Below are 41,036 nucleotides of genomic sequence, written 5' to 3'. Positions count from 1 at the left end.
GCCCGAATGCTGTAATCGGGTATTCAGAGACTATATGCCCGCAGTAAAACCGTCGATAAAAGGCACTGGATTCCCGCCTCCGCGTGAATGACCTGCGCTCGTCCCCTCTGCGACCTTTGCGCCTCTGCGTGATCTACAGCATTTTTTTATTCTCTCGCAAAGGCGCTGGGTTCCCGCCAACGGCTGCGGGAACGACCGGCGTCATACCCGAATGCTGTAATCGGGCATCCAGTGACCTTTGCTTATGGAAAATTTACCGCAGAGCCGCAGAGGACACGAAGATGCAAAGAATTATTCCTTCCATTCTCTGCGCACTCCGCGATTTCGCGGTGAAAACCTATTACTCAGAATTCAAACTGATAACTGAAGACTGAGAATCGCCATCTTTTAGGATAAACATCCTACTAAAAGGCGATTTGGTCTGATCAGTGAACATTATGCGCGCAAATCACTTCACAATTTAGGCAATTCACCCTACAAAGCTTGACCTGCGCGTACTTTCAGGGTACTAATAGCGCCAATTGAGCATTAAGATGACTTCAGAATGAGAACTACCCAGCTTCTACTACTACTTAAAATGGCAACCAGATTGCACGGGTAGTTGTGGCTGACAGGCAGTATTTATACAAAACCCGTGCACAGCACGGGTTTTTCGTTTTAGGGGGTAAGGGTCTGCTTCTCAGCCCGAATATCGCCAGTCACAGGGGATAAACCTGTTTTAACCGAAAGAGAAACACCGAGTCGACCGAGGAATGCAGCCAATAGGCTGCCCAAGAACGCAGAGGAACAACCATGTCAGACAGAGTAAAAATATTTGATACCACATTACGTGATGGGGAGCAGGCGCTGCCTGCCAGCCTGAGTGTCAAAGAAAAACTACAGATAGCGCTGGCACTGGAACGACTTGGGGTGGATATCATCGAAGCAGGATTTCCGGTTTCTTCTCCGGGAGACTTTAAATCGGTCCAGACCATTGCCAGAGAAATCAAAAACTCGGTAGTTTGTGGTCTTTCCCGCGCTGTGGCGGCAGATATTGATGCCTGTGGCGAGTCCTTAAAGGTCGCCGAACGCTTTCGGATTCATACCTTCATTGCCACCTCTGAGATTCACGTGGGTGCAAAACTGCGCAAATCCCAGGAAGAAGTACTGGAAATGGCAGTAAAAGCCGTCCAGCACGCTCGGCGCTATACGGACGACGTGGAATTTTCCTGTGAAGATGCCGGACGCACCGATATTGATTATCTCTGCCGTATGGTGGAAGCGGCCATAAAAGCCGGTGCCAGCACAGTGAATATTCCTGACACCGTCGGTTATACCATTCCCACCGAGTTCGGTCAGATCATTCAGACCTTGTTTAACCGCGTTCCTAATATTGATAAGGCGGTGATTTCAGTGCACTGTCACAACGACCTGGGTCTGGCGGTAGCCAATTCTCTGGCCGCGGTGCAAAACGGCGCACGCCAGGTGGAATGCACCATCAACGGTATCGGTGAGCGGGCGGGTAACTGCTCACTGGAAGAAATTGCCATGGTGCTTAAAACCCGCGAAAACCTGCTGGGCCTCAACACCGGCATTAACAGTCAGGAAATATCGCGCACTTCCAAGCTGGTCAGCCAGATGTGTAATATGCCGGTGCAGGCCAACAAAGCCATTGTCGGTGCCAATGCTTTCAGTCACTCGTCGGGCATTCATCAGGATGGCGTACTCAAGTCCATGAACACCTATGAAATCATGACGCCGGAGAGTGTGGGTATCAGTAAAAACAATCTTAATCTCACCTCCCGCTCTGGCCGTCATGTGATCAAGCATCGCATGCATGAGCTGGGCTACAAAGATGAGGATTATGATCTGGATACCCTCTACAGTGCCTTTTTGCGCCTCGCTGATAAAAAAGGCCAGGTGTTTGATTATGATCTTGAGGCGCTGGTGTTCTTTGATCAGCAAAAACAACAACAGGCCGAATACGAATTGCTTTACCTGCATGCCAATGCCGGTAAAGGCATGATCCCCAGCGCCACCGTAAAAATGCGCATGGGCGAGCGTGAAGGCACCGCTTCGGCCATTGGTAATGGTCCGGTGGACGCCGCCTTTAATGCCATCATCGAGGTCACCGGTAACGAAGACATCGATATCGTCGATTTTAAACTCGACTCAAAAGGTGAAGGGGCCGACGCCTTAGCCCAGGTCAGTGTGGTTGCCGAATACAGAGGTCGGCGTTTTAACGGGATTGGACTGGCCACAGATATTGTCGAAGCCGGTGTCAAAGCCCTGATTTACGTGCTGAACAATACCTGTCTGGCGGATCAGATAGATGAGAAAAAACAACAGAAAATAGCAGGGGTATAAATGTCTGAATATTCCATCGCATTATTACCCGGGGACGGTATCGGCCCCGAGGTGATGGAGCAAGCAGTGAAAGTGTTACGGGCCGTTGAAGCGACCTTTGAACTGAAATTCTCACTTAAATCTTTCGATGTAGGCGGTGCAGCCATAGACAACCAGGGGAAGGCTCTGCCTGAAAATACGCTGGCCGGCTGCGAAGCCGCCGATGCGATTCTTTTTGGCTCTATCGGCGGGCCTAAGTGGGACAATCTGCCCTTAGAGGAGCGCCCGGAGCGCGCTGCGTTGCTTAAATTACGCAGCCATTTTGATCTGTTCAGCAACCTGCGCCCTGCGCGTATTTATCCGAATATGGAACACCTCTCTCCGCTACGCGCCGATATTGCTGCCAGTGGCTTTGATGTGATGGTAGTGCGTGAATTGACCAGCGGCATTTATTTCGGCCAACCCAAAGGCATGCAGGGTGAAGGTGAAGAAGAATTCGCCTTTGACACCATGCGCTATTCACGCCGGGAAATTCGTCGTATCGCCAAACTGGCGTTTGAGTCAGCACGGCTGCGTCGTAAAAAAGTGACCTCAGTGGATAAGGCTAATGTCCTGGTGTGCAGCCGCCTGTGGCGGGAAGTCACCGAAGAAGTCAGTCAGGATTACCCCGATGTGACGCTGGAACACATCTATATCGATAACGCCACCATGCAGTTGCTGCGCTATCCCAATGAGTTTGACGTGATGCTGTGCTCCAATTTATTTGGCGATATTATCAGCGATGAATGTGCCATGATCACCGGTTCAATGGGTCTGTTGCCCTCTGCCAGCATTAACGAGCAGGGCTTTGGCATGTACGAACCAGCCGGTGGCAGCGCGCCGGATATTGCCGGCAAAGGCATTGCCAATCCCGTGGCACAAATCTTATCTGCCGCCATGCTGCTGCGCTACAGCCTCAAACAAAGTGAGGCTGCCGATGCCATTGAGCAAGCGGTACAAACCACCCTTGAGCAGGGCATTCTCAGCGCCGAATTGTTACCGGAAAACCAGCGCCACCAGGCCAGGTCAACCGCAGACATCGGTGATGCTATTGTGAAAAATATCAGGGAGCTGAACTGATGGCTAAAACCTTATATGAAAAAATCTGGGACACTCATCTGGTCGCCCAGGTCGGTACCGATAATCTGATCTACATTGACCGCCATCTTATTCATGAAGTGACCTCGCCCCAGGCCTTCGCAGGCCTGGAGGAAAAAGGCCGCAAACTACGCCGTCCGGATCGCACCTTTGCCACCATGGATCACAGTATCTCTACCCGCTCCCTGGCACTGGATGCCTGTGGCCCCACCAACCAGCTGCAACTGATGACCTTAAAGCAAAACTGCGATAAGTATGGGGTAGAGCTATTCCCCGTGGGTCACCAGAAACAGGGCATCATCCATGTTATCGGCCCCGAACTGGGTCTGATTCTGCCAGGCATGACGGTGGTATGTGGCGATTCTCACACCGCCACCCATGGCGCTTTCGGCGCACTGGCTTTTGGTATTGGCACCTCTGAAGTGGAGCATGTTTTTGCCACCCAAACCCTCAAGCAGGGCAAGGCCAAAACCATGCTGGTTGAAGTTAACGGGAAACTGCCTCTTGGCGTTACAGCCAAGGATATTATTCTGGCCATCATTGGTGAAATTGGTCACGCCGGTGCCACCGGCCATGTGATTGAATATGCAGGCAGTGCCATCGAGGCACTGAGCATGGAAGAGCGCATGACCATTTGTAATATGAGTATTGAAGCTGGTGCTAAGGCCGGGCTGATTGCCCCCGATGAGACCACTTTTGCCTATTTAAAAGGCAAAGAACGGGCGCCGACAGGAGAACAGTGGGAACAGGCGCTGGCCGCATGGCAACAGTTAAAATCCGATAAAGATGCAACATTTGACTCGGTGGTGCGCCTGGATGCCGCCAACATTCAGCCGCAGGTGACCTGGGGAACAAACCCCGGACAGGTAATCGGTGTGCAGGAGGCTATTCCGCAACCTCAAAGCTTCAGCGACGCTGTCGCCCGCACCTCAGCCGAAAAGGCTCTGAATTATATGGGGCTGCAGGCGGGTCAGAAACTCTCGGATGTCCATATCAGTCATGTCTTTATTGGCTCATGCACCAACAGTCGTATCGAAGACTTACGCGCCGCTGCCAAAGTGGCGGCAAAAGGCAAGGTCGCCGACGGTGTTACGGCTATCGTAGTGCCCGGTTCCGCGCAGGTGAAAAAACAAGCCGAATCCGAACAGCTGGACAAAATCTTCACCGATGCCGGATTTGAATGGCGTTTACCCGGCTGCTCAATGTGCCTGGGTATGAATGACGACATCCTCAAGCCAGGGGATCGCTGTGCCTCTACCAGTAACCGAAATTTTGAAGGCCGACAGGGTCGCGGTGCCCGTACCCACCTGGTCAGCCCGGCTATGGCCGCTGCGGCTGCCATCAAAGGGCATTTTGTCGATGTAAGGGAGTTTGATGTATGAGTGGTATTACCTTGTTGCGGGGTACAGCCGCCCCGCTGGACAGAGCCAATGTAGACACAGACCAGATTATCCCCAAGCAATTTCTGACCTCAGTCAGTCGTAAGGGGTTTGGTAAGCACCTGTTTCATGACTGGCGCTATCTGGATCTGCATGAGCAGGAACTTAATCCTGAGTTTGAGTTAAATGATCCGGCCTATCAGGGCGCAACCATCCTGCTGGCACGCCAGAATTTCGGTTGTGGCAGTAGCCGCGAGCATGCCCCCTGGGCGCTCACTGACTACGGCTTCAAAGTGGTCATCGCCACCAGTTTTGCGGATATTTTTTACGGCAACTGCATGAACAATCAATTGCTGCCTATCGCGCTGAACACGGAGCAGATGGATACACTGTTTGCGGCCGTGGCAGATGATGCCAGGGTGGAAATTGAGGTGGATTTACCGGCGCAACAGGTGCGCTGCCAGGGTCAGCAATTTGACTTCAGTATTGCCGAACACCATAAACACAAACTGTTAAACGGTCTGGATGCCATTGGCGAAACACTGGAGCTGGCACAACAGATAGACCAGTACGAACAAACCCTTCCCGGCTGGCGTTAATCTGTTCTGAACAATAGATTTTCTGCCAATCCACCTTGATCAAACGCCTGTTTTGCCCAATAGTGCAAAACAGGTTTGTTGTGCGAAGGGCGCCCAATGCTGAAGAAGTTTTCTATCGATTCTCTGAAACCCGGGATGTTTGTCAATCAGGTCTCCAGGCAGACCGCTACACTGAAAATCAGAACCCGGGGCTTAATCAAATCTCAGCCACAGATTCAGATGCTTAAAGATAAAGGCATTCTTGAAGTCGAGGTAGACCTGTCCCGCAGCGTTCTTGAAGAGCCGCTGGAAATGGAAGGCGATGGGCCTTCATCTGAACCCGACACCGAAGAGACCGTTACCGGCAAAGATAAGAAACCACAACGCTCAGATGGGGAGAGACTCGGCGAAGCCAGTGCCCTGTATGATAAGGCGAAAAGTGTGCAGTCACGCTTCGTAAAAAAGGTTCGCTCGGGCCGACCCAGTTCCGTTAAAGAGCTTAATGAACTGAGCACAGGCATTATCGATTCGGTATTTGACGATCCTAATGCCATGTGTTGCCTGACTCTGATCAAAGAGAAAAACAAGTACCTGCTCGAACACTCACTCAACTGCGCCATATTGATGGCGGTATTTGCCCGTCACCTGGGTTTTGACAAAGAACTCATTGATAACCTAGCGCTTGCGGGTCTGATGATGGACCTGGGCATGAATACCATTCCCAATGATATCCTCAATAAAAAGGGTAAGCTGGAGGCTCAGGAAAAACAGCTAATTCATACTCATGTTGATGTTGCCACTGAGATTCTGGATGCCGCAGAGATAGACAATCCGGTGATCCGTGAAGTGGTGACTTACCACCATGAAAGGCTGGATGGCAGCGGTTATCCCAGCGGCCTCTCCGGGGATGAGTTGTCAGTCTATGCCCGCATTGCCGGCATTGTGGACAGCTATGATGCCATGACCTCAGATCGCCCATGGCGCAAGGCCTACTCCCCCACCCAGGCACTCAAGCAACTGTTAGGGTTTAGTCAGGGTAAGCTGGATCAATCCCTGGTGCATCAGTTTATCCGCTGCATTGGCGTGCATCCGGTTGGCTCTCTGGTCAAACTCAAAAGTGGTAAACTGGCCATCGTAACCCGCGCCAACAAAGAAGATCCCCTGAGCCCTGTGGTCATGACCTTCTATTCGGTACGGGCCGGACATTATAATGAAATCAAGCAACTAGACCTGAGTAAGGTGCAGGATGAAATTGAATCCAGTGTGCGACCAGAGGAATTTAAAATTAACCTGACCAAGTTTTTCAAAGAGGTCTTTCTCAAACAGGTGGTCTGAGCCATTGTCTTTTCTTACAAGCAGACTTCAGGGAGCGGCTCAGTGCCCTTCCCCACTGTCCCTCTTGTGTTCAATCAGGCTATCTAGTTTTTTGTGGATTGCCTGAATAGAGGTATCCATTTCGTTGAGGTGTTCCTGCATTTTATTAATACGACGGTTCTGCACGGCCAGCTGATCTTTTTCCTGCGGGGTAATAAAGTAAGAGGCAATATAACCTGAGATGACACCAAACAGACTAACACCACTGAGAATCAGCAAAATGCTGACCACCCGTCCGGCCGTAGAAACCGGATAATAATCGCCGTAGCCTACGGTGGAGATCGTGACCAGGCTCCACCAGATGGCATCCTCCGCGGTGCGAATGTTGGAACCCGGCAAGTCATATTCAATCAGATAAATCGACAAGCCCGAGGCGCCAATTAAAACCACCAGCACCACCATCATGGTGGCCAGGGTAGTTTGTATCCTGTCCTTCAGTGAGGTCAGCACCAGATGACGGGTATGCTTGAGTAAACGCAACACCCGAAGCACCTGTAAGAAGCGCGCCAGACGGAACACTTCTATAGCGGGAATACTGGCCACAAAGTCAATCCAGTGCTCTTTGATATACACCAGACGATTATCGCTGTTAGCCAGGTTATAGAAAAAGTGCAGTAAAAAGACCACACAGATCAACGTATCCATAATCAGCAAGTAGTGGCGCACATCTGCGCTTAATTGCATTAACATCAATACAGAGATATTCACCACCGCCACAATAGACAGCACCATCATGCCGATGTCAAAAGGACCTAATTTGAAACGATGTGTGCTCATCAGGACACTAACCCCAGCAATACCAGTGCAACACCTATAGTCAGCGCCATTTCAATACTGGCCACGCCAATGTTGTGCTGTAAGTCCACTTCGCGAACCAGATCGATCCCCTTCAACACCACTCGTTTTGCCACCCAGGCAAGCACAATGGTCAGCAAGGTAAATAGCATGGCCAGAAACAGCCAGTTAATCAGGTTGCTGACATAAGACTCCGGATAATAAATCAGTAGTTTACTCGCCGCGCTGACAGCGAAGGCCACCCCCAACAAGTGCCCCCCATGCTGAATGGCCAGCGCGATCTGCCCTCTTACCAGCACGTCCTGCATCGAGTCATCCTGATTATCCTGAGCAAAGCGTCGCTCCATCAGCCGGGTCGTCACCAGCATCACGGTCTGAGCCACTAAAAAGCCACTGAGAATGGCAATGCCGCTGTACCAGGTAAAACCATCTGTCCACAGCATCACGCTGCGTATAATCATTGCGGTGGCGATAGTGTTAGCACCATCCACCAGGCCGATACTGACATTGCCTTGCAGAATTTGCTCTCGCTTGTTAAAGCGGTTGAGAATCACTTTGTCATGGGCCCAGCGCCCCAGTTTAATCAGAATAATGCCGCCGATACCGTACACCAGCATCTGTAGTGATTGGGTCAGATAGTCATCGGATGACGCCTGCTCTGCGGCACTCCACACCACCACGCTCAGTGCCAGTAAACTGGATGCGACACTGACGCCAAAGGCAAAATTATCCTTTTCTGACAATTCCTTGGTACCGTCCACCTTGGTCCATAAGGTGTACACCCAGCGCATGATAATAAGCAGCAACAGGGCAATGACGATATCTGCGCTGAAATAGGCCAGCATTTCGTGGCTGTAGGAAAGAGTCAGTATATCCGCGTGCATAGATCGCCTGCATCAGTCATGTCTTACGCTAATTATTCGTTAGGTAACAAAGTAAATGCAAGGTAAGTTATTGGATTCACCCGGTTGCGCTGGCATATTGGGCATCTGATGACAGCAACCAAGCAGGACATCCTCATCATGCTCGGCAAGATAGCACAGGACTACTGGCAGCAACTGATTGACGCCCATCCCGGGAATGACAGCCTCCACCGTCATCAGCGGGCGCTGATGCCGGTTTTCGCTCTGAGTGACTTTATTGCGCGCAGCTGCATCCAGGACCCGTCGCTGCTCACTTTGTTGCTGGAAGAGGGATTGCTCGGTGCAGCCCATCCCGATTATGCCGATGAGCTACGCACACAACTTCGCGACGTGAGCGAAGAAGGTGCGCTACACGACCAGCTGCGACAATACCGACGCCTGCAAATGGTGCGTCTGGCCTGGCTTGATTTGACCAACCAGCAGGATATTGAAACCTCATTAGAGCAAGTATCACTCTTAGCGGATGCTCTGATCAGCGCAGCTTACGAGTGGTGCTATGAGCATCTTGCCAAGCGCTATGGCTACCCCAGGGCGGAGGGCCAGCAGCAAGCTATGCTGATCATTGGTATGGGCAAGCTAGGGGGCGGCGAACTGAATTTTTCCTCCGATATCGACTTAATATTCTGCTATCCCCAGCAGGGCGAAACTGAAGGCGGCAAAAAGACCCTCGAGAACCAGCAGTTTTTTACCAAAGTAGGACAAAAACTGATTTCGGCGCTCAATCAGATTACCGCTCAGGGGCAGGTATTTCGTGTCGATATGCGCCTGCGCCCCTTTGGTGACAGCGGACCGCTGGTAATGCATTTCGCGGCACTGGAGGATTATTATCAGGAACAAGGCAGGGAGTGGGAACGCTATGCCATGGTGAAGGGGCGGGTCATCAACCTGCAGGACTCCGCCACTGAAGAACTGAGCGCCATCCTGCGTCCTTTCGTATTTCGCCGCTACATCGATTTTTCTGCCATTGACGCACTGCGCAATATGAAAGCGCTGATCAGTAAAGAAGTGCGCCGCCGTCAGCTCACTGACAACATTAAACTCGGCGCTGGCGGTATTCGCGAAGTAGAGTTTATTGTGCAGACGTTTCAGCTTATTCGCGGCGGACGCGAACAGGATCTGCAACACCCCAGTCTGCTCACAATCCTCGATGTACTCAAACAGCGTGAATACCTGCAAGTGCAGGACGCAGAGCAGTTACGTGAAGCCTATCTGTTTTTACGCAAGACCGAACACAGCCTGCAACAGTTTTCAGACCAGCAGACCCAGCAACTACCTGAGGAGCAATCAGACCAGCTTCGCCTCAGTCAGGTGATGGGGTTCGACGACTACGCCGCCTTTGTCTCTGAGCTGAATCGCCATATGGCTTTCATCCATGAGCAGTTTATGCAGCTGATTGGTGATGAGCCCGAGACACAGGATGCAGAAGAAATCAGCGATCTGGTCGACCTCTGGACGCTCCCCCTCAATGACGAGGAGGCGCTACCGCTGCTGCAACAGTTTGTCTGTCAGCAAAAAAGTGAAGAATTATGGCAAAAGCTCAAAGTCTTTGCAGAAGAAATGCGCCAACGCAGCATGGGTAAACGAGGCCGGGAAACACTGGATAAACTGATGCCCTGCCTGTTACATCTGGTATTGGAAAACGAACAGGCACAGCAGTTATTGGAGCGCATGATGGTCGTCATAAAATCCATCTGCCGTCGTACCACCTACCTTGAACTACTGCTGGAAAACCGCGGGGCCATGGAACAACTGGTCAGACTGTGCAGCGCCAGTCCGTGGATTGCGCAACAAATATCCCATTTCCCCATTTTGCTCGATGAGTTGCTCAATGCCGCCCATTTGTATGAACTGACACCTTTGGATGGCTACGGCGACGAGTTAAGAATGAGTATGCTGCGCATTCCGGAGCAGGATCTGGAAGCCCAGATGGAAGCCTTGCGTCAGTTTAAACTCAGCCAGCAACTGAAAATCGCCGCGGCAGATGTAACCGGGGTGCTACCAGTAATGGAAGTCAGTGATCATCTAACCTTTCTGGCCGAGGCGGTTATCAAAGAAGTGGTGCTGGATGCCTGGCAGCAAATGGTCGCGCGTTACGGGCGTCCCGCCGGCGTGCAAGGGGATGAACTAGGGTTTGCAGTGGTCGCATACGGCAAACTGGGTGGCATTGAGCTGGGCTATGGCTCAGATTTGGATCTGGTTTTTTTGCATAACTGCAACTCTCAGCAACAGACCGATGGCGAGAAAGCCATCGAATCCGGTAATTTCTATATCAAACTGGCGCAACGCATTATGCACCTGTTTAACACCAAAACCGCTTCAGGAGATCTTTACGAGACCGATTTACGCTTGCGGCCCTCCGGTAATGCGGGCCTGCTGGTTTGCCATGTGAATGGCTTTGCCGAATACCAGCATCAGGAAGCCTGGACCTGGGAGCACCAGGCCTTAGTCAGAGGGCGGGTCGTGTTCGCAGACACCTCCCTGGCAGAAGAATTCAATCACATCCGCAAACAGGTCTTGTGCCAGCCCAGAGAGATACAGAAACTACGCGACGATGTGCGCCAAATGCGTGAAAAAATGCGCGAGCATCTGAGTAAAACTCGCCACGACGATACCGCCTTTGATTTAAAGCAGGGCCGGGGCGGCATTGCCGATATCGAATTTCTGGTGCAGTTCTGGGTGTTGGCCCATAGTGCCCGATATCCCCAACTGTGCGAATTTTCAGACAATGTGCGCATACTCAGAACACTGGAAATACACGAGATCATTGATCCGGATTGGGTCAACGTGCTCACTCAGGCCTATCTGATATACCGCAACGCCGGTCATCGCCATACCCTCGCCGGCGAGCCGGCCATTGACACCACGGGTGACTTAAACGCGTTGCAGCAACAGGTCAGTCATATCTGGCAGCAGGTCTTTGAATAAGCGTTAAAACAGCGCTGGGAATATCCGCCCCTTAGCAGCAGATTGTGTGTCTGATACGCGGCTTATCACTTAGAGCGGGCGGCATTCCCATACCCGCAAAATCAGAGTGTATGTCAGCCGCGCTGACCTGCACGCACCGGACTGCAATATTGACGCAGATAATCATTCACACGGGCGGTGATCACAAAGGTGCGCTGTCTGGGGCAGAAAAAGGCCTCCACCGTGCCGTTAAAATTGCTGTCCACCGCCGTGGCAATCTGCCCCAATGCTCCGGCAATGGTATCTTCAATCTGAAAGCTGCTTTTCACCACAAAGTCCTGATTCAGCTCCCACAGTAACTGCATGCCCTCCGCCTGTGCGTACGCGGTAATCACCTCCCGAAGGGTGCCGCCTGCCTTGAAAGTGCGGTAACGATGTTCGCCCACCCAGCGTCCAGTCACAGATCGCTGCAGACTCTCCATATTTTGCAGGCGCTGCTCAAGAGGTTCTTCATCAGTTTTCACTGGCATCACAAAATCACTGGTATTATCCAGCGACAATTGACTGGGACCGGAGCGATACTGCGCATAAAAGTCTGACAATCCGGTGGCAGGGTTCCGTTTGGGTTTCTGTCCCTCAGGCACCGGACTGGAACTGCGGATGGTCTCCAGATTAATCACCACCGTAGCGATGATAATCAGCACCAGGGCTAACCCAAGGTGTCGGAACCATACCGAATTTGTAGAGGACGTTTTCTTTTTCATTGTCTTTATACAGCTCTTTTCAGACAGTTAATACAGCGATTCGGGTGCATGCTCGGGCCGGGTTTTAAACCGTTTATGCATCCATAAATATTGTTCCGGCGCCTTCATCACCATCTCCTCAATGCGTTTATTAATGCGACTTACATCCAGTTTATCGTCTCCTGAGGGGAAATCTTCAAGTCCGGGCAAAATATGCACTTCATACCCCCTGGCGGTACGAAGGGGCAACAGAAAGACGGTTTCGCAGTTCGCTTCTTTGGCAAACAACAAGGTTCCGGTGGTGGTGGCCGTTTCCTTTACCGCAAAAAAAGGTACAAACTCGCAGCGCCTCGGACCATAGTCCTGATCCGGAAAATACAATCCCAATTCCTGCTTGTTCAGGGCCTTGAGCATATCGCCCACGGCTCGCTTATTAATCAGGTACTTGTTCGAGCGGGCCCGCCCATGATACTGCATATATTCCATCAGTGGATTATTGTGTGGCCGGTAAAAAGCGACACTGGGATGCTTCAATCCTATGACCCTGCAGTTAAACTCCAGGTTCATATTGTGAATCACCAACCCGAAAACACCTTTGCCTTTCTCAAGAATGCGTTCAACATGCTCATAGCCAAAGACGCGCCCTTTCCTTCTCACTCGCCAATCAGGCCACCACCAGCCCATACCGGTCTCAAACAACGCGATACCCGCAGATTCAAGGTTTGCCTTAACGAGTTTTTGCTGTTCCTGCGCCGACAGCTCTGGGAAGCTCAGCTCGATATTGCGCTGTGCCACTTTGCGCCTGGATTTGAGCACATGGTAGAGCAAACGCCCTACGGCTTTTCCAAGCCAAATTTGCAGCTGGTAAGGTAACCAGGAAATCACATACAGCAATGCAACACTGAGCCAGGTCAGCCAGTATCTGGGGTGAAAAAAGGACAGTTGAAATGTGGGAGCTTTTACGTGCACGAACGACCCTGTTGCTTTTTCTTGCCATTTTACCCTAATTTTTCGGATGCGGATATGCGACCAGTGAGATGTTGGCTGTCGGCGCACTGGCGGGCGGATAAGAGGTGGAAAAGGTGTGCCGATTTTATATTATTTGCTTGTTTTGCCCTGTACACTTAGCATGGATAAGGGCCAACAACTAATACGCTGACGCTATCCCGTTGAATTCATGTTGCACTGGTGATAGCGGGAATGTTTCCGCCGAGCATAGCGACCAGGCACAGCGTTAACGTAATGCATGATCACCCCACAACAGAGCACGGACCACAAGACCGGCTCCCGGCGGGTACTATCTAGGAAGCGAGTTTTATTCATGTACGAAAGCTTTTATGGACTTAATGCCAAACCTTTCCAGCTGACGCCGGACCCTAGTTTTTTCTTTGCCAGTAAATGGCATAAACGGGCGTTATCCTACCTGGAATATGGCCTGGCTCAGGCTGAAGGGTTTATTGTCATTACCGGCGGCATCGGGACCGGCAAGACCACCATTGCAAACAGTTTGCTGGAAGAAATCCAGGACGATATTTTCGCTGCACAGATCGTCACGCCAAAACTCTCTCCCGATGAGCTGGTCAAGATGGTCGCCAGTAAATTTGATATCGAGGTGGCAGGTAAAACCAAGGCAGATATTCTAAAAGATCTGGAAAACTTTCTCTTTCAGCTCAATCAACAGGGCAAACGGGCCTTGTTATTGGTGGATGAAGCGCAGAACTTGCCGCTGGAGACCATCGAAGAGCTGCGCATGTTGTCCAACTTTCAGTCCAAAGGTAAACCTTTGCTGCAAAGCTTTTTGCTGGGTCAGGAAGAGCTGCAGCCCATCCTGCGGGCGCCCAACATGGAACAGTTCAGGCAGCGTATCGTCGCGTCCTGTCACCTTTCGCCACTGACCGATGTGGATGTCAAAAACTATATCGAATTTCGCCTGTATCACGCCGGTTGGCGGGGTGCCGCGCTGTTTACCGATGGCGCTTATCAGAAGATCTTTGAATTTACCCAGGGTGTCCCGCGTAAAATCAATACCCTGACTGACAGAATACTGTTGTACGGATTTTTGGAAGAGCTCAAAGAATTAAATGAGGCCGCGGTGGAAGCAGTGGTGGATGAAGTGGCCGATGAAATGTTTATTCAGGACACACCCGCCATCAAAGAAACTACCCCCATCCGGGAGCCGGATCAGTCTGCCTCGACCTCAGCACAGGTCTCCAAGGATATTGAGTACTACAAAGGCATGCTCAAGGAGCTGACTGATGCACTGGATGACGCCATTAGTCAAAAAGTGAAGCTGACGCGCTATATCGATAAGCTGTTAAAGAAGAAGTACAAGACCTACGTGCGACTCAAGTCCGACGAATAACGTCTCTTGTGAACCTCACCAGCCGGGGCGTTAACCTGACGCTTACCTGGCCCCTTTCTTATGCCCGAATGCTGTTGTCGGGCATCCAGTGACCTTAAGCTCGCCGTCAGGCCTTAACAAAAGACCCTGGATTCCCGCCTGCGCGGGAATGACTGGGTGTCTGGATTCGAGAAAGCGCCCGCCTTGGTCATGCCCGAATGTGGTTGTCGGGCATCCAGTGACCTTAAGCTCGCAGTCATACCCAACAAAAGGCACTGGATTCCCGCCTTCGCGGGAATGATTGGGTGTCTGGATTCGAGAAAGCGCCGCCTTGGTCATGCCCGAATGGTGTTGTCGGGCATCGAGTAACCTTAAGCTCGCAGTCATACCCCACAAAATGCACTGGATTCCCGCCTTCGCGGGAATGGCTGGGTGTCTGGATTCGAGAAAGCACCCGCCTTGGTCATGCCCGAACGTGATTGTCGGGCATCCAGTGACCTTAAGCTGACAGTCAGACCAACGCTGGCGCCGTTACTCCCCTTGCGGACGCATATGGGGGAACAGGATCACGTCTTTAATGGTGGGGCTGTCAGTGAATAACATCACCAATCGATCGATACCGATGCCCTCGCCCGCGGTAGGCGGCAAACCATATTCCAGCGCACGGATATAGTCTTCATCAAAGTGCATGGCTTCTTCATCACCGGCGTCTTTTTCTTCCACTTGCTTACGGAAACGAGCCGCCTGATCTTCGGCATCATTAAGCTCAGAAAAACCATTGGCCAGTTCCCGGCCACCGACAAAAAACTCAAACCTGTCGGTAATAAACGGGTTATCGTCATTGCGCCTGGCCAGCGGCGACACTTCCCAGGGGTACTCGGTTATAAAGGTGGGCTGATCAAGCTGCTCTTCGGCCGTGGCTTCGAAGATCTCACAAAGGTATTTACCCGCGCCCCAGATGCCGTCCACTTCCGGCTCCTTAATATGCAGCTTTTTGGCCATGGCTTTGAGGCTGTCCAGGTGATTTTCCGGATCACGAATCGCGGCCTCATCGGCCTCTGGCCAGTATTTCAGGATCGCATCGCCCATGCTCAGACGGGCAAAAGGCCTGGCAAAATCATAATGCTTTTCTTCAAGTACATTGCCTTCGGTATCGCGTACCGTATTGACAATATCCGTTGTCCCCAGCACATCATTGGCCAAAGTGCGCAGCATATCTTCGGTAAGATCCATCAGGTCATGATAGTCCGCATAGGCCTGATAGAATTCAATCATGGTAAATTCCGGGTTGTGGCGGGTTGAGAGCCCTTCGTTGCGGAAATTACGGTTGATTTCAAACACACGCTCAAAACCGCCCACGACCAGACGCTTCAGATAGAGTTCAGGGGCAATACGCAGATACATGTCGATATCCAGCGCATTGTGGTGGGTGACAAAGGGTTTCGCCGAAGCACCGCCCGGAATCACCTGCAACATGGGCGTTTCCACTTCCATAAAGTCCCGTTCACTGAGGTAGCGACGTATGCCGTTTACAATCTGACTGCGCACCTTAAAGGTATCGCGGGTCTGCTGACTCATGATCAGATCCACATACCGCTGACGGTATTTGGTCTCCTGATCGGCCAGACCGTGGAACTTCTCCGGCAGGGGTCTCAGTGATTTGGTCAGTAAGCTGTACTCGGCCATATCCACATATAAATCCCCTTTACCGGATTTGTGCAATACGCCCTTAACACCAATGATGTCTCCGATATCCAGACTCCCGAAGCGGGCTTTAATGTCTTTCTGTGCGTCTTTGCTTGCGTAAGCCTGAATGCGCCCTTTCATATCCTGCAACAACAGGAAAGGACCACGTTTAGCCAGAATACGGCCGGCTACGCTGACCACTTTACCCAGCTCTTCGAGCTGAGGTTTGTCCATCTCACCAAACTCATCCTGCAAATCCTGGCTGTAATGCTCACGATGAAAATCGTTCGGATGGCCCTTGGCCTTGCAGTTTTCGCGGATCTCCGCCAGCTTTGCGCGGCGCTCTGCGATGAGTCGGTTTTCTTCTTGCTGGATATCTGTGGTCATGCTCACACTTCCTGATTTAGCCTGGGTCTGACTAGAGTCCGGATTTCAGACTCGCCTGAATAAATTTGTCCAGTCCGCCATCGAGTACGGCCTGGGTATTATGGGATTCAACGCCGGTACGCAGATCTTTGATACGCGAATCGTCCAGTACATAAGAACGAATCTGGCTGCCCCAGCCAATGTCCGACTTGGTGTCTTCCATGGCCTGCTTCTGCTCATTCTGTTTCTGCATTTCCATTTCATACAGTTTGGCCTTGAGCTGCTTCATGGCCTGATCTTTGTTTTTATGCTGGGAGCGATCATTCTGACACTGCACCACGATACCGCTGGGTTCGTGCGTAATGCGTACCGCCGAGTCAGTACGGTTAACGTGTTGTCCGCCAGCGCCACTGGCGCGGTATGTGTCGATTCGCAAATCTGCCGGGTTGATGTCAATTTCGATATTGTCATCAATCTCCGGGTACGCAAATGCTGACGCAAAAGACGTATGGCGACGGTTACCCGAATCAAAGGGTGACTTTCGTACCAGACGATGCACACCGGTCTCGGTGCGCAACCAGCCATAGGCATACTCTCCGCCAAAGCGAATGGTGGCACTTTTAATACCCGCCACATCACCGTCGGAGACTTCAATCAGCTCCGTCTTAAAGCCATGGTCTTCGCCCCAGCGCAAATACATGCGCAGCAGTATATTGGCCCAGTCCTGCGCCTCTGTCCCGCCGGAGCCAGCCTGAATATCCAGATAACAGTCGTTGGTATCCTGAGGACCACTGAACATCCGTTTGAACTCAAGATCTTCAAGTTTTTCTATCAGACCATTGAGTTCTTGCTGGGCTTCATCGAGTGTGTCCTGATCTTCGGCTTCTACAGCCAGTTCCATCAGGCCTTCCACATCTTCGCTACCCTGCTCCAGCTCCAGAATGGTGTCGACCACCCCTTCCAGTGCCACTTTCTCTTTACCCAGCGCCTGCGCCCGTTCCGGCTCGTTCCAGACATCGGGGTTTTCCAGTTCGCGGTTTACTTCTTCGAGTCTTTCCTGCTTCAGATCGAAGTCAAAGATACCCCCTGAGCGCCGCTGTGCGCTCCCGGACATCCGCAAGACCCGTTTTCAGTGGATTGATTTCTAACATAAATCGATTATTTTTTAATAAAACAAGGGAGGCGGATTCTAGCGGATTTGCACCGCTTTGGACAGAGGCAGTCCGCCGCAAAAGCTGATTTCAGTACAGAAAAACAAAGTCATCCGTCCTCAGTCATCAGTGCTCAGAAAAAAGCCCTGCGTCTTTACATCAGAGCCTCGGGCGACGGCTGATGGCGGCTAGCTGAGAACGGACGACGACGGGCACCCGGACAGTACCCGTATTGTGTTTTCTTTTCGTGCTTTAGTGTTTGTGGTGGTTGATGGCTCTTATTACCAGTCAGTCAAAGCACCCATGCTGAACTCCTGCCCTTTGTAGGCCAGAATGACATGCTGAGATTCAATGCCGACAATACGAAGATGCTCATTCAGCCATTGCCCTTCCTTAAGCTCCTGACCATTGACTCTCACCCAACGATCTTCAGGATTGGATGCATACATATGCGCCGAAAAAGACAGCGACGGCAGCTCCGCCAGCACCCAGGCAGGCAGCTGATCAACCCGGATCACTTCCTGTGGCGGCGGGGTCTGTGGCTGAGACGCCTTAACATCGGTGTTCTCCAGTGAGGACACCGCATCACGAAACTTATCCAGCAGCTCCGCAGAAATATCCGCTGCCGCCGGGCTCAGATCTTCTGCCCTCACCACCTCACCCTCGCCTGAGAGGTCAGCGCCATTTTCCGGCGTTGAATCGGACTCAGACTGGTGATCAGACCCGCGCACTGTGTCTTGCTCGACAGGAGTCTGCTGCCCCTGATTGACCGTCGCTGGGCTGAGCTGTTGGTCAGTGGTTCCCGGCGTTACAGCTTGCGGTTGCATCGCGGTCATGTGGCTGGGCGCGGATGCCTGACTAGGGGTAAATAATTCCAGCCAGACAGCATAGTGGGCCATATTCCAGCCCAGCCCCAGGCCACCCACAAAGACCAGCAAAGCCAGCGCCACCTTGCGCGAATAGTAACGCCAGCTATCAGGAAGAGACTGTACCGAGGGCAAAAACAGGCTACGGTGAAACTGATCAGAGAGCTGACTGTCCACCTGATTGCGGCTGCTGTCCTGCATCAACAGTGCTTTTGTGGGCGAGGCGCTGGATCCTGGCGGCGGATCGGTCTCCAGTTCAACGGTCTGAGCCGGGTCAATTTCCACTTCCAGCACGCCCATTTCTTTGAGCCCCTGAACCATGGCGGCGCTACTTACCAGACCGGATTTACGGATCCTCACGGGGCCATTTTGTGCAGTAACCTGCACAATCACCATGCCCGCTTTGAGTGCATCGATGGGCAGACGCTTATCCATACCAGGCTCCTGCCAGATACCCGAACAACGCCCCGATCATCAGCAATGCGGCGAGTATCAGTGTCCACTGTTTACCCTGACGTTGTCTGACCACATCCTCGCCAAGAATCTGACCTGCCGCCACCATAAAAAGGTAGCGATGCACACTCAATTGCTGCTTGGTAAAGGCCAGTGTCAGGGCCCTGTCACAGAGCAAGTTAATAACCCTTGGAATGCCACCAGTGATTTGATAAATAGCCCCTAGTGCGGAGCCCTTAAACAGGGATTTGTCACCGCCGGCCACCTGCAGACGATGCGCCACATACTCTTTGACTTCATCAGCATTTAACGGCAGCAAATGGTAGCGAGCCGTGATGCGCTGAGCCAGTTGGCGCAACTCATTGCGTTTAAGCAGCTGTTGCAGTTCGGGCTGGCCGATTAATACCACCTTAAGCAGTTTTTCTCTGTTTGTTTCAAGGTTAGTGAGTAATCGCAACTGTTCCAGCACTTCGGGCATAAGATGTTGTGCTTCATCAATAATTAAAATGGTATTGATACCTCGCCGATGGTTGTCAGCAAGGTGCTTTAAGATAAGGTCCGTATAGTGTTTCAGACTGGCCTGGTTACTCTGATAGTCGATACCCAGCTCATCACACAGGGTTTCCAGCAACTCCAGTGCCGACAGGGTGGGATTAAGAATCATCGCCACCTGCGTGTTGTCGGGTAATTGCTGCATGAGCTTGCGTGATACGGTGGTCTTGCCGGTGCCCACTTCGCCGGTGAGCATCACAAAGCCTCCGCTCTCTCTGAGTCCGAAGGTCAGATGGGCGAGTGCCTCTTTGTGGCGGGGACTGAGATATAAATAATCCGGGTTTGGCGCGATGGAAAACGGATTATCAGCCAGACCAAAGTAATTCAGATACATAAAACCTGTGACACCGGGTAAAAGTCGTCAGCTAAATTAACGATTTGCCCCGATCAAGTCAAAGCAAGGTTTCCGATAATTTGGCATACTGTGCGCCACGTTTACCTTAACAGAGCGACTATGCAAGTTTACCTGGTCGGCGGCGCAGTCAGAGATACCCTGCTTCATCATCCGGTGGTGGAGCGGGACTATGTGGTCGTGGGAGCAACCGTCAAAGATATGCTCGATCGTGGCTTTCGCCAGGTGGGTAAAGACTTTCCGGTATTCTTACATCCCAAAACCGGCGAGGAATACGCGTTGGCGCGAACGGAACGCAAAGCGGGACAAGGCTACACCGGTTTTGTCTGTGAGGCCGGAGCCGATGTGACCCTGGAAGAGGATTTGCAGCGCCGGGATCTCACCATCAACGCCATGGCTCAGGATGCAGACGGCACCATTATCGACCCCTACAAGGGACAGCAGGATCTCGAAGCCAGGCTGCTGCGCCATGTATCAGATGCCTTCGTAGAAGATCCCCTGCGGGTGCTCAGGGTAGCCCGCTTCGCTGCACGTTATCACCAATACGGTTTTGATATTGCCCCGCAAACGCTGTCTTTGATGCGCAGTATCAGTGAATCCGGTGAGCTGGCAGCACTGTCACCGGAACGGGTCTGGAAGGAAACCAGCCGAGCCCTGATGGAGCCACATCCACAGGTATTTTTTACGGTATTGCGCCGTGCCCATGCCATGCAAGACTGGTTTGCGGAACTCGAGGCGTTATGGGGCGTCCCCAATCCGGCCAGATGGCACCCTGAGATTGATACCGGCGTCCACACCATGATGGTGCTGGAACAATCGGCCCGGCTTAACGCCACTCTGCCGGTTCGCTATGCGGCCCTGGTCCATGATTTGGGTAAGGGATTAACTCCCCCACAACACTGGCCTTCCCATCGTGGTCATGAAAAGTCCGGCCTTAAGGCCATCAAGGCCTTCAGCGACAGACTCAAAGTCCCCAACGAATGCCGTGATTTGGCGCTGCTGGTGGGAGAGTTTCATACCCATGTGCACAAGGCACTGCAACTCAAGCCCGCCACGGTGCTCAAGGTACTGAATCGCTGTGATGCCTGGCGCAAACCGCAGCGCTTTGAGGAACTGCTGCTTGCCTGCACTGCCGATGCCAGGGGCCGAACCGGGTTTGAACAGACCCCCTACCCACAGGCCGCGTTTTTCCGCCGGGCGCTGTCCGCTGCTGCGGCCGTGGATGTGCAACAAATCATCGCCGACGGCCATCAGGGTAAAGCGATCCGCGATAAACTGGAGCAAGCCAGGATCGCCGCCATTGCTGCCCTTAACGACGCGGATTAAGGTGTTTTACTGATGGAATATCTGTGGTTAGGTTTTGCTGTGTGGCTGGGTTTCACGGCTCAGGCTGTCACCGGTTTTGGGAGTATGGTCATCGCCGTGTCACTGGGCAGTCTGATGTTCAGTATTCCGGCACTGCTACCCATACTGGTGCCGCTGAACATTTTTATGACTGGCGGCATGGCCTGGCAACTCAGAAGGCAGGTTGACTGGCCGTTACTGACCATCCTTATTCTGCCGCTGATGGTGGTGGGTATGGGCGCCGGAATCTGGCTGCTCGACAGTCTGCCACCCACGTACCTGAAAACCGGCTTTGCGCTATTGGTTTTGTGGTTCGCCAGTCGCGAATTGCACAAACTCTATCGTCGTCAACACATCAAGGCCCGCTCTAACTGGTGGCAGGGTATCTGGATGTTTTGTGCGGGTATCGCTCAGGGCCTGCATGGCTCAGGAGGTCCCTTGCTGGTCTACGGCATCAGCAGTCGGCAGTTGGACAAAACCACCTTCAGGGCGACATTGGTGAGTGTCTGGTTTGTACTCAACAGTGTGTATTCGGTGGTGATGCTGATTCAGGGAAGAGTACAACCCGTTGCGCTGACCATCCTTGGTTGCTTACCCATTCTGTATCTGGCAGTCAAAATGGGTGACTGGCTGCACCACCGCGTTGATGAACGTCAGTTTAAAGTCGGAATTTGTCTGTTGTTAATCTTCTCTGCGCTGGCGATGTTAGTGGGGGCATAGCCTCAGGTCGCCCGGATATCGCCAAGCGAAATCCGAGTGCAATGAACCGCCGGCTTACAACCCATGATTCGCTCTGCTTCTGGCTGGACTGCCCCTGAAAGTTGATGGCAGAAAACGGATGACTTTAAGGTTAGGGATTCGCTTGTTCATCCTTTATAATCGCGGCCAGAATTTGGAGAAAGGCGGGATAACGATGTTTGATGAATTGGATTTGGATGATGCGCTGGTCAGTGCCTGTAAGGAAATGGGGTTTACCCGCCCCACCAGTATTCAGCAACTGGTGATTCCGGCGGCAATGGATGCCAAAGACATTCTCGCCTGTGCCCCCACCGGAACCGGAAAGACCGCTGCCTTTTTACTGCCGGCCGCTCAGTTTTTGCTCGATTATCCGCGCCGTCATCCCGGTGGTGTCAGAGTACTGATCCTCGCGCCCACCCGTGAACTTGCTCTGCAAGTACATCAACAGGCGATCGCGCTGTGTCAGTTTACCTCCCTCAAATGCGGTGTGATCACCGGTGGCATTAACTATGGCACCGACAGAGAGACCCTTGAGGAAACACCGGATATTCTGGTGGCGACGCCGGGAAGGCTGTTTGAGCATATTGAAAAAGAATCTTTCGATTGCCGCGAAATCGAGATCCTTATTCTCGACGAAGCCGATCGCATGCTTGATATGGGCTTCAGTGCCATCGTCAATCAGATTGCCGCCGAAGCCAGATGGCGCAAACAAAGCTTTTTGTTTTCCGCCACGCTCGAGGGAACCGGCATCGCCCGTTTTGCCCATGACATTCTTAAGGATCCGGTAGAAGTCTCCGCCACCCCATCCCGGCGTGAGCATGCCAAAATTCTGCAATGGATGCACTTTGCCGACGACGCCGGACACAAATTCGCCTTATTAATCCACTTGCTGCGTCACGACATTCAACGTGCCATTGTATTTGTAAAAACCCGCGACCGTCTGATGGAGCTCAAAGCCAAACTCGATTCCGAACAGCTCGATTGCTGCTACCTCCAGGGTGATATGCCACAGGACAAGCGTAATCTGGCCATGGGACGTTTTCGCAGTGGCGATGTGAATATCCTGCTGGCCACCGATGTGGCGGCCCGTGGTATTGATGTAGCCGACATCAGCCACGTAATTAACTATGACATGCCACGTACCGCCGATGTGTATGTGCACCGTATCGGGCGTACCGGGCGCGCCGGTAAAAAAGGTACTGCCATCTCACTGGTGGAAGCCCATGACTATGCCATGGTGCCGAAGATTGAGCGCTACACCGATCAGGTCCTCAAGGCCAGAGTGATTGAGGGGCTGAGACCGAAAAATAAAAAGCCCGCTGTACCGGCAAAGAAAAAGAAAGTGAAATCCGGCAGCAAGGCCAAAAAAGCCGCCGCCAAAGGCAAAAAAGTACGTAAAAACAAAGGCAAATAAAGACGGGGCATCGCGGTATTACAGCAGGGAATGACCGTGCGTGTATCGCCTTATAACATCAACGCACAAAGCGCCCTCCTTGGTCATGCCCGAATGTGGTTGTCGGGCATCCAGTGACCTTAAGCTAACAGTCAGCTCCCCACAAATGACACTGGATTCCCGCCTTCGCGGGAATGACTGCGGGTATCGCGTTATAACATCGGCGCACAAAGAGCCCACCTTGGTCATGCCCGAATGTGGTTGTCGGGCATCCAGTGACCTGAAGCCGACAGTCAGGCCCCCACAAATGGCACTGGATCACCGCCTTCGCGGGAATGACTCTGTGTCTGAATTTTAAAAAGAGCCTACCCTGGTCATGCCCGAATGTGGTTGTCGGGCATCCAGTGACCTTAAGCTCACAGTCAGGCCCCCACAAATGGCACTGGATCCCCGCCTGCGCGGGAATGACTGTGTGTCTGAATTTTAAAAAGAGCCCGCCTTGGTCATGCCCGAACGTGGTTGTCGGGCATCCAGTGACCTGAAGCTGACAGTCGGTACCCACAAAAGGCACTGGATTCCCGCCTTCGCGGGAATGACTTTGTGTCTGAATTTGAAAAAGAGCCGACCCTGGTCATGCCCGAATGTGGTTGTCGGGCATCCAGTGACCTTACGCCGACAGTCATGTCTTCACAAAAGGCACTGGATCCCCGCCTTCGCCGGAATGACTGCGTGTCTGAACTTTAAAAAGAGCCTACCCTGGTCATGCCCGAACGTGGTTGTCGGGCATCCAGTGACCTGAAGCTGACAGTCAGGTACCCACAAAAGGCACTGGATCCCCGCCTTCGCGGGAATGACTCTGTGTCTGAATTTGAAAAAGAGCCGACCCTGGTCATGCCCGAATGTGGTTGTCGGGCATCCAGTGACCTTACGCCGACAGTCATGTCTTCACAAAAGGCACTGGATTCCCGCCTGCGCGGGAATGACTGTGTGGTTGGATTCAAACCTGAGTGGGAATGACTTGTCCCGTTTTTCTATGGGATCTGCACGGTTCTGCGTGTCTCTCGGTGATGTTACCCATCAGCCGCACGCGGCGTTTACAGTACCGCAGCCTGTTCAGCGCCTGCGACTGGCGGCACTTCAAGCAGCTGAAAAACACTGCCGGGCTCGCCTTTGACCATCACTCTGCACTCCCCCCAACTGGCCGGAATATGCCACGCCACGCCACTGACCGCCTTATAGGTTTTCAGCTGCCGTTCACAGCGCAAATCAAGGGTCTCCAGCTGCCCACTGATCTGTACCAGCTCAAACCCAGAGCGACTGAGGTGATGCTGCCAGTAGCGGCGCTCATTGACTCGCGCCTCGACCAGCAACGGTTGCTCACTTTTTACCGCCGTATGGATCTGGTCAACATAAGGGGCAAGCATTGCCACTACCTCATCACTGCCCGGAACCTGTTGTAGCTTTTCATAGCTATCCAGCGCTTCGGCAAACTGGCTTTGTGAGGTCTGCAATACAAACAGCTTTTGCAATACATAGCGCAATTGCTCATCCGGCAAGCGCCGGGTAGTAATACCGGTGACACGCTTAAGACTGCGGACCTGCTCCTGCACATTTCCCACGGCCTCCTGATACAGTGCTTCAATCATCCAATACCAGCCATCTTCCGTCAGGTTCCACTGCGGTCGCGCTCTGAGTGCATCAAGCTGCGCTTTTGCTTCATCCAGCTGCTGATCTTCAAGCCGCTGCTGGATGGCACGCACAGTGGCTGCGAAACGGCGGGTAACACCCTGAGCTTGACGATCCAGGGCAAAATCCAGTTGCACCTTATAACACTGTTGCACCGCTTCACCATCAACCAGAGCCGGCTCATATTGCCAGCGTCTGACGGCGCGTAAGGCCTCACGTTCAAATCCATCGACGCCCGACGAATCCAGTACCACCGCATCGGTAACCTGTCCCTGCTCATCCACTACAAAATCCACTCTGACCCAGCCTTCCTTGCCGGCCTTGGCTTCAGATATAGGGTATTTGGGCAGCACCCGTTCAATGGGCTGCCCATTTTGTGCCTCTGATAACAATAAATCGGTCTCTGATGCGAGACCCAAACCCGGTAGTAATAGCAGTAAAAATAATCGGCAGGCTTTCATGTTAGTTCCTTTAAGTCACTGAAAGGGATAGCGTTACGAAGAGTTTACCCGGCTAAAAAGTTTACGCAACGGCAGTTTGAAGGATTGGCGCTGTTATCGTCATCCGGTTTCAGTGACGTGGCTCGCGCCAAAACCGGAGGATGCACAATGACGCCGGGACGCAAACAACGTAAAATGCCGGCCAACATCAACCAGCAAGGCAAACAGATGCAGAAATGGGTCATGGCAACGGGAAACGCGGGTAAAGTCAAAGAACTGAGCAGCCTGCTGGCACCCCTTGAGGTAGATCTTCGCGTACAAAGTGAATTTTCGGTGCCCGAGGCGGCTGAAACCGGCACCACCTTTGTAGAGAATGCCATTATCAAAGCCCGCCATGCGGCAAAAATTACCGGTTTACCCGCCATTGCCGATGATTCCGGGCTGGCCGTTGAAGCGTTGGGCGGTGCACCGGGGATTTATTCCTCCCGTTATGCCGGGGAGCAGGCCAGCGATGCCGACAATGTAAATAAGTTAGTGCACGCCATGCAAGGGCAGCCTGACCGCAAAGCACGTTTTATCTGTGTGCTGGTGTGGATGCGTCATGCCAACGACCCTACCCCTATCATTGCCCAGGGACAGTGGCAGGGAGAGATAACAGAGCAGCCTGACGGTGATGGTGGCTTTGGTTATGACCCGGTCTTCTGGGTGGCTGAACAACAATGCACCGCGGCGGCCCTTGCGCCGCAGATTAAAAACCGCTTGAGTCATCGTGCACAGGCGCTGGCTCAGCTGATGCCACTGCTGGAAGCCGAACTTGGCTGACGCGATGCTGCACACTCCGCCACTAACCCTGTACATCCATATCCCCTGGTGCGTTCAGAAGTGCCCCTATTGTGATTTCAACTCCCACGGCCAGCAACAGGCTCTGCCGGAGTCCGAATACATCAGTCATCTGCTGGATGATTTAGCCGAGGATGCGAAGCGGGTCGGCACCCGGCCCGTTCACTCTATCTTTTTCGGTGGGGGCACTCCGAGTCTGTTTAGTGCCGCAGGCATCGAGCGGATTCTCAACGGTGTGCGCGAGCGCGTCAACCTGACACCGGATGCAGAAATCACTCTGGAAGCCAATCCGGGCACGGTGGAAAGTGAGAAATTCAGGGCCTTTCGCCAGGCGGGCATTAATCGTATTTCCATTGGTGTGCAAAGTTTTCAACAGGACAAGCTCACCGCACTGGGGCGCATACACGATACGGATCAAGCCCGTCATGCCGCGGGTTATGCCCATTCTGCAGGGCTCAACAGCTTTAACCTGGATCTGATGCATGGTCTGCCCGGGCAGTCTGTAGAAGATGCGCTGTCAGACTTACGCCAAGCGATTGCACAGCTGCCACCGCACCTGTCCTGGTATCAGTTGACCATTGAGCCCAATACCCTGTTTGCCTCAAAACCGCCGGTACTGCCCGATGATGATATCTTGTGGGATATTCAGCAGCAGGGTCACGGCTTACTGGAGGCCGCTGGTTATCAGCAGTATGAAATATCCGCCTACAGTCAGGCTGATCACCAATGCCAGCATAACCTCAATTACTGGCGCTTCGGTGACTACCTGGGAATCGGTTGCGGTGCCCATGGCAAAATCACCGACAGCCATACGGGTGATATTGTGCGCACGGTCAAAGTCAAACACCCCAAAGGCTATATGGATCTCAGCCGAGCCTATTTGTATGAGCAGCAAAAGGTTGCCCCACAAGACCGCCCGTTTGAGTTTTTTATGAACCGGCTGCGATTACTCGAACCCTGCCCGAAAAAGGATTACGAAGCGTTTACAGGGTTAGCGCTGCATCAGTTTGACGCTCAGGATAAACTCACCACCGCCATCGATGCCGGACTCCTTCACGAAACCGCACAGAGCTGGCAGCTTACTGCGCTGGGCAAACGCTACCTCAATAGTCTGCTGGAAAAACTGGTATAACTCCGATACTGCCCTCTCAGGGCATTATCGCGGCCATTCCCCGCTTATCACACCGATAACGCATTTCATCCCCTGGATTTGGATCCTGTCTATTAACAGGCGCACTATTGTCACACTAAGACCTGTTACCAAAAGGTAGAGAGATGAAACCTTCTTATTATCTGCTGATACTCTGCCTGGGGCTGCTCATTAGTTGCGGTGGTTCTGGGTCAGACAACACGCCAGCCCCGGTCCAGACACCGCCCCCTCTGGTCATCTCTGATGTGGATGATTATGAGCTGGCCGACACCCAGGCGCTGCTGAGTGATATCGAGGGGCTACTGCAGGGACTGCCAGTGGCGGAATTCTTTGAGCAATCTTATGCCATCCTGCAGGCGCGCAATCCTGAGCTGGCTCTCAGCGAGGGCGAGATGGCCGATGACGCCACCTTAACCAATATCTCCGACGCTTACCTGCTTCAGACCGCCGCGATACAAAACCTCATTCTGGAGAAGCTGGCACAATACGAAAGCACGACAGACCCCCAACAAAGCCTTTCTGTAGATATCTACCGCTATTATCTGCAACAACAACTGAGCTGGGCAGAGTTTCACCTGTATTCGTATCCGGCAACCTACGGCAATTTTGGCTGGCCGGGCAGTACGGCCTTTTTCTTCACTGAACTTCTGCCGGTTACCAGTGAGGAACAGGCACAACAGTATCTGACACTTGCCAGGCAGGTGGGCAGGCGTATGCGCCAGATAGGCGATCTACTTGAAACCCGGCAACAGGCTGGGATCATCGAGCCCAAAGTCACCCTGCAATTTTCGCTGAATCAGGTCAATGCCCTGGCCCAACAGACAGCGGTTAGCACCCCTTATTATCAAACGTTTTTAGACAAACTCAGTCAGATCTCTGGCCTCAGTAACGACCAGCGACAACAACTCTTAACGGAGGCCAGCGCCATCGTTGAGCAGATAATTCAGCCTGCGTATCAGCAACTGGCCACTCAGATGACCCAGCTGTTGACTCAGGCACCGGATGCCATTGGTTTTTCTCAATACCCCGAGGGTCAGGCCTTCTATGATTTTGTGCTGTCACACTACACTGACAGTCAGCGCAGTGCTGAGGACATTCATCAGCTTGGGTTGCAAGAACTGGCGCGTATTCATGCACAAATGAACGCGCTGTTTGACCAGCTGGGGTACCCCTCGGCTGAATCCATCGGGCAAAAACTCAATCGTGTTGCTACAGACGGCGGTACCGTCTCTGCAGCTCAGGTGGTACCTACCTTTGAAGCACTCATAGCGCAGGCTTACAACGAACTGCCCGGCTACTTTGAACACATCCCTCAACAGCAGCTGGTCGTGATTGGCGGCGCCACCGGCGGCTACTATGTCAGTGGCTCCGATGACGGAACCCGCCCCGGTGCATTTTACGCCAAAGCAGATCAGGCCCGCCCTTACTACACGATGCCAACGCTCGCCTATCATGAAGGGGTGCCGGGCCACCATTTACAAATTGCTCTGGCCAAAGAACTGAGCCTGCCGACATTTCGCCAGCAAACCCACTTCATCTCTTTCGTAGAGGGTTGGGGGCTGTATGCCGAACGCCTGGCCAAAGACGTCGGCTGGTATGAGCAGGATATTTACGCAGACATCGGTCGACTGGAGTTTGAGGCCATGCGCGCCGCCAGGCTGGTGCTGGATACAGGCATTCACGCCAAGGGCTGGACTTATGCGCAGGCCGAAGCGTTTTCCTTAGAAGCAGTTGGTAACCGTGGCAGCATCGCCCGATATTCGGTATATCCGGGCCAGGCAACGGCCTATATGACCGGCATGCTGGATTTACTCAATCTGCGGGAAGAAATTGCCGAAAGACAGGGCGAAGATTTTTCACTGGCCGAGTTTCATCGCCATTTGCTGGGTCAGGGGGCCGTGCCACTGTCACTGCTCAGGCCCTATATTCTGAATAACCTGGCACAACAAAATTGAAGCCGCGACTATAAGAAACGCTGTAATTGTTTCTGCGTGGTTTGCGTTTCGACCGTCAGTTCCTGGATCTCTGCTTCAACCTGTTGCATGTCGGTGCGGATCTCACCGCCGAGATCAGAAATTCGGGCCACCGATGCATGTGCCTGATCATAAGTATGTTTCAGAGCATGTACGGACTCACCGATTGACAGCAAACGCTGATTGTCAGCCTTAAGCTGCTGCACCATGGCATCGAAACGCTCACTGGTGGCAGAGATATCCTGCTGAGCCTTACCGGCCATTTCTGTCAGTCTTGCTGATTCTTGTTGTGTGTCCTGAACCAGGGTTTCCATTTGATTGATAAAACTGGAAATCTGGCCGGTAGCCTCATTGACCTTAACCGACAGGGTGCGCACCTCATCGGCCACCACGGCAAAGCCTCTTCCGGCTTCCCCTGCCCGGGCCGCCTCAATGGCAGCGTTCAATGCCAGCAGGTTGGTCTGGTCAGAAAAGTCCTGCACCATTTTCAGAATATCGCGAATACTGGAGGCGTTTTCCTTAAGCCCGCCGACGGTGTTATCGAATGCCCTGAGCAATTCGTCAATATTACCTATATCTTTGGACAAGGAGGACAACTGCTGAGTTGATGCGGTTGCGGCATGTAAGTTTTCATCGGTGGAATGGGCCACCTCATCGCTCTTGCTGACAATGGCCTGGATCTCTGCATTTACCTGCTGACTGGAGGCGAAAATTTCATCACTAATACTGTCCTGGTTCGCCGCATTAGCAGAGGTATTGTTCACTCTGGCCAGTACCGCCTGATTCTTTTCACTGGCTTCACGCGCATGCGCACTGATGTCTTTGAGTAACGCCGACAAATTGCTCACAAAGGTATTGTAACCTTCGGACAACTGGCGAAATTCATCATAGGTAAAGGCCGGCAAACGCCCCGTCAGATCCCCCTGACGATGATTCACCTCTTCAAGGTTGGCAACCATTGCCTTTACCGGGCGCACAATCAGATAGGTGAGATAAAACAACGTAAACAAAAACGCCAGCACACTGACAACAGTAAGCGTCGTCAGCGCCGCGGTGGAAGCGCCACCTGAAAACGCCAGCCAAAGGGTGACGACCTGAAACAGGAACAAAAAGGTCACATTACCGATTATTTTGCGCGTAAGGGTCGAAAAAAAGGTTTTTTCAACAAACAGATAAAGTTCCCTGAACATAGTCTCTCCAGCCGGTCTGACAGGGTGCATAGGCTGACCAGTTTACCTCAACACCACATAATTAAAACATGATGTAAATCATGCAACTATGAATAACGGCAGCGTTTCGGTTTCCTTAAGACTTACCGGTCACAATCAGATCATAGGCCTTAAGTTCGGGAACACGCTCACGCAGGCTTTCTTCTATGGCATCCAGGCGTTTGATTTCATTGCAGAACCACTCGGCTTTTTTGCGCAGGGTATCGGCCTGGGGCGCAATCCGCCGCTCAATTTCTGCGCCCATGGTTTCAAGGCGTGTAGACAAGTCCTCCATCTTACGTTCAAGACTGGTGTCGCCCTCAGAAGCAAGCCCACCGATGGCCGTAAGAATCCCGCCCACTGAGGTGCCCAGCGCCAGTTCAATTTCCTCTTCAAGCTCCGGATCCATCAGTTCATCCACATTTTCCAGGCTGCGCGGACCAATGTAATAACTGTTGCCCGCCCGGATAAACTTGGTTTTCACCTTAGTGCGGACTTTCCACAGCGCATCCTGCAAACGCTGGTAACTGTCATGCTCACTGCCCACCAGCCCCACATACACATGATCAATGGTACCGATGGCTAAATCCACACCTTCGCTGGCCAGCAGAATCACTTTAGGTACGGCATAACGCAAGCCCTGAGCGAGCTCCTGCAAATGCGAGGTGGCAACTGCATCGAGCTTGATCCAGTCACCCCGCACAATCAGTTGCTCGGTATCGTTAATCTGGTACAGGGTGCGCGTATCTTCGATCACGCGGATATGACGGTCATTGACGATCAACCCGTATTGCAGGTCAGCCTCGCACATAAAGGCAGCCTGGGCCGGTAGCGCCAGTGATAACATCAGTAACCAAAACAACTTTTTCAACATCATACCTTCTGCAAATACGTCTTTATCTGAAATACGCCAACGAGAACTTAACTTCTGTCATTGTGCATGGAATCGCTGTGTGAGTATTGTGCTACTGCGAGGGGACAAGGCAAAGGCCTGCCAGACCAGTACGGGAAAAAACAGGTTGCATTGCATCCCTCTCATTGGGCTCGCAGCCGCCCCGGTACCGCTGGCTAGGCCAGACGTTTTCGTTCAGCCACCTTTTCGTTAAGTTCACTTAAGGTAACCTGAGCCGATTCCAGGACTTTTTTACCCACAGCCACGTCCGTGACGTCGTAAATCATCATACAGATGTTGTCCACCTTGCCAGTGGTGCTGATCAATGGCGACAGGGTGATATTCTGGTACATAAAGTCTTCCGTACCGGTGATGGGCCGGTAATTCGGGAATTTTAGCAAGTAAGGGCGTTGTTCCCAGATAATAAAGGCCCGGTTCTTCAGCTCAAAAACCGGCCTGGCCTTATTGCGAAACCAGCTTTCATTGACCTCAGGAAACAGCGTGAACAAAGACTTTCCCCGCACCTGACTGGGCAATAACCCAGAGTGACTCTCCATAAAGCCGTTCCAGAGATTAATCTGGAATTCACGATTCAACACCACCAGCCCCACATCGACGGTTTGCAGCATGTCCATCATCCAGTGAAACTCTGTTAAATCATTCAGTGCTTCATCGGTCATGCTCAATCCTCCAGCAAATGAGAGAGTTTATTGTTCATGGTCTCCATGGACTCTTCGGTAACCAGCAGCACCAGGTCACAATGTACCTGATAGCCTTCAAGGCCATAACTGAGTTCAATGGCCAGCGTGCGACGCCAACGGGTTTTGTTGATATTTATCAGCTCGGTAATATTGCGGTGCTGGCCCAGCACTTCGGGATGGCCCTGGCTAAAGTGCATATCCAGCTGACTGGCCAGGCCGTTTAGGCAGGTGCCAATCAGTATATTGGCGGCATCCATCAAAAGCTCCAGCTGCATCTGATCATCCACTTCCTCTGAGATATTGAGGATCTTGGCCACATCGTTAAAACTTGAATCACTGAGAATAAACAAGGCCTCACCACAAATTCCCGGCCCCACAAACCCCTGGCAGATGCCGGACACGGTGTCTTTGTCTTCAATATCCTGCAACATCATATGCAACTCAGATGCTTCAATCAGGTTCACATTGGGAATAGGTAACTTAACGAATACATTGAGGATTCTGGCCAGGTGATCTCCGGCCTGCCCCATGGCGATATTGGTGATTTCCTGGTAGATATCCCGTATCTCAGGGTCCAGGTTGGCCAGCTCCGGCTTATCTTCTTCCCCATCGGACTCAAGAATACGATGCTGTTGCAACAGCGTTTCAAGGGCCGCTGGTTTCACGGGCTTTTCAATAAATTCCAGTGCGCCAAGACGTTTCACCCGCTGATGGGCCTCGGGCTGTATGTCACCGGATATAACGATCACTTTGGTGGGCAGCTTTTGCTCCTGAATGGCCTCCAGCACCTGATAACCATCCATCACCGGCATGTTCAGGTCCAGCAACAGCAACTGCCCTTTGCCTTCTCGTAACGCGGTGATGGCTTCCTGGCCGTGTTTGGCGAAATGAACCGCCACTTCCCACTCTTCGGGAAGGCATTTTGCGACCTGTTTGCGCGCAACCAGGGAATCATCACAGATCAAAACTGAATACATATTTTTTGCACGGCCCGTTATTAAAGTGATGTTACCTCTGCCTTATCGGCAGAATCAGGTTGTTGTTGAGTCCGCTTGGTATCACCTTTGCTTTGCGGCCACACCCTCTATTGTTAGCAAGAATTACCGCTTTTACCAATCTCAGGCAGACAAATCCCGTCATTTTCCGGCCCTTTACAGAGGGTTAAAGGCTGGAATCTCAGAATAAACCTCGCCATACTGTGAGCACCTTCTATTCACAAGTAACATTATGATAAGAAAACTCTTTTTGCTGATATGTCTGAGCGGCCTGAGCCCGCTGGCCGGCGCAACGGGCAGTTCACTAGTGGCGACCGGAGGCATTACCAGCTTCGAAGGCACCGCCGGAGGCGGTATCACGCCATGGGCCATGATTGCAGGTTATGGCTCTGAGGAAGAAATTCACGGTACCGCAGCACTGCAGCAACTGGATCTTGGCGAATATCAGTTACGTACCTTCGGTGCGGCCATCGGCATCTATGATCGGGTGGAGCTGTCAGTACAACGTCAGAACCTTAAAGTGGGTTCCGGCATCACCAGCAATGTCTTTAACTTGCTTACCCAAGGGGCGGTGTCAACGGCACCGGGAACCGACATTGAACAGGACATCATCGGGCTAAAAGTCAAACTCTTCGGCGATGCCATATTTGCACAGAACAGTCCCTGGCCGCAGGTATCGATGGGTGCCCAGTACAAGAAGAACCGCGACTTTGATACCTCACTGCCTTTGTCTGATGGCAGCGTTCCCTTACCTCAGACCGGCGTTCCTATGCTGCTCGGCGCCACACAGGACTCAGGCACGGATTTTTACCTGGCGGCCAGCAAACTCTGGTTAGGGGCGGCCTGGGGAAACAACCTGCTGGCGAACGTGACCGCGCGCATGACAAAAGCCAATACCTTTGGCCTGCTCGGATTTGAGTCGGCAACCGATGACAGCTATGCGCTGGAATGGGAAGGGTCACTGGCAATCCTGCCCTCGCCTTCCACTGCCGTGGGTATAGAATGGCGCACCCAGACCAATCGTCTGGGAGGCCTGGCGGAAGAAAAAACCGTAACCGATTTTTTCATCGCCTACTTCCCCAATAAACACTGGTCACTGACCGCTGCCTATGTGGATTTAGGCAATCTTCCCTTTGATGATAAGGCCAGCGGCCTTTATCTCTCTGCCACGGTGAATTTATGAAATCCTTTTTAATCGTTATCCTGACTTTTTTCGCCCTGTTGAGCGGCTGTGCCACCCAACCCAAACAGGACCTGTACAGCGAAATAGGCGGCTCAGCGACGCTGTCCAAAGTGTTTGGACTGGCCATAAACCGGATTTATAACGATCCTGTGCTCGGCCCACACTTTGAGGGTGTACCTAAGTCGCACCTGCGTGAAATGCTTACCGAACAAACCTGTGCACTGATTGGCGGCCCCTGTGAGTACACCGGAAAATCAATGCAGGAGGCTCATCAGGAGCGCGATGTGACGGCCGCAGAGTTCTATCGACTGGTGGAGCATGTGCAACAGGCCATGCGCCTGATTGGCCTGACTTACGAGCAGGAAAACCGCATTCTCGCCGCGCTGGCACCGCTGAAAAAAGACATCATCTATCAGGGAATCTAGTCTTTTAGTCTGAAGAAGGTCAGCAGTCGCACGCATGGCCGTTGGCATACTCGCCGCCCCTGTGCCAGGCGGAAAACGGATAAGAAAAAGGGGCCTCAACGGCCCCGTATTCAGGGAAACAATACACATATTTAAAATTGTCTATGTATTGTATGTTGGTTCACTACGCCAACGAGAACCATTATAGGCAAAGCGGATGACCAGAATATGTCACTGTGATGAGTGTCGGGAAGAATGTGATAAACGGTAAGCGAGGTGGGTTAAAAACTTTTTGGTGAACAGCACTGGGCGAGGGGCAAGCTGAAGGCTGGCACAGTGGAGACACGGTACCAGCTCATCGCAGGGGGCGTTAAAATCAGATGATGCTGCCCTGGTGCAAGGTAATGAAGTACTTGCTATCGGCTTTGCTGTAGTCAATCTTATATTCTTTGCCGTTCAGGGTCTGAATAAACAGCAGGATTTTCTCTTCACCGAAAAAATCGCCCAAGGTGACATCAATCAGCTCCATATCCATCATCTTGGCTTCACGCTTATTCTCAGGCAGTTTACCTTCGTATTCCTTGATACCTTTATAGGTTACCAGTACGGCCGGCATATCATCGCCATTGAGCACCAGCAGGTCAAACTTACGCAATTTGTGAATAATGGTATTTCTACCACTTAGCAGGAAAGGCTTCTCGGTCATAATCATCCCCGTAGCAACAGGCGCCTGTGCGGCTAATTGTTATTGTAAACAGAAAGATACCAGAGTTTTGTGGTTATACCAACAGATTCGCCCTGAATCTGGGGCCTGCGGGCGCAAGTCTGTGCTTTATATCCACTCAATGACCGAGCGTTGCAGGTTCTTCAGCACCATGGCGCAACTTTGTGATTCACCCGGCTTAAAGGTACAGCTGTTGTCCTGATTCAGTTCGATACCTTCAAGCAGACGGTCGATATGAAACACCAGCGTGGACGCCGAACCACCTGGTCGCTTCAGCTCAAACTCAAGTAAATCCGCTTTGTAGCAAGGCATTGCATCACTCTGGCTGTCGGCACAATCCACACCGCCAAGGTGAAAGGCCCAGGTATCTGAAACCGAACTCAGTTCAATGCGCGCAAACTTATGCCCTGAATGCACGGTCCAGAACATGCTCGACAGGTTCAACGGCGAAGGCTGTGTTAGTGGATTCTGGCTGGCATTATTAAGGGGCACTCCCAGCACAAAACTCAGCTGTTCAACGCCCTTAAGATCCACCTCTTTGCTGAAGCGAATCTGATGATTGCCGGGCATTTCCCCGCCTCGCCAACAGTCTTTTTGCTCAATGGAAATGAGCACTATGTCATCAGTCTGCCACTTGCTGTTTTCCAGCTTGAGGGACTGGCCATGCTGATCCTGAAAATCACTGAGGTAAAATTTGGAGTGCTCCAGATACCAGCCGCCGCCTCCCATTCCCAGAGCAGTACCACAGGGAACGGGATTGCCATCATACCTCAGTTCAACTTTCAGACGCGGTGGTGATGAGGCAAAGAAACTGCACCCGGACAACATCAGCAGCGCTGCCAGGGTCATCACCAGAGCTCTGGGAAGGCCACCAGTAGAGCCTGAGATAAACGCTTCAGAGGATGTACAAGGAGTGTTCATGATTAATTTAATTGAGCGCCAGAGCATATCGTAAAAGGGCTATGATGCGTGTTTGAACTACTCGCCGTCAAGTTGCAATAACTAATTGGAACAATTCAGAAAAGCGAATCAAAGGGAGCCCCGCAGATAAGGCTGGCAAGGGCGCCAGTAGATGACAGATACGGGTCAACTGTAGTAAGGTCGCCGGCTGATCATTAACGCCTGACGGCACTCTCGGTTTACAAGGAGCGTTTAGCATGAAAAAAGGTTTTATCATAGGTGGTACGGTAGTGGTGGCAGCGTTGCTGATTGCACCCAAATATATCGCCACTCAGGTCGAAAAAAGCCTGCATCAACAAATTGAACAAATAAACCAGCTGCCTGGGTATCAGGCCGAAATAACCGAATTGCAACAGCACTGGTTCTCCAGTCAGGCCATGCTGACCCTGGAAATGGATCTTCATGATATGGGTGCGGCAGAGGCCGACAGCACATTAACGATTCCTCCCATCACTATTGATGTGACGGTTGACCACGGCCCTCTTATACTCAGCCCAATGGGCACAGTGGGAATCGCTGGCTGGCACGCCAGCATTACCGGAGAAGCCTTAAAAACCCATCTCAGCTGGCCTCAGCAAACCCCGTTTTATCAGATAGAGGGGGTCACCAGCCTGACCGGTAACACCACCTTTGAGGACAAACTCAGCGCATTTAAAGGTTTGCCAGACAGCGCCCTGGCCAGTCTCGACTTCAGCGGCTATATCGGCAGTGGCGAACTCAGCTCGGATGCCTTCACCTACCACGGTGAAGCCGGCTCGCTCACCCTTGAGGATGAACACCTCAAACTGGACAGTCAACGCCTGAGCGTCACTATGGAAGCCGAAACGGACCTGGCCGGAATGCTGCGCGGTGACTTCTACGACAGTGATATTTTGCTGACACTGGGGCGGCTGCACGTTCAGCCGCCACAGTCTGACCAATCTATTGAGCTTAACGAACTGAAGGTTCGTGCACAGACCCACAACAATCCGCAGCAACAAACCGGTGCCATGACCCTGGACTATCGCCTTGATGAACTCAAGACCCCGGAGTTCGACGCCAGCGAATTGCAACTGGTACTGGAAGCCAGAGAAATCAGTCTTGATTTTTTGCGTGCCTATCAGGAGTTTGCCCGCAACCTGCCAGGGCAAAACGCCGATGAGATCAACCAACTTACACAGGCATTCCTGTTTGATAATTTACTGGCACTGCTTAAAACCGAGCCGGAAGTGAATATAACAACGCTAAAAGGCACCATTCCCGGTGGCAAAATGAGCGGGCAGCTGAACAGCAAACTGGTGGGTATTGAGCGCCTGCCCGATAACATCGCCGACAGAACCTTCTGGTTACAACATGCACTGGCCGATGCCGAGCTCAGTATCGACAAAGACGCGGCCGAATGGCTGGCAGCCCGGCAAATGCTGAGCCAGCTTAAGGCCAGAGTCCCGGCTGAGCAGTGGGATCAGGTGAAAATGCAAGAACTGGCGACACAGCAGGCCCCGGTAATGTTAGACAACTTCACCCAGCAAGGCATTTTGAAAGCAACTAATGAAGGTTATGAGACCCGCTTTAGCATTAAAGAAGGTGAAGCCCAGCTCAATGGTACGGTCATACCACTACCGCAATAACCGCTAGAGGGTAGCGGCCAGGCCGGTACCCTCGGCTCTCTTTTCGCCCGCAAAGACCACAGGTAAAACGCCTAAATATTCGCCTTTTGAGCGTGATGGCTGGGCCAAAGTGATGACATCATAAAAAAAACTGCTTATACTGCGCACCGCTTTGTCGCCATCAGGCAGCAAACCACACCTCGAAGAAATGGCCCTTTAGCTCAGTTGGTTAGAGCACCCGACTCATAATCGGTAGGTCCCCAGTTCAAGTCTGGGAGGGGCCACCATCTTATCAATAAAGATACGTATTAACTCGCTTTGCTATTATACTCCGTGCCTCGGATACTGTAGCCTGTTCTCACAGGAATGCTTTGGTGTAACAGCAAGTCCGGTTACGCCACCCGCTACCATAACTCCATTAATAGTCCGTTGGTTTATTGCCTTCTAAGGTCGCACCGTTGTAATGCTCAGATATTCACTTGTTCAGTGTCGAATTGTGTTTTCACTCATTCTGGTAGCATGTTTGTCTCATGTTGGTAACGCTATCGCTGCATCTTCTGAGTCTAAGACGATAGTTCTGGCTGCGCCGGAGCTTTTTAATCTTGTGGTTGAGGATGGCTCGGGGAGATATCAGCAGCTGATGAGGAAGGCGTTTAGTCAAGCCGAGCTGGCGTTTACAGAGATTCATATGCCCTTAGAGCGGGCCCTGCGGCATTTTGAGTCCGGGAAATCAGACTGTATCTATACCATGGCCGATGCAATAGCTAACAGAGCACATTTGAAGTCAGACCAACTGTTAAGCAGCTACCCCTTCAATAGCGCCAATCTGCATTTATTTACCCTGCAAACCAAACCAAAAATTTCAAACCTTCAGCAGGTGGCAGCGAATAACCATTTGATTGTGGGGTTAAACGGCTATCTGGGCTATTACAGCGATGAAATTATTCGCGAAGAGGTGTACGGACGCCTGGTGCTGGTAACGGATGAAGAACGGGCTTTGAATATGCTCCGCCAGAACCGTGTCGATGTGCTGATAGGCTTTATGCCTGACTACACCAGACATCTGAATGAACTGCATTATGATAAAAGCTTCTCGCTTGGCGAAACCCTGGATGGGCTTACTTGCCGTACGTCTGATCTCGGTATTGCCACCATTAACGCCCTCTCACTTGTCTTTAAAGACATGCATAAAGACGGTTTATTAGAGAAAATTCTGGGTGATGAGTTTATTGATTTTACTTATACCCCCAAGCACCCTTACGACTGGCTCAGCCAGGACCTGAGCAGTCAGTAAGCATTGCTTTAACGCGATAGTGCTTTTCAGATACAGCTCAGGAAGACTTCCAGGTCAGCAGGTAAACACCTATCAGGGTGATAAAGAGTCCCAGGTAGTTCTGCACGGCGAGTTTCTCTTTGAATAGCAGTAAGCCTATGGGCACCAATAGCATCGTTAACAGGGCATAGGTGAAAATAGGACCGATGGAGACTGGCCACCCGGAACGGTACATCAGCAAGTAACCCACCTCCATGCCTACAATGCTCACTCCCAGAGCAACGCTGGTCCAGTTCAGCTTGCTGAATTCAGTACTAAGTGGAGCCGTTAAGGGAAAAAGTAGTAACAGCAGCAAGCACACGATAAAACCCGTGGTGTACGTGACCATGACGGATAACAAGGGGTGAACCTGCATCGGAATCGACTTTTGAACAATATGAAACGCGGCATTTGCCATCACCACCAGCACCAACGCCCCCCAGTAGGTTTTCATCTTGCACGCTCCATTTTTACTCTGACACCCAAGCCTGTTATGGCAGTGTATGTGCTTTGAGCGTGCCGGGCAATTGAGCCTCTGACTAACGAGTCGCTCCGGCATACCCGCATTTACGTGTTATGCGCGTCATTCTGAGCGACGATCTCTGTTTTACAACCCTGTCTGTGCGTTGATTCAGACTGCATTTCACACGCATTTCACAAACGCAAAATTAGTATTCTGAATACCATGCCAGCAAGGGCTGGCAGATACCCTACAGTCACTTATCAGTCACTGCGTTTCAACAAGGCGCGGCAACAGGATGCAAAAATGAGAAGATTCGCCGTTATCAGTTTCATACTTTGTCTATGGGTTTTCCCGGCACACGCAAAGGACATCATCAAAACGCCCGCTCAGTTTGAGATGGGAAACATATTGCACTTTGACTCAAGCATATTAAACGAGCCGCGCACCTTGCAGGTGTCTCTGCCTGACAGCTACTCACAATCCGACCAACATTACCCGGTGCTGTATCTGCTCGATGGCGAGCGACATTTTCAGCATGGTGTATTGGCAGCTAGTCTGTTGGCAAACCAGGGGCTGATACCCGAACTCATTGTCGTCGGTATCCCCAGCAGTGAAGCCGTGCGGGCCCGCGACCTGGCCACAGATAAGCAGCATTTCATTCGTTTTTTGCAAGAAGAAGTGTTTGCCATCGTAGACGCCCGATATCGTGCAAATGGCCAACGCACGGTATATGGTCACTCATTAGCCGCCCGTTTTTCCATGCAGCTGATGGCCGAGCATCCCACACTATTTAGTCGTGTTATCGCCGCCAGCCCGCCTCTGCAACGTATTGACCAATCATTATTAGAAGCCCTTCAACAGCGCTACCGGGAGGGGGCAGATTACTACAACCGCGTCTATTTCACGCTGGCACACCCGGATAGCGAAGGTGCGGAGGTAGCCAGCGCCTTTACCCATTTTACTCGTGGCCTGACAGCCCATCCCCCTGAGCAGCTTACCTGGGAGTACCAACGACATGACGATCAGACCCATATCTCTAATTACTACCCTTCGCTTTTTTATGGCCTGATGAAGGTATACCAGCAACAGCCCTGAATACAGGAGATTGTTTTTATATCG

At 52.1% G+C, this 41,036-nt stretch carries 36 protein-coding genes and 1 tRNA gene; 21 read left to right on the top strand and 16 right to left on the bottom strand.

Annotated features, from left to right (window positions below; genetic code table 11):
• The first annotated feature begins 792 nt into the window (after window positions 1-792).
• The 5 genes from leuA (at window position 793) to CCY32_RS16090 (ending at window position 6,754) form a co-directional block, all read left to right on the top strand.
• Window positions 793-2,346, top strand: coding sequence for a 2-isopropylmalate synthase (gene leuA, locus CCY32_RS16110; RefSeq protein ID WP_088332541.1), 1,554 nt, complete (start codon window positions 793-795; stop codon window positions 2,344-2,346).
• Window positions 2,347-3,444 carry a 3-isopropylmalate dehydrogenase gene (gene leuB, locus CCY32_RS16105; RefSeq protein WP_088332539.1) on the top strand — a complete coding sequence of 366 codons (1,098 nt, stop codon included), beginning with the start codon at window positions 2,347-2,349 and terminating at the stop codon, window positions 3,442-3,444. It begins immediately after the preceding gene.
• Entirely contained in the window at window positions 3,444-4,844 is a 1,401-nt protein-coding gene (gene leuC, locus CCY32_RS16100; protein ID WP_088332537.1) for a 3-isopropylmalate dehydratase large subunit, read from the top strand. The genes leuB and leuC overlap by 1 nt, the downstream gene beginning before the upstream one ends.
• Window positions 4,841-5,440 (top strand): 3-isopropylmalate dehydratase small subunit, encoded by a 600-nt coding sequence (gene leuD, locus CCY32_RS16095; protein ID WP_088332535.1) that lies wholly within the window; start codon window positions 4,841-4,843, stop codon window positions 5,438-5,440. Before leuC ends, leuD begins: the two co-directional genes overlap by 4 nt.
• 96 nt (window positions 5,441-5,536) lie before the next feature.
• Window positions 5,537-6,754 carry an HD-GYP domain-containing protein gene (locus CCY32_RS16090; protein WP_088332533.1) on the top strand — a complete coding sequence of 406 codons (1,218 nt, stop codon included), beginning with the start codon at window positions 5,537-5,539 and terminating at the stop codon, window positions 6,752-6,754.
• A 39-nt stretch (window positions 6,755-6,793) separates the two neighbouring features.
• Here CCY32_RS16090 and CCY32_RS16085 read toward each other — a convergent pair whose 3' ends face one another.
• Together CCY32_RS16085 and CCY32_RS16080 are read right to left on the bottom strand one after the other, a co-directional pair.
• Window positions 6,794-7,570 (bottom strand): potassium channel family protein, encoded by a 777-nt coding sequence (locus CCY32_RS16085; protein WP_088332531.1) that lies wholly within the window; start codon window positions 7,568-7,570, stop codon window positions 6,794-6,796.
• A complete protein-coding gene (locus CCY32_RS16080) occupies window positions 7,570-8,472 on the bottom strand; it encodes a DUF350 domain-containing protein (RefSeq protein WP_088332529.1) in 903 nt (300 codons plus the stop codon). The genes CCY32_RS16085 and CCY32_RS16080 overlap by 1 nt, the downstream gene beginning before the upstream one ends.
• Before the next feature lie 108 nt (window positions 8,473-8,580).
• On the opposite strand from CCY32_RS16080, the gene glnE reads away from it, so the two are divergent.
• Window positions 8,581-11,436 (top strand): bifunctional [glutamate--ammonia ligase]-adenylyl-L-tyrosine phosphorylase/[glutamate--ammonia-ligase] adenylyltransferase, encoded by a 2,856-nt coding sequence (gene glnE, locus CCY32_RS16075; RefSeq protein WP_141096256.1) that lies wholly within the window; start codon window positions 8,581-8,583, stop codon window positions 11,434-11,436.
• Between the two features lie 113 nt (window positions 11,437-11,549).
• Here the strand turns inward: glnE and CCY32_RS16070 are convergent, their stop codons facing one another.
• Together CCY32_RS16070 and lpxL are read right to left on the bottom strand one after the other, a co-directional pair.
• Window positions 11,550-12,179, bottom strand: a complete 630-nt coding sequence (locus tag CCY32_RS16070) for a TcpQ domain-containing protein (protein ID WP_088332525.1) — start codon at window positions 12,177-12,179, stop codon at window positions 11,550-11,552.
• Between the two features lie 27 nt (window positions 12,180-12,206).
• Window positions 12,207-13,127, bottom strand: a complete 921-nt coding sequence (gene lpxL, locus CCY32_RS16065; RefSeq protein ID WP_246840653.1) for an LpxL/LpxP family Kdo(2)-lipid IV(A) lauroyl/palmitoleoyl acyltransferase — start codon at window positions 13,125-13,127, stop codon at window positions 12,207-12,209.
• Between the two features lie 352 nt (window positions 13,128-13,479).
• Here lpxL and CCY32_RS16060 point away from each other — a divergent pair, with 352 nt between their 5' ends.
• Window positions 13,480-14,520, top strand: a complete 1,041-nt coding sequence (locus tag CCY32_RS16060) for an XrtA/PEP-CTERM system-associated ATPase (RefSeq protein WP_088332523.1) — start codon at window positions 13,480-13,482, stop codon at window positions 14,518-14,520.
• 510 nt (window positions 14,521-15,030) lie between these two features.
• Here the strand turns inward: CCY32_RS16060 and lysS are convergent.
• The 4 genes from lysS to CCY32_RS16035 all read right to left on the bottom strand — a co-directional run bounded on the left by lysS (window position 15,031) and on the right by CCY32_RS16035 (window position 19,907).
• Window positions 15,031-16,572, bottom strand: a complete 1,542-nt coding sequence (gene lysS / locus CCY32_RS16050) for a lysine--tRNA ligase (protein WP_088332519.1) — start codon at window positions 16,570-16,572, stop codon at window positions 15,031-15,033.
• A 31-nt stretch (window positions 16,573-16,603) separates the two neighbouring features.
• A protein-coding gene (gene prfB, locus CCY32_RS16045) for a peptide chain release factor 2 (RefSeq protein ID WP_141096255.1) occupies window positions 16,604-17,702 on the bottom strand; the annotation gives its coding sequence in 2 pieces (ribosomal slippage) (window positions 16,604-17,626 and window positions 17,628-17,702; 1,098 coding nt in all).
• Between the two features lie 281 nt (window positions 17,703-17,983).
• Window positions 17,984-19,003, bottom strand: coding sequence for a general secretion pathway protein GspB (locus CCY32_RS16040; RefSeq protein WP_088332515.1), 1,020 nt, complete (start codon window positions 19,001-19,003; stop codon window positions 17,984-17,986).
• Window positions 18,996-19,907: an AAA family ATPase gene (locus CCY32_RS16035; RefSeq protein ID WP_088332513.1), complete on the bottom strand. Its 912-nt coding sequence runs from the start codon at window positions 19,905-19,907 to the stop codon at window positions 18,996-18,998. The genes CCY32_RS16040 and CCY32_RS16035 overlap by 8 nt, the downstream gene beginning before the upstream one ends.
• A gap of 120 nt (window positions 19,908-20,027) precedes the next feature.
• Here CCY32_RS16035 and CCY32_RS16030 point away from each other — a divergent pair, with 120 nt between their 5' ends.
• The 5 genes from CCY32_RS16030 (at window position 20,028) to CCY32_RS16015 (ending at window position 24,417) form a co-directional block, all read left to right on the top strand.
• Entirely contained in the window at window positions 20,028-21,251 is a 1,224-nt protein-coding gene (locus CCY32_RS16030; RefSeq protein ID WP_088332511.1) for a multifunctional CCA addition/repair protein, read from the top strand.
• 12 nt (window positions 21,252-21,263) lie between these two features.
• Window positions 21,264-21,989 carry a sulfite exporter TauE/SafE family protein gene (locus tag CCY32_RS16025; protein ID WP_088332509.1) on the top strand — a complete coding sequence of 242 codons (726 nt, stop codon included), beginning with the start codon at window positions 21,264-21,266 and terminating at the stop codon, window positions 21,987-21,989.
• Between the two features lie 193 nt (window positions 21,990-22,182).
• Window positions 22,183-23,421 carry an ATP-dependent RNA helicase SrmB gene (srmB, locus tag CCY32_RS16020; RefSeq protein ID WP_088332508.1) on the top strand — a complete coding sequence of 413 codons (1,239 nt, stop codon included), beginning with the start codon at window positions 22,183-22,185 and terminating at the stop codon, window positions 23,419-23,421.
• A gap of 579 nt (window positions 23,422-24,000) precedes the next feature.
• Window positions 24,001-24,144 carry a hypothetical protein gene (locus CCY32_RS17255; protein WP_168171557.1) on the top strand — a complete coding sequence of 48 codons (144 nt, stop codon included), beginning with the start codon at window positions 24,001-24,003 and terminating at the stop codon, window positions 24,142-24,144.
• Between the two features lie 18 nt (window positions 24,145-24,162).
• Window positions 24,163-24,417, top strand: a complete 255-nt coding sequence (locus CCY32_RS16015; protein ID WP_088332506.1) for a hypothetical protein — start codon at window positions 24,163-24,165, stop codon at window positions 24,415-24,417.
• Window positions 24,418-24,494: 77 nt separating this feature from the next.
• On the opposite strand, the gene CCY32_RS16010 is transcribed toward CCY32_RS16015, so the two are convergent.
• Window positions 24,495-25,547, bottom strand: a complete 1,053-nt coding sequence (locus CCY32_RS16010; RefSeq protein WP_088332504.1) for an energy transducer TonB — start codon at window positions 25,545-25,547, stop codon at window positions 24,495-24,497.
• 207 nt (window positions 25,548-25,754) lie between these two features.
• Between CCY32_RS16010 and rdgB the strand changes: the two genes are divergently transcribed.
• The 3 genes from rdgB to CCY32_RS15995 all read left to right on the top strand — a co-directional run bounded on the left by rdgB (window position 25,755) and on the right by CCY32_RS15995 (window position 29,471).
• The gene (gene rdgB, locus CCY32_RS16005) at window positions 25,755-26,348 is read left to right on the top strand and encodes an RdgB/HAM1 family non-canonical purine NTP pyrophosphatase (protein ID WP_088332557.1); all 594 of its coding nucleotides are present in this window, start codon (window positions 25,755-25,757) and stop codon (window positions 26,346-26,348) included.
• A gap of 4 nt (window positions 26,349-26,352) precedes the next feature.
• A complete protein-coding gene (hemW, locus tag CCY32_RS16000; protein WP_088332555.1) occupies window positions 26,353-27,498 on the top strand; it encodes a radical SAM family heme chaperone HemW in 1,146 nt (381 codons plus the stop codon).
• Between the two features lie 143 nt (window positions 27,499-27,641).
• Window positions 27,642-29,471 (top strand): DUF885 domain-containing protein, encoded by a 1,830-nt coding sequence (locus CCY32_RS15995; RefSeq protein WP_088332502.1) that lies wholly within the window; start codon window positions 27,642-27,644, stop codon window positions 29,469-29,471.
• Window positions 29,472-29,479: 8 nt separating this feature from the next.
• Here the strand turns inward: CCY32_RS15995 and CCY32_RS15990 are convergent, their stop codons facing one another.
• The 4 genes from CCY32_RS15990 to CCY32_RS15975 form a co-directional block, all read right to left on the bottom strand.
• Window positions 29,480-30,679, bottom strand: coding sequence for a methyl-accepting chemotaxis protein (locus tag CCY32_RS15990; RefSeq protein WP_168171556.1), 1,200 nt, complete (start codon window positions 30,677-30,679; stop codon window positions 29,480-29,482).
• Between the two features lie 115 nt (window positions 30,680-30,794).
• Window positions 30,795-31,574 (bottom strand): DUF2884 family protein, encoded by a 780-nt coding sequence (locus tag CCY32_RS15985; protein WP_246840652.1) that lies wholly within the window; start codon window positions 31,572-31,574, stop codon window positions 30,795-30,797.
• 191 nt (window positions 31,575-31,765) lie between these two features.
• On the bottom strand, window positions 31,766-32,269 hold the full coding sequence (locus tag CCY32_RS15980; RefSeq protein ID WP_088332496.1) for a PAS domain-containing protein: 504 nt from the start codon (window positions 32,267-32,269) through the stop codon (window positions 31,766-31,768).
• A gap of 2 nt (window positions 32,270-32,271) precedes the next feature.
• Window positions 32,272-33,267 carry a response regulator gene (locus tag CCY32_RS15975; protein ID WP_088332494.1) on the bottom strand — a complete coding sequence of 332 codons (996 nt, stop codon included), beginning with the start codon at window positions 33,265-33,267 and terminating at the stop codon, window positions 32,272-32,274.
• A 250-nt stretch (window positions 33,268-33,517) separates the two neighbouring features.
• Between CCY32_RS15975 and CCY32_RS15970 the strand changes: the two genes are divergently transcribed.
• A complete protein-coding gene (locus CCY32_RS15970) occupies window positions 33,518-34,468 on the top strand; it encodes a DUF3034 family protein (RefSeq protein WP_088332492.1) in 951 nt (316 codons plus the stop codon).
• Complete coding sequence (locus CCY32_RS15965) at window positions 34,465-34,893, top strand: group 1 truncated hemoglobin (protein WP_088332490.1); 429 nt, start codon at window positions 34,465-34,467, stop codon at window positions 34,891-34,893. The genes CCY32_RS15970 and CCY32_RS15965 overlap by 4 nt, the downstream gene beginning before the upstream one ends.
• 355 nt (window positions 34,894-35,248) lie before the next feature.
• Here the strand turns inward: CCY32_RS15965 and CCY32_RS15960 are convergent, their stop codons facing one another.
• On the bottom strand, window positions 35,249-35,578 hold the full coding sequence (locus CCY32_RS15960; RefSeq protein ID WP_088332553.1) for a hypothetical protein: 330 nt from the start codon (window positions 35,576-35,578) through the stop codon (window positions 35,249-35,251).
• A 126-nt stretch (window positions 35,579-35,704) separates the two neighbouring features.
• The gene (locus CCY32_RS15955; RefSeq protein ID WP_168171555.1) at window positions 35,705-36,517 is read right to left on the bottom strand and encodes an MbnP family protein; all 813 of its coding nucleotides are present in this window, start codon (window positions 36,515-36,517) and stop codon (window positions 35,705-35,707) included.
• 236 nt (window positions 36,518-36,753) lie between these two features.
• Here CCY32_RS15955 and CCY32_RS15950 point away from each other — a divergent pair, with 236 nt between their 5' ends.
• The 3 genes from CCY32_RS15950 to CCY32_RS15940 all read left to right on the top strand — a co-directional run bounded on the left by CCY32_RS15950 (window position 36,754) and on the right by CCY32_RS15940 (window position 39,436).
• Window positions 36,754-38,163, top strand: coding sequence for a YdgA family protein (locus tag CCY32_RS15950; protein WP_088332486.1), 1,410 nt, complete (start codon window positions 36,754-36,756; stop codon window positions 38,161-38,163).
• A gap of 189 nt (window positions 38,164-38,352) precedes the next feature.
• Window positions 38,353-38,429: transfer RNA gene (locus tag CCY32_RS15945), tRNA-Ile, on the top strand.
• A gap of 353 nt (window positions 38,430-38,782) precedes the next feature.
• Window positions 38,783-39,436: a hypothetical protein gene (locus tag CCY32_RS15940; protein ID WP_141096253.1), complete on the top strand. Its 654-nt coding sequence runs from the start codon at window positions 38,783-38,785 to the stop codon at window positions 39,434-39,436.
• A 37-nt stretch (window positions 39,437-39,473) separates the two neighbouring features.
• Here CCY32_RS15940 and CCY32_RS15935 read toward each other — a convergent pair whose 3' ends face one another.
• A complete protein-coding gene (locus CCY32_RS15935; protein WP_088332482.1) occupies window positions 39,474-39,908 on the bottom strand; it encodes a hypothetical protein in 435 nt (144 codons plus the stop codon).
• Between the two features lie 417 nt (window positions 39,909-40,325).
• Between CCY32_RS15935 and CCY32_RS15930 the strand changes: the two genes are divergently transcribed.
• On the top strand, window positions 40,326-41,012 hold the full coding sequence (locus CCY32_RS15930) for an alpha/beta hydrolase-fold protein (protein WP_168171554.1): 687 nt from the start codon (window positions 40,326-40,328) through the stop codon (window positions 41,010-41,012).
• The last annotated feature ends 24 nt before the right edge of the window (window positions 41,013-41,036 follow it).

The organism is Lacimicrobium sp. SS2-24 (assembly GCF_002201535.1).
Taxonomy (GTDB): Bacteria; Pseudomonadota; Gammaproteobacteria; order Enterobacterales; family Alteromonadaceae; genus Lacimicrobium.
The sequence above is the reverse complement of the archived record's forward strand: the minus strand, read 5'-3'. Positions and strand labels throughout refer to the sequence as shown.

Excerpts from the sequence above, each read along its gene's own strand:
- CCY32_RS16040 (WP_088332515.1), bottom strand. The coding sequence starts at position 19,003 with ATGGATAAGCGTCTGCCCATCGATGCACTCAAAGCGGGCATGGTGATT.
- CCY32_RS16035 (WP_088332513.1), bottom strand. The coding sequence starts at position 19,907 with ATGTATCTGAATTACTTTGGTCTGGCTGATAATCCGTTTTCCATCGCG.
- CCY32_RS15980 (WP_088332496.1), bottom strand. The coding sequence starts at position 32,269 with ATGACCGATGAAGCACTGAATGATTTAACAGAGTTTCACTGGATGATG.
- CCY32_RS15955 (WP_168171555.1), bottom strand. The coding sequence starts at position 36,517 with ATGAACACTCCTTGTACATCCTCTGAAGCGTTTATCTCAGGCTCTACT.
- CCY32_RS15990 (WP_168171556.1), bottom strand. The coding sequence starts at position 30,679 with ATGTTCAGGGAACTTTATCTGTTTGTTGAAAAAACCTTTTTTTCGACC.
- CCY32_RS16030 (WP_088332511.1), top strand. The coding sequence starts at position 20,028 with ATGCAAGTTTACCTGGTCGGCGGCGCAGTCAGAGATACCCTGCTTCAT.
- glnE (WP_141096256.1), top strand. The coding sequence starts at position 8,581 with ATGACAGCAACCAAGCAGGACATCCTCATCATGCTCGGCAAGATAGCA.
- CCY32_RS16010 (WP_088332504.1), bottom strand. The coding sequence starts at position 25,547 with ATGAAAGCCTGCCGATTATTTTTACTGCTATTACTACCGGGTTTGGGT.
- CCY32_RS16080 (WP_088332529.1), bottom strand. The coding sequence starts at position 8,472 with ATGCACGCGGATATACTGACTCTTTCCTACAGCCACGAAATGCTGGCC.
- hemW (WP_088332555.1), top strand. The coding sequence starts at position 26,353 with ATGCTGCACACTCCGCCACTAACCCTGTACATCCATATCCCCTGGTGC.
- srmB (WP_088332508.1), top strand. The coding sequence starts at position 22,183 with ATGTTTGATGAATTGGATTTGGATGATGCGCTGGTCAGTGCCTGTAAG.
- leuD (WP_088332535.1), top strand. The coding sequence starts at position 4,841 with ATGAGTGGTATTACCTTGTTGCGGGGTACAGCCGCCCCGCTGGACAGA.
- CCY32_RS16025 (WP_088332509.1), top strand. The coding sequence starts at position 21,264 with ATGGAATATCTGTGGTTAGGTTTTGCTGTGTGGCTGGGTTTCACGGCT.
- CCY32_RS15960 (WP_088332553.1), bottom strand. The coding sequence starts at position 35,578 with ATGACCGAGAAGCCTTTCCTGCTAAGTGGTAGAAATACCATTATTCAC.
- CCY32_RS15985 (WP_246840652.1), bottom strand. The coding sequence starts at position 31,574 with ATGATGTTGAAAAAGTTGTTTTGGTTACTGATGTTATCACTGGCGCTA.
- CCY32_RS16060 (WP_088332523.1), top strand. The coding sequence starts at position 13,480 with ATGTACGAAAGCTTTTATGGACTTAATGCCAAACCTTTCCAGCTGACG.
- CCY32_RS15975 (WP_088332494.1), bottom strand. The coding sequence starts at position 33,267 with ATGTATTCAGTTTTGATCTGTGATGATTCCCTGGTTGCGCGCAAACAG.
- CCY32_RS16090 (WP_088332533.1), top strand. The coding sequence starts at position 5,537 with ATGCTGAAGAAGTTTTCTATCGATTCTCTGAAACCCGGGATGTTTGTC.
- leuB (WP_088332539.1), top strand. The coding sequence starts at position 2,347 with ATGTCTGAATATTCCATCGCATTATTACCCGGGGACGGTATCGGCCCC.
- leuA (WP_088332541.1), top strand. The coding sequence starts at position 793 with ATGTCAGACAGAGTAAAAATATTTGATACCACATTACGTGATGGGGAG.
- CCY32_RS16085 (WP_088332531.1), bottom strand. The coding sequence starts at position 7,570 with ATGAGCACACATCGTTTCAAATTAGGTCCTTTTGACATCGGCATGATG.
- CCY32_RS15940 (WP_141096253.1), top strand. The coding sequence starts at position 38,783 with ATGAGGAAGGCGTTTAGTCAAGCCGAGCTGGCGTTTACAGAGATTCAT.
- lysS (WP_088332519.1), bottom strand. The coding sequence starts at position 16,572 with ATGACCACAGATATCCAGCAAGAAGAAAACCGACTCATCGCAGAGCGC.
- CCY32_RS15935 (WP_088332482.1), bottom strand. The coding sequence starts at position 39,908 with ATGAAAACCTACTGGGGGGCGTTGGTGCTGGTGGTGATGGCAAATGCC.
- rdgB (WP_088332557.1), top strand. The coding sequence starts at position 25,755 with ATGCAGAAATGGGTCATGGCAACGGGAAACGCGGGTAAAGTCAAAGAA.
- CCY32_RS15970 (WP_088332492.1), top strand. The coding sequence starts at position 33,518 with ATGATAAGAAAACTCTTTTTGCTGATATGTCTGAGCGGCCTGAGCCCG.
- CCY32_RS15995 (WP_088332502.1), top strand. The coding sequence starts at position 27,642 with ATGAAACCTTCTTATTATCTGCTGATACTCTGCCTGGGGCTGCTCATT.
- leuC (WP_088332537.1), top strand. The coding sequence starts at position 3,444 with ATGGCTAAAACCTTATATGAAAAAATCTGGGACACTCATCTGGTCGCC.
- CCY32_RS16015 (WP_088332506.1), top strand. The coding sequence starts at position 24,163 with ATGCCCGAACGTGGTTGTCGGGCATCCAGTGACCTGAAGCTGACAGTC.
- CCY32_RS15965 (WP_088332490.1), top strand. The coding sequence starts at position 34,465 with ATGAAATCCTTTTTAATCGTTATCCTGACTTTTTTCGCCCTGTTGAGC.
- CCY32_RS16070 (WP_088332525.1), bottom strand. The coding sequence starts at position 12,179 with ATGAAAAAGAAAACGTCCTCTACAAATTCGGTATGGTTCCGACACCTT.
- CCY32_RS15950 (WP_088332486.1), top strand. The coding sequence starts at position 36,754 with ATGAAAAAAGGTTTTATCATAGGTGGTACGGTAGTGGTGGCAGCGTTG.